Source organism: Nonomuraea sp. NPDC003707 (assembly GCF_053587055.1).
Genome location: NZ_JBSFNK010000033.1, coordinates 56,004 through 109,468, shown reverse-complemented (window position 1 = coordinate 109,468; position 53,465 = coordinate 56,004). Strand labels below are relative to the sequence as shown.

Sequence of the window (53,465 nt, the reverse complement as noted above, 5' to 3'; positions counted from 1 at the left end):
GGCTCAGGCCGATCTGGGGCTGGCGATGGGCACCGGCACGGACGCCGCGATCGAGGCCGCGGATCTGACGCTGGTGCGGGGTGATCTGCGGGTGGCGCCGGAGGCGATCCGGTTGTCCCGCAGCACGCTGAAGACGATCAAGGGCAACCTGTTCTGGGCGTTCGCCTACAACGTGGCCGCGTTGCCGCTGGCCGCGCTTGGGCTGCTCAACCCGATGATCGCGGGCGCGGCGATGGCGTTCTCAAGCGTGTTCGTGGTGAGCAACAGCCTGCGGCTGCGCCGCTTCAAGTGACCGCTGTCCCCATCTGACGGCCGGCGCCATCGAGGCGCCGGCCGCCGCGAACGCCGCGCCGAGCAGCAGCCAGCCGAGGGTGCCGCCGCCGAGCACCAGTGTGGTGAGCGCGACGGGCCCGAGCATCCTGGCCACGGCCACGCCGGTGCCGAAGAAGCCCTGGTACTGGCCCTGCCTGTGGTCGGGGGCGAGCCCGAAGCTGATCTCCCAGGACCCGGAGGCCAGCAGCATCTCGCTGAGGACCTGCAGGCCGGCCGCCACGAGCAGGAACAGCCACCCGTACGGGCTCAGTGCGAACACCGCGCAGGCCGCGAACATCACCAGACCCGCGTACCGCACCGACCGGGCGGCTGACTGCAGTCCCTTCACGCGCCTGGCCACCCGCACCTGGAAGAGCAGCACGGTGACGGTGTTGAGCAGCAGCAGGACCGAGACCATCCAGGTGGGCGCACTCGTACGTGAGGCGATCCAGAGCGGCACGATCAGGCTGAGCAGCGGCATGTAGAAGAGCATCACCGCGTTGATCAGCGTGATCAGCGCGTACGGCCGGTCTCTGAGCACCGCCAGCCGGGGGCCGGGCGCGGCCGGCGGGACCCGTACGGAAGGCAGTTTGAGCAGCAGCCCGGCGGCGACCAGGAAGCTCACGGCGTCGAGCGCGAACACCGCCAGATAGGCCGGCCGCGTGCCGAGGTGCAGGGCGAGCCCGCCCAGGGCGGCGCCGACGGCCAGGCCGCCGTTGAGCGTGGACTGCAGGACCGCCCGAACGACCGTGCGCTCCTCGGGGGCGATCAGCCCGGCGAGCAGGGCCTGGCGGGCGGCCGACAGGCCCGTCTGCGCCGTCCCGTACAGGCAGGCCACCAGCACGAAGAGCCCGAACGAGCGGACGAACAGGAACGAGGCGACCGCCGTGGCGGTCGTGAACGCGAGCAGGACGGCGACGCCGCGCGGCCCGCGCCGGTCGGCGAGGTGGCCGAGCGGCACGCCGGCCACCATGCCGACGGCCCAGCCGAGGGTGAGGCCGAGGCCGATCTCGGTGGCCGACAGGCCGACGATCCTGGTGAAGTAGAACGCTGAGGTGACGAGGTAGACGCCGTCGCCGATGGAGTTCGCGAGCTGGGCCTGAGCCAGGATGCGCCGGGGTGCCATACCCTCATCTTCGATCCCCCATTGTCCCGATATAAGCTCCAATTTCCGGCAAAGTGATTGGGCCAAGTTGGACGTTCACATAAGCCTTCAAGGGCGGGGTGACCTGGCCGCACAGGTCTACCGGCAGCTGCTCGACGCCATTCTCGACGGCCGGCTCAGATCGGGCGAGCGGCTGCCTCCGACCAGGGAGCTGGCACGCAGGCTGGAGATCTCCAGGAACACGGTCGCCGTGGCCTATGACCGCCTGGTCGCCGACGGGTTCCTGGTGGGACGGGCGGGGGCGGGCACGTTCGTGTCGGGGGAGTCGGTGCGCGGCAGGGCGGCCCCTAAGGGCGTGGTGCGGCCGAGGGCGTTCTGGCAGGGGATCGAGGCACCGCGCGCCATGCGGGGAGCCCGATACGACTTCCGGGTCGGCATGCCGGACCCGCGCCTGTTCCCCATGGAGACGTGGCGCCGGCTGGTGGCCCGCGAGCTGCGGGTGAGCGCCGCCGCGTACAGCAGCCCATCCGGATATGAGCCTCTGAGAGAGGCTATTTCACGTCATATAGGCATCAGTCGCTCGGTCCACGCCGGCCCCGACGACGTGCTGATCACGAACGGCGCCCAGCAGGCGCTCGACCTCATCGGTCGCGTCCTGATCGAGCCGGGCGCCTGCGTGGCCGTCGAGGAGCCCGGCTACCCACCTGCCCGCCTGCTGTTCCGCTCGCTCGGCGCCCGCGTGGCCGGGGTGCCGGTGGACGAGGAGGGCATCGACGTCCGGGCCATCCCCGGCGCCGCCCGCATCGTGTACGTCACCCCCTCGCACCAGTTCCCCCTGGGCACACCCATGTCGCCGGCCCGCCGCGCCGCCCTGCTGGCCTGGGCTGAGCGCCGCAAAGCGGTGGTGATCGAGGACGACTACGACAGCGAGTTCCGCTTCGGCGAGCGCCCGCTCGAACCCCTCCAGAGCCTCGACCGCGCGGGCCGCGTCATCTACGTGGGCTCCTTCTCCAAGACCCTGCTCCCCATGCTCAGGCTCGGCTTCCTCGTCGCCCCGGCCTCGCTGGCCCCGGCACTGCGCGCGGCCAAGCAGCTGTCCGACTGGCACAGCGACGTGCCCGCGCAGGCCGCCCTGGCCCGCTTCATTGACGAGGGGCTCCTGTCCAGGCACATCAGGAAGGCGACCCGCGAGTACGCCGCCAGGCACGCCATGATCGCTGAAACGCTGGCGGGCGACGAGCGGCTGCGATTGGTCCCGTCCACCGCAGGCCTGCACCTGTGTGCCCGGCTCGCCCCGGATATAGAGGTACGGCCCGCGCCGGATCTCGCGGTGGAGCCGCTGGAGGCGTACTGCGGTGAGAGCCCGGCCCAGCCCGGCGTGGTCCTCGGCTACGGCGGCATCACCAGGGACGACATCCCCGAAGGACTCAGGCGCCTACGGATGGCGGCGGCTCCAGAACCGGCGGGCCCGCTCCCCTGACAGCTCAGGGTCGTCGGGCGGCGCCGGCTGCTGCACGATCACGACCGTGGTCCGCGCGTGGCGGGCACAGTACATGCTGGTCGAGGGCAGGAAGATGCGGCTGAGCAGCCCGCGCCGGCTCCGCCCCAGCACCAGCAGGTCGCCCTCGCGGGCCAGGTCGACGAGGTGGTAGCCGGGATCGCCGACCCGGCCGATCACCGCCGTTCTGATGTCGTCGGGCACGCCGCCCGCGACGTCGTCGAACACGCCGGCGATCACCTCGCTGCAGCGCGCCTCCTCGCCGGCCCGGAGCGCGTGCTGGACGGGCAGAGCCTCGGGGAATGGGTGGACGGGCGCGCGGCTGACGTGTACGGCGACCAGGGCCATCCGGTGCAGCCTGGCCGCACCGATGGCCCAGGCAAGCGCCCAGCGCGAGGCCGGGGACTCGTCCACCCCCACGATCAGCCTCGCACCGCCGGGCAGTTCCTGTTCCACGGTGCCTCCTGTTAAGAAGTACGACCATAGTGCGCCCGCCGGTGTGTTACCGGGAGGTGGCACTTTTCGAACTATGGAGTCCCCCCGCGAACCCCGGCGTAGCATGCGGGGGTGGACCGAGGGTGGGTGCGACCCCGTCCCGCCCTCGACCGGCGGCTGGACGCGGCGCTGACGTACAGGCTCACCTCGCTCGTCGCAACTACAGGCTACGGGAAGTCCACTGCCCTGGCAGGGTGGAGCCAGGCCGTCGGCGCGGTGCTGCACCGGCTCGGGCCCGCTGATCGTGATCTTCCCACGCTGGCGGGAGCGGTGGCCTCGGCTCTGTCGGAGCGGGTGGCCGGGTTACCCGCCGACCTGGTGACCGCCGCGGACGCCCCGCTCGGGCCCGACGCCGACGAGGTGTCCAGGGCCGCGGCGCTGGCGGGCGCGCTGGCCGAGGCGCTGGGCAGGCGGCTGCGGCGCGGCCTGGCGCTGGTCTTCGACGGCATCGACGCCATCTCGGGCGCCCCGGGCTCCGTGCGGTACGTGGAGACGCTGGTCCGCGTCGCCCCCAGGCACCTGCATCTGGTCACCGCGTCGCGGGCGCCGCTGCCGTTCCCGACTGCCCGGCTGCGCCAGGACCACGAGGTGCTCGACCTCGACGCGACCGATCTCGCGCTCACCCCGGACGAGACGGCCGCCTGGGCGCGCGACCGGCTGGGCGAGCAGGGCGCGGCCGTCGCCGCCACGCTCCACGACGCCTGCGGCGGCTGGCCCGCCGCCGTGCAGGCCGCGCTCGACGCGCTGGCCCGCGAGGACCCGTCCGGCTGGCCGCGCACGGCCGCCGGGCTGGCCGCCAACTCCGCCACGCTCGAACGCCTCACGCTGGCCGCGTTCAAGGACCTGCCGCCGGCGATGCGCGAGCTGCTGCGGGCCGCCACCGTCCTGCCCGTGCTGACCTCCGGGCTGGCCGCCACGCTGGGCGCGCCGCCCGACACGCTCGACTCGCTCACCAGCCGCGGCCTGTTCCTCGAGGCCGGTCAGGACGGCCACCGCCTGACCTTGACCAGCCGCCACGTGCTGGCCAGGCACGCGCCGCTCGACCGGCACGAGGCGCACGACGTGGCGGCGGTCGCGTCCCGCTGGTACGTCGAGCACGACCAGCCCGAGCTGGCCCTGCGGGCCGCCGTCGCGACGGAGCATCCGAGCCTGGCGGCCGCGCTCCTCGACTCGTACGGCCTGCGCCTGGCCGAGCGCGGGGACGTGGTCGCGGCGCTGGAGCTGCTGCCCGAGGCCGCCAGGAACGCTCCCACCATGATCAAGCTGGCCGGCGTCGCCGAGCAGAACCGCGGCCAGTGGACCCGCGCCCGCGACCTGCTCGCCCGGGCCGCCGAGGGGCCGGCGTTCGACGCGTTCGTGGCCAGGCGGCTCGGCCTCATCGACCACCTGCGCGGCGACCTCGACGCGGCCCTGGCCGGGTACGCCAGGGGATACGAGTACGGCCTTCCGCCCGCCGACGCCGCCATGTGCGCCGCGTCCATGGCGTCGGTGCTCTGGCTGAAGGGCGACCGGGCAGGCTGCGCCGAGCTCGCCGACAAGGCGCTCGAACAGGCCGGCAGCCTGGGCGACCCGAGCGCGCTGGCCATGGCCAACACGGTCCTGGCCATGCTCGCCGCGCTCGACGGCGACCGCCGAGCCAACGACGCCCACTACCTGCGCGCCCTGGAGTACGCCGAACGCGCGGGCGACATCGTCCAGCTCATCCGTATTCACGCCAACCGGGCCTCCCGCCACCTGGACGAGGGCGCCTACGCCGAGGCGCTGGCCGAGACGGAGATCGGGGGCCGGCTGTCCGACCTGGTGTCGTTCGCCCCCTATGCCGCCCTGAACGTCTCCAACCGAGCCAAGGCCCTGATCGGGCTCGGCCGCCTGGAGGAGGCGGCCACCGAGGCCGCCGACGCGGTGGCCAGGTGGGAGGCGATGGGCTCCCGCCTGGTCGGCACCGGCCTGAACCGGCTCGCCGAGATCAACGTCCTGCGCGGCGACCGCAGGACGGCGGCGGCGATCTACCGGCGGATCATCGCCGACTCGGCGCCGTCGGGCGAGGTGCAGTCGCTGTCCAACGCGCTCAACGGTCTCGCCGAGCTGCTGGCCGACGACGATCCGGCCGAGGCCGCACGCGTCGCCGAGCAGGCGCTCGAACACGCCGAAGGCATCGCGGGTGTGACCGCCAGGGTCGTGGCCGCCCGCGTGGCGCTGGCGGGCGGACGCCACGACGACGCCAGGGCGCTGCTCGACGAGACCGAACCCGTCGCGGTGAGCCGCAGGGACCACGCCTCGCAGGCCGCCATCGCCGAGCTGCGGGCCGAGCTGGACGGCGACACGCGGCCGGCCGACGAGGCCGTGCGCACGTGGACGATGCTCGGCGACCCGGTGGGGCAGGCCAGGGCCGAGCTGGTCAGGGCGGCCCTGGCCGATCCGGCGACCGGCGGCGAGCTGGCGACCGGGGTGCGCGAGCGCATGCACGCCATCGGCTGCCGGGCGCTCGACGACCGGATCGACGCGCTGATCGCCCGCGCCGCTCCCGCGCCGGGCGTGAAGGTGATCGTCGAGACCATGGGAACGTTCCGAGTGCTGCGGGGCGGCGTGCCGGTCCCGCGTACGGCCTGGCAGTCGCGCAAGGCGCGCGACCTGCTGAAGATCCTGGTCAGCCGGAGGGGGAGCGCGATCGGCAGGGAGCGGCTGGTCGAGATCCTCTGGCCGGACCAGGAGGGTGAGGCGGTCGGGCTGCGCCGGCTGAACGTCATGGTGTCCACGCTGCGCGCGGTGCTGGATCCGGCGCACGAAAGTCCGGCGGACGAGATCGTGGTCTCGGACGAGGGCGCGTTACGGCTTGACCTGTCCAATGTGGACGTCGATGTCGAGAAATTTCTGGATCTGGTGGCTCAGGCCGTACGGCTGGACCAGGCAGGACGTACGGCCGAGGCGCTGGAGCGGTGGACGGCGGCCGAGAGCGCGTACGGCGGGGAGTTCTGCGAGGAGGACCCCTACGCGGACTGGGCCGTGGGGCTGCGCGAGCAGGCCCGGCTGGCCTACACGCAGGCGGCGGCCAGGCTCGCGGCGGCGCGGGCGGGCGAGCGGCGCTACGACGAGTCCGCCCGCTACTGGCTGCGGCTGCTGGAGCGCGACCGCTACGACGAGCGCGCCCACCTGGGCCTGGTACGGGTGCTCGACCTGGCCGGCCGCCGCGGCGACGCCCGCAGGCGCTACCACCTCTACGCCGAACGCATGCGCGAGCTGGAGGTCGAGCCCGCCCCATACCCCACCTGAACCAGACCTGAACCGCCCGGCGAGATGGTTTCCAGATGAGAACGGTCATCGTCCGGCTGGTCGAGCCCGAGCAATCCGGCGGCCAGCTCCGCGGGCTGCTCGAAGAGGTGGGGGGCGAGCCGGTGCCGTTCAGCGGCACGGAAGCCCTCCTCGACCTCCTGCGTTCCGCCGCCGGATTGAGCACCAACCCGACTTGAACCTCGCGCGAACCTCCGTGACGACGATGGGTGTCGAGAGGAGGCGCGATGAGCGAGCAGGGGAGCGGTTGGCCGTTCGTCGGGCGAGGGGGGCCGCTCACGACCGTGCGGGCGGCGCTGCGGTCGGGAGCGGGCGTGATGATCGCCGGTGAGGCCGGGGTCGGGAAGAGCAGACTGGCGGCGGAGGCGCTGGCCGGGTTACCGGGGTACGCGGTGGTGCGCGCGCTCGGCACGGAGACCGCGTCGATGATCCCGTTCGGGGCGTTCGCGCACGTGCTGACGGGCCCGCCGGAGGGCGGCGAGAACCTGCTGAGCTGGGCCGCCCGCCACCTGCGCGAGCGCGCGCCGCGCGGCGAGCTGCTGATCAGCGTGGACGACGCGCACCGGCTGGATCCGGCCTCGGCGGCGCTGGTGCACTACCTGGCGGACAGCGGCGCGGCGCGCGTCCTGGTGACGGTGCGGTCCGGGGAGCCGCAGCCGGCGCCGGTGGCCGCGCTGTGGAAGGACGAGCTGCTCGACAGGATCGAGCTGCCGCCGCTGACGAGGGCCGAGGTCGGGCAGGTGCTCGCGGGCGCGCTCGGCAGCGAGGTGGCCGCGGAGACCGTACGGCACCTCGCGCGGGTCAGCGAGGGGAACGTGCTCTACCTGCGCGAGGTCGTGCAGGCGGGGCGCAACGCGGGCTGCCTGACCGAGCGGGACGGGCAGTGGCGCTGGCGGGGCGAGCTGTCCATGACGACCAGGCTGCGCGAGCTGGTGGGCGACCGGATCGGCCACCTCGACGAGGACGAGCGCGAGGTGCTGGAGCTGGTGGCGTTCGGGGAACCGCTGGGCACGGAGCTGCTGGTCTCGCTGACCTCGGCCCGGGCGGTCGAGCGGGTCGAGGACCGCGGCCTGGTCGTGGCCGTCAACGAGGGCAGGCGGGAGCAGCTGCGGCTCGGCCACCCTCTCTACGGCGAGGTCGTCCGCGGCGGCTGCGGCACGCTGCGGACGCGGCGGCGGCTGCGGATGCTGGCCGACGCGCTGGAGGCCAGCGGGCTGCGGCGGCGCGAGGACGAGCTGCGCGCGGCCGTGTGGCGGCTGGACTCCGGCTCGGTCGCGGCCCCCGAGATGCTGGTGTCCGCCGCCCGGCTGGCCTGGGGCAGGCAGGATCCCCACCTGGCCGAACGCCTGGCCAAGGCCGCGATCGACGCGGGTGGGGGCGTGGCCGCGGTCGCGGTGCTCGGCGAGGTGCTCATGGTGCTGGGCGACGCGGACACGGCGCTGGCGGCGTTGCGGCGGGCGGCGCGCGACGCGGTCACCGAGGCCGACCGCGCCCAGCACGCCTTCAGCCTGGGGATCAACCTGGCGTGGGCGGGCGCGGACGCCGAGGCGTGCGAGGTGCTCGACCTGGCCGCCGTGACGCTGACCGAGCCCGTCTGGCTGCAGGAGGCGCACATCTACCGCGCCGTGACGGACTGCTTCGCCGGGCGGCTGACCGGGGCGGCGCGCTCGCTGGCGCGGTCCCGCTCGTACGGGCCGATGTCGCGGCGCGCCGAAGCGCACGCGGCGGCCATGGAGGCGTGGGCCGCGGCGTACTCGGGGCGTACCGGGGAGAGCCTCGCCATCGCCGCGCGAACGCTGGAGAGCGTGGACAGCTGGCGGGACGAGGCGCCGCACGCGCTGCCGAGCTTCCTGGACGCGCTCTGCGCCGCCCAGACGTTCGCGGGCCTGCTGGAGGCGGCGGACCGGTCGGCGGAGCAGGGGATGGAGCTGCCGGCCGCCGAGCTGTCGGTGTCGGGGTTCGCGGCATATCGGGCGATGGTCGGCCGGTTGCGCGGGGACGTCGCGGGGGCGCTGCGCTGGTGCCGGGACGACCTGGCCAGGATGCCCGGGCGTGAGCCCTATCTGGGGCGGGTGCTGGCCGAGCAGGCGCACGCGCTGGCGCTGCTGGGCCGTACGGAGCAGGCTCGGGAGGTGCTGGCGGAGGCCGGTGCGACGGCGTCCAGGTGGGCCTTCACCCGGCAGCACGTGCTGCAGGCCGAGGTCTGGGTGGCGGCTTCCGGCGGCGAGCTCGACGAGGCGGTACGGCTGTGCCTCGCGGCGGCCGACCACGCCGAGCGGCACGAGCTGCACGCCGGCCTGATGTTCGCGCTGCACGACCTGGTACGGCTCGGCGCCCCGGACCAGTCCGCCAGGCTGGCCGGTCGGGTGGACGGCCTCCTGGCCGCGCTCCTGGCCAGGCACGCCCGCGCGATCGGCGACCCGGTCGAGCTCCGGGCGGTGGCTGGGGAGTTCGAACGGCTCGGGATGCTCCTGTACGCGGCCGAGGCCACGGCTCAGGAGGCGGCGGCGTACCGGGACGCGGGCCGCGGCACGCTGGCCAAGGGCGCGCAGACCAGGGCGTGGGCGCTGGCCAGGCGCTGCCCGGGCGTGTCGACCCCGGCGCTGGTGGAGCTGGCCACGCCCGAGCTGACGCCGCGCCAGCGGGAGATCCTCCAGCTCGCGGCCGCCGGGCTGACGAACCGGCAGATCGCCGACCGGCTCACGCTGTCCACGCGTACGGCCGCCAATCACCTGCAGGCGGCCTACGAGAAGCTCGGCGTGAACGACCGCACCCAGGTGGGCCGCCTGCTGGCGGCGCTTTAGATCAGTTTCAGCAGGCCGTGGTGCAGCGCCCGCCGCTCGTCCTCGGCCAGCACCTGGTACGGCCGCGCGGCCCGCAGGTTGGTCTCCGCCTCGATCCGCGCACGGACGGGCCCGTCCCGCAGGCCGACGATCTCGGCCGCGGACAGGCCCTCCGCCTGCCAGGCCCCGGCGTGGGCGTCGGCGCGGTGGTAGCGGAGGACGGCGAGCCGGTTGAACAGGAGCAGGCCCGGCCCGCTCCCCTCGGGCTCGTAGGGAGGCGCGACGAGTTCGAGCGCGCCGCCCGGCAGCCGCTCGGCTCCGTCGAGCACCCTGCCGATCAGGTGGGCCAGCCGTGGCAGGTCCTGCCCCGCCCAGCTCCGCCCGGCGGCGGCGCCGTGCGCCTCGTACAGCTTCCGGATGAACGCCAGCCCCGAGGCCGTCGCCCTCAGCGCCCCGTCGCCGTCCTCGGCCAGGGTGCCCTCGCTCAGGTGCTCCCGGATCCCGGCCTCTCGCTCGGCCGCGTCGCGGTAGCGGTAGACGGCGCTCAGGCCGGCTCGGGTCAGCGGGCGCAGCGGCAGCACGAACCTGAGGTCGTACAGCAGCCCTGTGCTCACGCCGGTGGTCTCGGCCAGTGCGGTGATCGCTCTGCGGGCGGAGGCGTGCACGTTGACCTGGGCCGCGTCGATGACGGGCGCGATCGCCGCCGCATACTCAGATATTTCCCGAATTTCCGGCATTGTCCGCCATTATGCCCGCGTTCGTCGTGTTGCAGAATGATCGTGTGACGGAGAATGCCCAGGCCGAGTTCATGCCGGTCGCCGTACGGGCCGCCAGGTTCATCTTGATCCTCGACGTGGCCGTGAGCCTCCTGGCGTTCGGCTTCTCCTATGCGGTGGTCGGCGCGTTCAGCGGTGAGTACCTCTTGCTGCTGCTCTTCCCCGTCTTGGCCATGGCGCTCCTGGCCTGGTTGATCTTCCTCTGGCCGTCGCGGAGGAAAGCGGTGCGCTGGGGCGTCGTTGCCATCGAGGTGGTCCTGAGCGGCGGCAATCTGATCACCAAAGCGATCAATGGCGATCTCGGGTGGACCGCACTGCTCGCTCCGGGTGTGCTCTTCCCGCTGGCGGTGGTCGTCCTGCTGCTGACCCCGGCGGCGGCTCGCTGGTTCGATCGCTGAGCCCGGTGTCGCGCGTTCCGGCGATCAGACGAGTGTGTTCGCTGATCGCCGGTGCACGGCACCACGATCCGGGTCTTAGCCCTTGCTCCAGATCGCCGCGATGGTGCTGCCCTCGGTGTCCAGGACCTCGGGACGGTAGCCCAGCGCCTTCAGCTCGGTGGCCTTGAGCGTGTAGGTCAGCTTGGACAGGTTCAGGTACTCCTTCAGGCCGGTCGCGCTGCCCTTGCTCCACACGGTGGTGTAGAGCTTGCCGGGCTCGACGGCCATGAGGACGGGACGCAGCCCGGCCTTGGTCTTGGCAAGGAGCTCCTGGCCGCGCTGCGTGACCGTCTGGCCGGTGGTCACCTGCACGGCGCCGGTCGCGGCCCCGGCGACCCAGACGGCCGCGTAGAGGGGCTTCTCGACCGTGCCGTAGACGTCCAGCGAGGCGACGCTGAAGCCGGCGGCGGCGAGCTTGGCGTTGGCGGACGCGAAGACGTCCTTGGTCATGCCGAGCTTGGACTGGACCTTCTCGGTCGTCTTCTCGAAGACCGCCGCGAAGATGGCGCTGGGGCCCGTGCCCGTGCCGGTGATCATGGACGGCACGAAGCCGCTCTTCGCCTGCTCGGCGATACGCGTCGGCAGGTCGGTCGCCGACAGGCCCTGCAGGACGCTCACCTTGCGGGTGGTGTCCTTGATCCAGACGGACGTGTACTGCGGGTTGGCGGCGTTGGTCACGCTCAACGCCTCGGGGACGTAACCGGTGCCGAGCAGCTCCTTGACCTTCTTGAGCTGCTCGGTCGGGTTGAGGCTATCGAGGGAGAGCCAGTCCAGCAGCGGCAAGCTCTGGACGCTCTTGGTGGTCTCGGTGGACTGCTGGGCGCTCGCCGGGGTCGCGATGGCCAGCAGGGGAGCGACTGTCGCCGCCACAGCCGCAGTGATGGCGACGGTCCTCGGGGTCCTCATGATCCTCCTCGGGTAAAGGGTGTCCGTTTCTGGACAGTGAGTGACCATAACAAAGGATGAGCGAGAGTTCACCGGATGTGACCACATACGCCGTAATCTGCGTCAGAAAGCTGGGGGCCCAGGTGTCAGGATGGCTGTCAACCCGGGGGTGGCAGGGATCGTTCCAACATCGTGAGGGTCCGGTACGGTTCCAGGCGTGAATGCGGGCATCATCGGGCAAGCCGCCGGCCTGTTCGCCGTGACCAATATCGACGACATCGTCATCCTGGCGCTCTTCTTCGCCCAGGGGGCCGGGCACCTGCGGATCGTCCTCGGGCAGTACATCGGCTTCGCCGGGATCCTCGTGGTCGCCGTCGCGGCCGCCTTCGGGGCCACGTTCCTGCCCGAGTCCGCCGTCCCGTACCTCGGCCTGCTCCCCCTCGCCCTGGGCCTCAAGGCGGCCTGGCAGGTGTGGCGCGACCGCGCCGACGGCGGCGACGACGATGACCCGCCCGCGCGGGGCGGCGGGCCGAAGGCGCTGGAGGTCGCCGCGGTCACCTTCGCCAACGGCGGCGACAACATCGGGGTCTACGTCCCCGTCTTCGCCACGTCCGGCACCTCGGGCATGACCGTGTACGTGGTCGTCTTCCTGATCCTGGTCGCCGTCTGGTGCCTGGCCGGGAGGTTCTTCGCCACCCGCCCGCTGATCGCCGGGGCGCTCAGCCGATGGGGGCACATCCTGCTGCCCCTCGTCCTGATCGGGCTCGGCGTGGTCATCCTCGTGGAAGGCGGGGCTTTCGGCCTCTGAAGCCCGCTGAAGCCCGCTGAAGTCCGCTGAAGTCCGCCGAAAGCTGAAGATCGCGTGTCCTGGCAGCCCCGCGGCTACGCTCGCACCATGACAGCTACCTGGGAGCCCACGGCGGCGGGAGTGCTGCGGCTGCCCTCAGGCCGGCTCGTCCGCGGCCGGGGCCTGCGGCGCCCGCTCCCCGAGGGGCCGCTCCCCACGTTCGCTCTTTACCTGCTGGGCCGCCGGCCCCCGGCCGTCGACTGGGAGCACCGGTGGGTGCGCTGGCCCGACTTCTGGCTGCCGTCCGACCGGGGTGCGGCGGCCGGCGCGTTCCGCGAGGCGTGGGCCCGCGCCGAGTCCGAGCGGGTCGAGGTCGCGTGCGGCGGCGGCCGGGGCCGCACCGGCACGGCCCTGGCCTGCCTGGCCGTGCTCGACGGGGTGCCCGGCGATCGGGCCGTCGCCTACGTACGCGAGCACTACGACTCGCACGCCGTCGAGACCCCCTGGCAACGCCGCTACGTCGCCCTATTCGACGGTTCTTAGGATCTGCTCGATCGAGGTGGTGCGGGCGCGCAGCTCGGCCAGGTCGGCGGCCATCCGCTGCTGGGCGTCCATGGTGTTCTCGGCGAGCTGCTCGAACCGGCGCACGAGCTGCCGCAGGTCGTCCGCCTGATGGGCGTCGAGCTTGGCCTTGCGCATCTCGAACATCCCCACGGCGAAAAGGGCGATCAGGAAGCCGACCACGAGCAGCACCCCTAACGAGAAGATCGCCGCGGGCCAAGAATCGATCATCAGGAGTGCTCCTTGGGTCCTGGACCCTTCCCCGGGTCCGGCCTGGTGAGGGTCTTGGCCGCCTCGGCCAGCGCCGACGCGGTCAGGTGCAGGCTGAAGTCCGCGACTTCGTAGTACTTCATGGCCTTGCCGTCGTCGGACAGCTCCAGGGTGCCGACGATCAGCCCGGCCGCCTCGAGCCGTTGCAGGTGCATGTGCAGGAGCGGGCGGCTCACCCCGATCTCGCGGGCCAGGTGGCTGACGTAGTCGCGCCCGTCCGCCAGCACCGCCATGATGCGCAGCCGCAGCGGGTTGGCCAGCGCCGCGAAGATCTCGACCAGGTCGTCACCCGTCGGCCCCGGCACTGTCATGGCTTCCCGTCACGTGTAATAATTTCCTTACACGTGACCCTAGCACTCAGGTGGCGGTCCGGGAAAGCTCAGGGCTGGGGGTCCCCGCGCGTTCCTGCGGGGACGGCGACCGGGCGCCGAGGGCCAGTCCCAGGGCCAGGCAGACCAGCGGGATCGCCGGGATCACGTACCGCACGTCGAAGGCCGCCAGGAACGGCGGCGAGCAGACCAGCGCGAGCGCCGTGACCCCGGGCAGCAGCGCGTCCCACCGCCGCCGCACGAGCGCCGTCGCCAGCGCGCCGACCAGGGCCAGCATGAGCAGCGGGAACGGCACGTACCCGAAGCGCTGGTACGCCCGCAGCCACCCCGCGAACGGCTCCACGACCCGGGTGGCGGCCGGCCCGGCCTCGTACGACTCGGCGATGCCGCGTACCGACTCGCTCAGCGGCCGCTCCGCGGAGGGGAACTTGTACGGCGTCTTCTCGTCCGCGGCCGTGCGCTCCCAGCGCAGCAGCTGCGTGAGGTCGGTCGCGACCGCCGCGGCGTACTCGCCGGGCTGGGCGAGGATGGCCGCCCTGGCGAACTCCCCGGCGAGCTGGTTGCGATTGGCCGTCCCCGGCACCTTGAGCAGGGGGGAGAAGCTCTCCCACAGCCAGTACGGCGGGTACGGGCGCTGCTCCACCGGCATGTTCGGGCAGAGCACGGCCAGCCGCTCCGGAGGCTTGATCACCGAGCAGTCGGCGAAGCTCATGGTCCTGGACCACAGGAAGTTCCCGTCCGCCTCGGTCAGCGCGAACTTCCCCTTCTCCACCTTCGCCCAGGTGGCGTACGCGCCCAGCGGGATCGCGCCCGCCACCACCAGCGCCACGAGCGGGCGCCAGCCGTACCGCCGGATCAGCAGGTAGGCGGCCGTGAGGATCAGCAGCGGCAGGCCGACCGTCCTGGTGATCCCGGCCAGGCCGAGCAGCAGGCCGCCGACGGCCGCCGTGGTGGGGGTGACGCGCCAGACCACGAGCAGGATCGCGACCGTGACCAGCACGACGAAGACCGCGTCCGCCATGATCATGTGTTCGAGCAGCACCAGGAACTCGTCGTACAGCAGCGGGGTGACCAGCAGGGCGGCGCCCCAGCCCGGCAGGCCGCGCCGCCTCAGCAGCGCGTACACCGCCACGGCCAGCGCCAGCATCAGCAGGTGCTGCAGGACCGTCACCAGCGTGAGGCTGTGCGCGGGGCGCAGCAGCGCCAGCAGCAGCGAGTATCCGGAGGGCCTGGTGGTGCCGGGGGTCAGCTCCTCGCGCAGGAAGGCGAACGAGTCGCCGTAGAAGAGGATCGACGGAGGGTACCCGAGCACGGCGAGCGCCCGCAGCGCGATCGCGGGCAGCAGGGCGATGACCAGGGCGCGATGTGCCAAGGTGGATCCGCTTCCTCGTGTGTCCGGGCCCCCACAATAGTGGGTGAACCGGGCATCAGCCTGGCCTGATAGGTCAGTTCTGCTCAGGCAGGGGATCGACGAGGATCGCCGGGTCCAGATTTCGCAGGATGCCGGGGCGGTCGGTGAGGATCGGCCACTGGGTGGCCCGCGCGCATAAGATCACGTGGCCCGCGGTGATGTCGCTCGATCCGTCGAGGATCTCGGCGATGTCGGGCACCTTTCCCGCGGTGAGGTCGTCGACCTGGACGGCGGAGCTGCTGATCAGATCGAAGAGTTCGACTTTCGTGGCGAGCGGGACGATCGAATAGACGAGGGTGAGTGCGGTCGTGGGAATGCACAGCCCGCCGCCCCGATAAAGACACAGCGCCGCGATGCTGCGCGAATGATTCGTTTTGGCGACCGCAATGTCGACGAGCGCTCCCACATCGAGAACGCGCCCAGGAAGCATGGTCAATCCTCTTGATTCCGATGCAGGCCGAGCCTGAGCATCACGTCGTCCGAAATCCGGTCCACCTTGAGGGCGTCGGCCGCTCTGTCGAGGTCGTCGCACTGCAGGTTCCAGCGTTGGATCAAGATGGTCGCGTGCGTCATGTTGCCCACTTCGCGCTCCACCGCGGCGCGAATCACATCGGAAATCATACGGCCATCGGAGCGCGCTTTTTGATGAACCGCATCAAGTGTCGCCTTGTCTAAATTTACGATGATTGATGCTGTTTCCCCGGATTGTGCCCTGGGTTCGGCGGAAAGGCGGGGAGCCGACATAGGCCAGGACGGTGCGGCGGGGGTGTCAGGGGCCTTGTCGTTGTCCGCGGAATTCCGCCGTGATGGAATGGGGATCGCCATGCGCACGACGGTAGTCCCATAACGCCGCCGCCGATAGTCACCCATCGAGATCGGGTGGTCACAAGGGCCTCCGGAGGAGTCACATGTACCGCGTCACGGCGAAAGACGGCACGTCCATCGCGTTCGACCGGCTGGGCGTCGGCCCCGCGATCGTCCTGGTCGGCGGCGCCTCGGTCGACCGCTCGGCCAATGCGCAACTCGCGCACGAGCTGGCGGAGCGGTTCACCGTCTACAACTACGACCGGCGCGGCCGGGGCGAGAGCGAGGACACCCTCCCGTACGAGGTCGACCGCGAGATCGAGGACATCGCCGCGCTCATCGCCGAGGCGGGCGGGGCGGCGCACCTGTTCGGGATCTCGTCGGGCGGCGCGCTCGCGCTCGAAGCCGCCGCCACGGGGCTGCCGATCGCGAGACTGGCCGTGTACGAGGTGCCCTACGACGTGGCGCCGGACGGGCCGCGGCGCTCGCGGGAGTACACCGACCGGCTCCGCGCGCTGCTGGCCGCGGGTCGCCGCGGCGAGGCGTTCGCGCTGTTCATGGTGACGGCGGGCGCCACCGAGGAGATGGTGGACCAGGCCCGCGAGTCGCCGATGTGGCCGGGCCTGGAAGCCATCGCGCCCACGCTCGCGTACGACGCCGCCTGCCTGGGCGACGGCCGCCCGCCCGCCGACCGCCTGCCCGGCATCGCCTGCCCCACGCTGGTGGCCACGGGCGGGGCCGGCGCCGACTCGTTCGTGGGCGGGGGCGGCGACTTCTTCGCCCGGGCCGCCGACGCGATCGCGGAGCTCGTCCCGGGGGCCGTGCGCGAGACCATCGAGGGCCAGACGCACATGGTGGACCCGAAGGCGCTGGCCCCGGTGCTCACCCGCTTCCTCGGACAGTAGACCCAGCACTACTGCCTGGCCCGCCAACCTGCGGATACCGTCAGAAAGTGCTCAACCGGACCGCGCTGGAGGCGCTCACGCAGCGGCCGCTGCCCTTCCTGGGCTCCGCGTGGCCCTGGCGGTGCGCGGCGTACCTGCTGGCCAGCGCCGTTCCAGGCGTGGCCGTCGGGGCAGCGGTGTTCGCCACGATCCCGCTCGGCGTGGTCGCGGCCCCGGTCGTGCTGGCGCTGTGCCTGCCGCTCGTCGCCTGGTTCGAGCGGCGCAGGTTGCGGCTGGTGGACGGCGTGCCGCTGCCCGAGGTGCCCGGCGGGCGCGGGCGGGAGGCCGGGCTGGCCGTCATCACGGTGCTCGCGCTGTGGTGGATCGATCTGATCATGCTGGGGTTCACGGTGGGCGGGCCGGTGGTCCTGATGCTCTCGCCGGTCGTGCAGCCCGAGGCGGAGCCCGGGGTCGCCGTCGTGGGCTCCGTGGCGGGCGTGCTGCTGCTGCCCGTCGCCGCGTACACGATCACCGCCTGGGGCGGCGCCCGGGGGGCGATGGTACGCGCGGTGCTCGCGCCGCAGGGCTCCGAGCTGAACGAGGTGCTGCGGTCACGGGCGCGGCTGGTGGACGCGTTCGAGACGGAGCGCCGCAGGATCGAGCGGGACCTGCACGACGGCGCGCAGCAGCGGCTGGTCTCCCTGTCGATGGCGCTCGGCATGGCCCGGCTGGACCTGCCGGACGACTCGCCTGCGGGCCGGATGGTCGGGCAGGCCCACGAGGAGGCCAAGCGGGCGCTCGCCGAGCTGCGCGAGCTGATCAGGGGCGTGCACTCGCAGGTGCTCACCGACCGCGGGCTGGGCGCGGCGGTCCGCGACGTGGCCGGGCGCTCGCCCGTGCCCGTGGACGTGGACGTGGAGCTGGCCGGCCGGTTGCCCGCGCCCGTTGAGGTGACCGCGTACTACGTGGTCAGCGAGGCCCTCGCGAACCTGGCCAAGCACAGCCGGGCCACCAGGGGCGCCGTCACCGGGCGGGTCGAGGGCGGCACGCTGGTCGTGGAGGTGCGCGACGACGGCGTGGGCGGGGCCGATCCGGCCAGGGGCACGGGGCTGACCGGACTGGCCGACCGGCTGGCCGTGGTGGACGGGCGACTGTCCCTGTCGAGCCCGATCGGCGGTCCGACCCTGATGAGAGCGGAGATACCGTGCGCGTAGTGATCGCCGAGGACGCCGTCCTGCTGCGGGAGGGCCTGGTCGGGCTGCTCGAACGCTTCGGCCACACCGTGGCCGCCGCGGTCGGCGACGCGCCCGCCCTGCTCGCCGCCGTCGCCGAGCACCGCCCCGACGCCGTGGTGACCGACGTGCGCATGCCGCCCGGCTTCGCCGACGAGGGACTGAGGGCGGCGCTGGAGCTGCGCGAGCGGCATCCGGACCTGGCCGTCCTGGTGCTCAGCCAGTACGTCGAGCAGACCTACGCCGCCGAACTCCTGGAACCGGGCGCCGGCGCCGGGATCGGCTACCTGCTGAAGGACCGCATCGGCGACGTACGCGAGTTCGTCGACGCGCTCGACCGGGTGGCCGCCGGGGGCACGGTCGTGGACCCGGAGGTGGTCCGCCAGCTGCTCAGGCGGCGCCGCGACCCGCTGGCCCGGCTCACCCCGCGCGAGCAGGAGGTGCTCGGCCTGATCGCCGAGGGGCGGACGAACGCGTCGATCGCCAAGGAGCTGTTCGTCACCGAGGCGGCCGTGGCCAAGCACATCGCGAACATCTTCGCCAAGCTCGACCTCCCGCCCGCCGCGGACGGGCACAGAAGGGTGCTGGCAGTGCTCGAATACCTCAAATGACGCGGCTTAAAAGTAGGGTTCGTTGGCATGAACGAGCAATGGCAGGAGGTCGGCGACCGGGTCTACGTCCGGCGCCACAAGTCGTACGACATGAACGTGGGTCTGGTCGTGGGCGACGGGCACTGCCTGGTCCTCGACACGCGCGCCTCACACCGGGAGGCCGGTGACCTGGTCGAGGCGGTCAGGAGGATCACCGCCAGCCCGTGGACGGTCGTCAACAGCCATTCCCACTTCGACCACTACTTCGGCAACGCGATCTTCCGGCCCGCCGAGATCTGGGGCCACGTCAGGTGCGCCGAGGAGATCGAGCAGTACGGCGAGGAGCAGCGCGCCGTAATGATCAAGGGGCGGCCCGAGCAGCGTGAGGAGTTCGAGGAGATCACGATCGTGCCGCCGGACCACACGTTCACGAGCGCGGCCAGCCTCGACATCGGCGGCCGGATCGTGCATCTGCAGCATTTCGGGCTCGGGCACAGCAGCAACGACGTGGTCGTGCACGTGCCGGACGCGGGCGTGGTGTTCGCGGGCGACCTGGTGGAGGAGGGGGCGCCGCCGGCGTTCAGCGACTCGTACCCGCTCGACTGGCCGCTCACCACGGCGGCGATGCTGGACGAGCTGCCCGACCAGGTGATCGTGCCGGGGCACGGCGCGGTCGTGGACCGGGCGTTCGCGCAGGCGCAGCAGGCCGAGCTGGCCCTCGTGGCCGAGCTGGCCAGGCGGGCCCACGTGGAGGGGCTGCGTGACCTGATCAAGCTCTTCCCCTATCCGGAGGACGTGGCCAGGCAGGCGATCGAGCGGACCTTCCTGCAGCTGGATGTCTGAGTTATATTGCAAAGTGCAATATGGAGGGAGGCATCATGGCGCAACGCCACAGCTTGGTCGGCCTGACCGTGCTGGCCCTGCTCACCGTGCGCCCGAGCCACCCGTACGAGCTGCACCGGTTCATCATCGACACGCACAAGGACTACATCACCGGCCTGCCGCGCAGCCTCTACCACGCGGTGGAGCGGCTGGCCAAGGACGAGCTGATCGTCCCCTCGAAGACCGACCGCGAGGGCCGCAGGCCCGAGCGCACGGTCTACGAGATCACCGACGAGGGCCGCAAGGAGCTGGTCACCCGGCTGCGGCAGCTCCTGGAGAAACCCGACCCCGACCGGCGCGCCTTCGTCGCGGCCGTCTCGCTCATCGGCTGCCTGCCGCTCGCCGAGGCGCAGCGGGCGCTGCGCGGGCGCGCGGCCACGATCGAGGGCGTCCTCGCCGGGATGGAGGCCCACCTGCGAGCCATGGCCGACAGCGGCCTGCCCGCGATCCTCATGCTGGAGGTGGAGTGCGAGCAGGCGCTCTACACCGCCGAGCTCGGCTGGATCAGGGGGCTGCTCGACCGGCTCGACAAAGGAGAGCTCGACTGGGAGACCACGGTCGAGATGTGAAAAGGGCCGAGATGTGAGAAAGGCCGCCGAGGTGCGCCAACACCCCGGCGGCCGGAAATCCGAACAAGGCGCCTGCCCTGCCCGAACTCGCATTCACAGGATAGGCGCCGCGACACAGGGAGCAGTGCCATGTCCACAGAGATCGTTCGGCTGCTCGCGCGGATCGCGGAGACCTGGAACTCCGGGGACGCCGAGGGTTACGCCGGCCTCTTCACCGAGGACGCCGACTACATCACGTTCTTCGGCCGGCACCTGGAGGGCCGGCAGGCCATCGAGGAGGCCCACCGCGAGCTGTTCAAGCTCCACATCAAGCTCGAAGCGGGCGGCGGCGAGCCGCTGATCAAGCCGCTCACCGACGACGTCGCGCTGGTGATCGTGGGCGGCGGCTCGTCCGTGAACGGCGCGGCCGACCCGAGCCGTCAGTCCGTCATCACGCTGACCGCGCTCCGCACGGCCGAGGGCTGGCGCTTCGCCTCCTTCCAGAACACGCGGGTGAGCGCGCCGTGAGCAGGCGGCTCATCGTCGAGGTCACCGGAGTGATCGAGGCTCCGGTCGAGCGGGTGTGGCCGGAGATCGTACGGGCCATACCGAGGACGGAGTTGGGCGAGCACGTCCTGGCCTACCAGGGCGGCTGGTGGTACCGCGGCGAGTGGTCGGTCACCCCCGACCACGGGGGCACGCGCCTGGTCCACCGCGTCTACAACGTGGCCGGCAACCATTGGGCCGTCGCCCTGGCCAACCGGCTGTTCATCGGGTTCCGCGAACGTACGCGCCGGTCGTTCGCCGAGGGCCTGGCCGACATCGGAACCCGGTTGGGCTGCGCCACCAGGCTCGCCTAGGCTGCCGGTCATGGAATGGGGACCGCTGACCGGGGCGGACGTCCAGGCTCTGGCCGAGCTCTGGGCCGCCATGGAGGCCGAGGACAGGACCGGCGAGGTCCACGACGTCGACGACGTGGCTGAGCAGGTCTCCAGCCACCTCATCGATCTGGACACGGGCACGCTCGCGGCCAGGGACGGCGACCGGATCGTGGCCTTCGGCTACCTCCCCGTCAGGCAGACCGCCGACGACCTGCACATGATGCGCCTGTCGGGAGGCGTGCACCCCGCCTACCGCGGGCAGGGGCTCGGCAGGCACATCATGGACTGGAGCATCCGGACGGCGCCGGGGGTGAGCGAGCGGGCTCACCCCGGCGTCCCTCTGGAGCTCCACGTCGACGTCCCCGACGGCCGGTCCGACCTCGCCGCGCTGGTGGAGGGGGCCGGACTCACGGCCGTACGGTGGTTCGCCCGCATGGAGCGGAGCCTGCCGGGCGACCTGCCCCCGGTGCGGCCGCCGGAGGGCGTCTCCATCGTCGCCTGGTCGCCCGAACTGGACGAAGGCGCCCGCCTCGTGCGCAACGAGTCGTTCCTCGACCATTGGGGCAGCGTGCGGCACACGTCCGAGAGCTGGCGCGCCATGATGACCGGCTCCAGGAACTTCCGCCCCGAGTCGTCGTTCGTGGCCCTGGCCGGCGGCCGCCCGGTCGGGGTGCTGATCACGCACTTCTTCGAGGCCGCCGCCCGGCGCGGCGAGCGCCAGGCGTGGATCCAGATCATCGGCACGCTGCGGGAGTGGCGCGGCAAGGGCGTGGCGAGCACGCTGATCGGGCACGCCCTTGCCGCGTTCGGAGATCAGGGCTACGAGAGTGCCGGGCTCGGGGTGGACGCCGACAACCCCACGGGGGCCGTGAACGTGTACGCCCGCGCCGGCTTCGAGATCACCAAGCGCAGCACCACCTACGCGTTGCCGATCAAGCCAGCCTGATCTTCCCCTTCGAGACCTTGATCTTCTTGCCGGCGAGCGGCTTCTTGGCGGGGCCGTTCACCACCGCGCCCGTCGAGGCGCTGAACTTGCTGCCGTGGCACGGGCAGTTGATCGTGCCACGGCTGACGCTCGCCACCGTGCAGCCCTGGTGGGTGCACTTGGCGCTGAAGCACTTGTAGACGCCCTTCCTCGGCTGGGTGATCACGTACTTGCCCTGGACGATCTTCCCGCCCCCTACCGGGATGCTCTTGGTGGTGGCGAGGACGGGCTTGGCCGCCTCCGCTTCCGCCTCTGCCGGGCGCGGCCACAGGAACACGACTCCTGCGCCCGCGGCGCTGCCTCTGGTGATCAATGCGCGGCGTGTGAGCATTGTTGCCTCCTTCAACCACTCACACGTTTGCAGATCTTCAGTGGTTCAGGGGAAATTTGGCGATAAATCCGGAATCTGCGTACACGAGCGTGCCGCCGTGCAGGTGCGCGATGTCCCGCGCGATCGGCAGCCCCAGCCCGGCGCCGCCGGCGTCCCTGGCGCGCGCCTCGTCCAGCCTGGTGAACCGGGCGAACACCGCCTCCCGCTGCTCCGGCGGGATCCCGGGCCCGTCGTCCCGCACCTCCAGCACGGCCTGGTCCTCCTCGGCGCGTACAAGCACCCGCACGGTGGAGGCGGCGTGCCGGACGGCGTTGTCGGCCAGGTTCGTCATCAGGCGGTCGAGGTGGGCGCGGGAGCCCTTCATCACCACGTCCGGCTCGATGTCCAGCTCCAGGCGCACCTCGGGCCGCCGCCTGGCGCGTACCGACTCCTCGGCGGCCACCTGGCCGAGGTCCAGCTCGGCCGCGCGCAGCGGCTCGCCCGCGTCCAGCTTGGCCAGGATGAGCAGGTCGGCGGCCAGGGACTGCAGGCGTTCGACGTCGGCCAGCGCCTCCCTGGTCAGCTCGCTGGGCTCGGCCAGCTCCAGGCGGGCGCGCAGGGTCGCGATGGGGCTGCGCAGCTCGTGCGCCGCGTCCGCGACGAACCGCTTGTGCGTGTCCACGGCCGTCTCCAGGCGGTCGAGGGTGCCGTTCACGGTGGTGGCCAGGGAGGCGATCTCGTCCTTCGAGCCGGGTACGGGCACGCGCTGGTGCAGGTCGCGGGCCGTGATGTCGGCGACCTTGGCCCGGATGGCGGCCACGGGGGCCAGCGCGCGGCCCACCGAGATCCACGTCATCCCTGCCACCACGAGCAGCACGGCGGGCACGCCGGGCAGCAGCGCGCCGTAGAGCGTCTGCAGCGCCTTCTCGGCGCCCTCCAGGGGGACGCGCGACCAGAGCATGGCGGGGCCGCCCACGGTGGCCACCTTGACGCCGGCGACGGCGTACTTCTGCGGCGCCGCCCACTCGGTGGCCGAGGCGCTCTTGTCGTCGGTCAGCAGGACGTCGGGGTCGGCGATCGCGGCCGTCTTGCCGTCGCGCAGCTGGACGGTGCCGCTCTTCCCGACGATCACGAGCGGCTCGGCCTTGCCCTGCTTGGGCACGTCTTTGGTGATGGCGATCGAGCTCTCGTCGAGAGTGTCCGCGGGCGCCGCGACGCCGGGCGAGAGCGGGGTGGCGCGTACGAAGTCCAGTGTCTCCGCGTACGGCGCCGCCGCCACGGCCTTCCTGGTGGCCTCGGCGTCGGCGTTGTTCTCCAGCGTGCCGCGCAGCACCGCCACCAGCGCCAGCGCGGCCAGGCCCAGGGCGAGGGCCACCACCAGGGTCGCGGCGGCGGTCGCCCGCAGCCGCACGGACGAGAGCGCGGCCGACGCCTTGCGCAGTGGGCTCATGCCGCCTCCAGCCGGTAGCCCGCGCCGCGGACCGTCATGAGCGTCGTCCGCCCGAAAGGCGTGTCGATCTTGCGGCGCAGGGCGCTGATGTAGACCTCGACGATGTTCGGGTCGCCGTCGTAGGAGAAGTCCCAGGCCTGGGCCAGCAGCTCGCCCTTGGACACGACCTCGCCGGACCGGCGGGCCAGCGCGTGCAGCACCGCGAACTCCTTGGGCGTCAATCCGATCTCCACCTCGCCCCTGCGGCACTTCAGCGCCGCCGGGTCCACCACCAGGTCGCCCACGGTGATCGACACGGGCCGCTCCCGCCCGCCCCGCCGCACCAGCGCCCGTAACCTGGCCAGCAGCACCACGTACGAGAACGGCTTGGCCAGGTAGTCGTCGGCCCCGTTGTCGAGCGCCTCGGCCTCGTCGTAGATGCCGTCCTTGGCCGTGAGCATCATGATCGGCGTCCAGTCGCCCGCCTCGCGCAGCTTGGCGCAGACGGCGTAGCCGTTCATCCTGGGCAGCATCACGTCCAGGACGATCACGTCGTACGTGTTCTCGGTGGCCATCCACAGGCCGTCACGCCCGTCATGGGCCACGTCCACAGCGAAGCCCTCGCCCGCCAGGCCGCCCTTCACCAGGTCGGCCAGCCGCTCCTCGTCCTCCACCAGTAGCACTCGCACACCGACCAGGGTGCCTCAGGCCACCTAAAGCCAACCTGAAGATCATTTAGGGCCTCTTCAGGATCACTTCAGGTACGCCGGGCCAGTCTCGGAGGCGTTCGACCGATCTCAGTGAGGAGAACCCATGTTCAAGCGTCGTCTCGCGCTGCTCGGCGCGGTCGCCGTACTCGCCATCACCGGCCTGACCGGCTCCGCCATGGCCGACGAGACCCCGGGCACCGCCGGCGCGAAGGTGACCTGCAAGACGGCCGACGGCAAGACCGTCGAGGTGGCCGAATTCGCGCGGGCGGTCCCGGCCGGCAAGATCGTCGGTCCTGACGGCAAGGTGCGCGAGTTCAAGCCCAGCGACACGGTGAAGGTCGACGCCCTTCCCGACGGCGAGGCGCCGCCGCTGGATGGGGCCCAGGCCGGGGCCGTCACGCAGGAGGGCGAGGGGCTGGCGGTGACGAAGGCCGTGCCCGTCCCGGAGGACGGCGAGATGCTGGAGGTGACCAAGACCATGCCCCTCCCGGAGGACGGCAAGCTGCCCGACGGCGTGCAGGCCATGCCCGCCCAGCCGGCTCAGCCCGGCGAGAAGCTGGACGCGCCGTCGGTCGGCATCAAGGCGGTAAAGATCATCTGCCAGAAGACCGACTAGGTCATTCCGGGAAGGACGGGTGCGGTCCGAGCGCCCAGTACTCGTAGAGGCCGTGGCCGACGAGCCCGTCGTACTCGAAGCGCCCGACGGCGTCCACCATGCCCCACATTCTGGCGGCGTCGTCGGGCAGCCGGTACGTCACGCCCTGCACGACCGGCCCCTCACCCTGGTACATGCCGTGCTTCCAGTCCGGCTCCAGGCCGTACCCGGTGCCGACCATGAGGTGCACCGGCAGGATCGGGGTGCAGCGCACGTCGAACGGCTTGCCGCCGGGAGGCGAGAAGGTGATCGTGGCCTCCACGACGTCGCGGGTGCCGGGGGCGTAGACCGGGCGGTAGTCCGGTCTGCCGAGGTATTCCTCCTCGCGGCCGTCGGGCCAGACGCGTACGGCCTCCTCCAGCATCCGGCGGCCCCGCTCGTCCTCCTGGATGATGCAGAGGATGGCGTGGTCGTCGAACTGCATGGGCGTGTAGAGCCAGTAGAACGTGCCCGCGTTCTTGGTCTGGATGCCGGGCGGCTCGGGCTCGCCGACCGGTCTGATGCCCCAGGAGCGGTCTCTGGTGCCCTGCCAGCGGTCGGGCGTGACCGGTATGTCCTCCTCGCCGATCCTGATATTTCCGGACCAGCGCCCCGTCTGTGCCAGGCGTACCGAGTCGAACATGACCCGCTCCTGCCACCGCAGGAAGTGCCGCGGCTCCAGCGTCGCCGGGATCGTGCCCTCCCAGAGCAGGTCGAAGGACAGGCCATGCTCGTTCGGCTCCAGGACCACCCTGAGCCGCTTGAGCCCTTCGAGCACCTCGACGCGGAACGGGCCGATCTCGGTGTTCATCCGGTCGGTTCCCAGCTCGCGGGAGGCCCGTACGACGCGGTGCAGGTCTCCGTGGCGTACGCAGGCGAAGGCGTCGGTGACGCCCAGGTTGGGGTACTGGCCGAGGCCGACGATCAGCATGAGCTCGTCGGTGCCGGGGTGGCAGTTGAAGTAGTAGCGGTCGTAGAAGTTGCGGTCGGAGGTGGCGACGTGCCGCATGACCTGCGCGGCCTGGTGGACGGGGTAGTCGTCTAAAGGAGACAGCGCCATGCCGGGTTTGTAGCAAGCGCTTGGTGGTTCGTCAACGGGGGGTCCGGAAACGGGAAGCGCGCCCTCGGGATCAACCGAGGACGCGCTTCCCTTCCGGCAGCACCGGATCAGGACATCTTGCGAGATGCCTCATCTGCCTTGTCGGACACACGGCCCGCCATCCGGTCCGCAGACTCGGCGGTCCTGTCGGCCTTCTCGCTGGCCCAACGTGACGCATCGGAGGCGGAGTCCTTCATGTGCTCGGTCCACTGCTGGGCGTTGCGGCGATAGAACATGTAGCCGATCGCCCCCACCGCGAGGCCGGTCAGCAGAACGAGCGTCGGCCATCGCCGCGACCGCGTGGGCGTGGGATCGATCTTCCTGGCCGCCGTGATCAGCATGGAGCTGACCCTGGGAGCGACCTGATCCTCGAACCCGTGCGCCGCGGAGTGAATCCGTGGCGCCGCCCAGTAGCGGGCGTCCTCGAGGCGCTGGGCGGCGGCCATCTTGGCCTGGTCCGCCACGGGCGCCATCAGGTGGCCGGTTCGCACGGCCCGGGCCTTCATTCGGCCCGTCCACGTGGCGGGTACCTCTATGACCACGCGGCGTCTTTTCATTGTCAGGGACACGACAACCTCCCCTGTCGTTGGGGCCCCGAGCCTGACCTTCCCTGGACAAGGCGGCTCAATCATGGCGAGCCGTGGGAGGATGGCTCTGGAGGCCTTACGGCCATAGTCCTCAAAACATCACAGAACTAACCCTGTACATAGAGGGGGCGGCTGTCTCGTGGCTGAGAAGCTGATCGCAAACCTGCAGACCAACCGTGGAAAAATCAAGGTGGAGCTCTTCCCCAACAGAGCCCCGAAAACGGTGCGTAACTTCGTCGAGCTCGCAGAAGGCTCGCGAGAGTGGACGCACCCGGGCACCGGGGAGAAGAGCACCGCACGCTACTACGACGGGACGATCTTCCACCGGGTGATCTCCGGATTCATGATCCAGGGCGGCGACCCGCTCGGCCAGGGCACCGGCGGCCCGGGCTACGAGTTCGACGACGAGATCCACCCGGAGCTGTACTTCAACCGCCCGTACCTGCTGGCCATGGCCAACGCGGGCGTCCGCTTCGGCAAGGGGACCAACGGGTCCCAGTTCTTCATCACGGTCGTGCCGACGCCGCACCTGAACGGCAGGCACACGATCTTCGGTGAGGTGATCGAGGGCCAGGACGTCGTGGACGCCATCGCCAAGACCCAGACCGACCGCCGGGACCGTCCGGCGGAGGACGTCGTCATCGAGTCCGTCACCATCGACCGCGTCCCCGCCTGACCCACCACCCACCCCCGCCCCACCCACAAGGCCGTGGGGCGGCCCCACCCATGCCCCCACCGGCCGGCCCTCAGGCCGGCCCGGGACCGCATCCCCTCATCGGGTGCTTATCCGGGCGCCTTGGGGCCGCGTCTCCCGTCGGGTGCTTATCCGGGCGTCTCGGGGCCGCGTCCCCCGGGGCGGCCCTGGTCGCGTCGTCACCGGTGCTCTGAACCCGCGGCCGCGGCAGACGCCCACACGGCCGACGCGGCGCCATGAACGAGCCGGCGCACTGGCCGCCGCACGATGGCGCCGGGCTCCAACGCACCCCACCTCGCCGACGCGGCGTGGTGAGGGGGTGCGGCATCCGGATGGTGCGGTGGTCCAGCTCCGCACGATGGCGCTGGGCCTTGGGGCCGCCGCGTTCCGTCGCCCAGCCGCCGCCGACCGTCCGCCGTCCGCCGTTGACCAGCCGCTGTCCGCCATCCGCCGTCCGCTGTCCCGTTGCCCGCCGCCGTCCGTCCGCCGCTGGCCGCGTTCCGCTGGTCGGTGGCGGGGGTTCGGGGTGAGGGGTGAAGGGTGGGGACACGCGGGTAGGGCGTGTAAGCCATAGGCTTTCGGTCATGACCAGCCAGCCGCCCAGCCCGCCCCCGCAGCCCGAGCAGCCCGCTGAGGCGGTGCCCACGTGCTACCGGCACCCCGAGAAGGAGACCTGGGTCCGGTGTCAGCGGTGCGAGCGCCCCATCTGCCCCGACTGCATGCGCGACGCCGCCGTGGGCTTCCAGTGCCCTGAGTGCGTGGCCGAGGGCAACAAGGGCATCCGCCAGGCGAAGTCCACCTTCGGCGGCAGCGTGGTGAGCACCCCGATCGTGACGTACGCGATCCTGGCGCTCACCGTCCTGGCCTTCGGCGCCCAGTACCTCACCGACAACGCAGTCGGCGAGGCGCTGGCGATGTGGCCGCCGGCAGTCGCGGAAGGCCAGTATTACCGGCTGATCACCGTCGCCTTCGTGCACAGCACCGGCAGCTTTCTCCACATCCTGTTCAACGGCTGGGCCATCTTCGTGATCGGCCCATATCTCGAACGAGCCTTCGGGCATCTCCGTTTCGCGGCCGTCTACTTGCTCAGCGCGCTGGGCGGTTCGGTGCTCGGCCTCTGGCTCGACCCGCTGCCCACGGCCACGGTCGGCGCCTCGGGAGCCGTCTTCGGGATGTTCGGCGCCATGTTCGTCGTGGGCCGCAAGCTGAAGCTGGACGTGCGAGGCATCACCTTGGTGATCGGGCTCAACCTGGTCATCACCTTCGTGATGCCTGCGATCTCCGGTCTCCGCATCAGTTGGACCGGCCATGTCGGCGGCCTGATCGTCGGGACGCTGCTGGCGGCGGCGCTGGCCTACGCTCCCAAGAACAACAGGACCCTGTGGCAGGTGCTGGCGATCGTGGGAGCGCTGGCCGTGCTGGCCGTGCTCGTGATGGTCAGGGTGTCGGCCATCATGAGCACGGTGTGACTTCCCCAGGCTGTGGAAAAGGCTGTGGAAAGAACTAACGCCAGCGGGTGGAAAGCACCACCCCGAAGATGATGAAAACAAACCCGATCAGCAGGTTCCAGTTCTGGAGGTCGCTGAGGAAGGGCGCCCGTGGTGCGACGTAGTAGATCGCGATCCACAGGATGCCGATGATCCACGCCGCGACCATCGTGGGTGCCAGCCAGCGGGGGCTGACCTTGACCTGCTGCGATCTCTGCGGCGGCGTGTAGACCGCCTTCTTGCGAGCCTTGGGCTTGGGCACTGGTAACTCCTGCTGAGGGCCTGGGCTTCCGGATCGTCCACAGGCTCTTTGGTAAGCCTAATTGAAGTGTGGTCCAGGATAGCCGCCACGCGCGGGACATGGCGATCCCCGGTTGCGGCTTCTGACCCGAATACGCTGATCGCATGCGGGCCACGCTGCGGGCCGTGGGAGAGACGAGCATCACCGCGGGCCTGATCATGATGCTGTTCTGCGCGTACCTGCTCTGGGGCACCGGCGCGTACACCCAGAGCCAGCAGCGGCTGCTCCAGCGCCAGTTGGCGACGCGGAAGGCGGTCAAGCCCGAGCCGGGCAGGCCCATGGCGCTGCTGCGCATCCCCAAGCTGGGCCGCGACTACGAGTATGCCGTGGTCGAGGGTGTGGACACCGAGCACCTGAAGAAGGGCCCGGGACATTACCCGGACAGCGCCCTGCCGGGCCAGGTCGGCAACTTCGTGGTGTCGGGGCACCGCACCACGTACGCGGCCCCGTTCAACGAGATCGACGAGCTCGAACGCGACGACGAGATCGTCGTGGAGGCCGGCGGCACCACGTACACGTACCGGGTGACCTCTCAGGACATCGTGAAACCCGATGAGGTCGAGGTGTTCGCCCCCGTGCCCGGCAAGCCCGACATCCGCCCTATCCGGGCCTTCATCACGCTGTCCACCTGCCACCCCGAATACTCGGCCGCCGAGCGCCTGATCGTCTACGGGGTGCTCAAGGACGCGACCGAGGACGAGGAGTGACATGTACGCCTGGCTCTGGCGCAAGCTGCCCGGCACCGCGCGGACCAAGCTGCTGACGGCCGCCGTGATGGTCGCCGCCGCAGGGGTCGTACTCTGGTATGTCGTGTTTCCGCTACTCGAGCCCATGGTGACACTCGACGAGGTGAGCGTGAGGAAATGAGCCGCGTGCTGGTCGTGGACAACCACGACAGCTTCGTCCACACCATCGTGCAGTACCTTCGCGGGCTGGGCGCCGACTGCGACGTACGGCCGCGCGACGACGTACGCGTGAGCGACGCCGACGGCTTCGACGGCGTCCTCATCAGCCCGGGCCCGGGCACCCCCGAGGCGGCCGGAGTGAGCGTGCCCCTGGTCCACCACGCGGCCGAGAGCCGCCGGCCGCTGCTCGGTGTCTGCCTCGGCCACCAGGCCATCGCCGTCGCGTACGGCGCCACCGTGTCCCGCGCGCCCGAGCTCGTCCACGGCATGACCAGCCCCGTCACCCACGACGGCAAGGGCGTGTTCGAGACGCTGCCCTCGCCCGTGCGGATGACCCGCTACCACTCGCTCGCCGTACTGCCCGAGACCGTCCCCGACGTGCTCGACGTGACCGCCCGCACCGGCGACGGCGTCATCATGGGCCTGCGCCACCGTGAGGCGCCCATCGAGGGCATCCAGTTCCACCCCGAGTCCGTGCTGTCGGAGCATGGCCACCGGCTGCTCCAGAATTGGCTGCGAGGAATCTTGTAACAAATGTCCCCCGGCGAGCGACTACCAAGTGAACGTCCCCGCCGTTGCCCCCGAGCGGCGGGGGCGTTCTTGTGTCAGCGACGACATGAAGAAGGGCCGCCCGGGAACGGGCGGCCCTTCTTCATGTCTCAGTTGCCGTTGCCTCCGAGGCCGTCGTCGCCGATCGGGTTGTCGTCGGTCGGCTGGTCGCCGTCGGACGGGAAGTCCGTCTGGTCGTCCGTGGGCGTGTCCGTCGGCACTTCCGTGGTGGGCTGCGGGTTGTTCGTGTCCAGGCCGGGACCTGTGGACACCACGATCGTGATGGTCGTGCCCGGTGCCTGCTTGGCGCCCTCACCCGGGTTCTGCTGGATGACCGTGCCCTCGGGCTGCTCGTTCGCCTGCTCGACGACCCTGGGCTTGAAGCCGGCGGCCTTGATCTGGGCCGAGGCGTCCTTCACGGTGAGCCCGATCACGCTGGGCACCTCGCCGAGCTCCTTGGGCACGTAGAGGGTGACCGCGCCGCCCTTCTCTATCGACTCGCCCGCCTTGGGGTCGGTCTCGATGACCGTGCCCTGCGACTTGCTGGAGATCTTGGTCTTGACCGTGCCGCGCAGGCCCGCGTCCTCCAGCGCCTTCATGGCGTCTTCCTGCGACTGGCCGACGAGGCCGTCGGGCACCTTGACCTTCTCCGGGCCCTTCGAGATGACCAGCTTGACCGGGGAGCCCTTGTCGACCTTGGAGTTCTCGGGAGGGTCGGTCTTGATGACGCTGCCCTTGTCGACGTCGTCGCTGGACTCCTGCACCACCTGGACGGTGAGCCCGAGGTTCTTGAGCTGCTCTTCCGCGTACGCGCGCTCCTGGCTGGCCAGCGACGGGATCGTGACCTGCGTGGCGGCCGGAGTGCCCTTCGACCCGAACACCGAGTAGCCGACCCCGATGAACGCACCGATGATCGCCAGCGGGACGATGATCCACAGCGCGGTCTTGACGGCGTTGTTCCCGCCGCCGCTCGCCCTGCGCCGCCCGCCACGGCCGCCGCCGCCACTGCCACCCTCGTCGTACTCGTAGGGTGGGACCGCGGTGGTGCGCTGCGTGGCCGGGCCCTGCCCCGCCTGGGTCGCGGTCATCATCCGCGTGCCCTGGTTGAAGTTGCCGTTCATGGCCATCGTCTGGGCGTCGGTCGGCATCCCGGACATCGCCCGCTGGATGTCGGCCCGCATCTCGCCCGCGCTCTGGTAGCGGTGGGCGGGGTCCTTGGCCATGGCCTTGAGCACGATCGCGTCGGCCCACGGGGGGATGTCGCGGTCGATCTGCGACGGCGGGATCGGGTCCTCGCGCACGTGCTGGTAGGCGATCGCGACGGGAGAGTCGCCGGTGAACGGTGGCTGCCCGGTCAGCAGCTCGTAGAGCAGGCAACCGGTGGAGTAGATGTCGCTGCGCGCGTCGACCCGCTCGCCCCGCGCCTGCTCGGGAGACAGGTACTGGGCGGTGCCGATCACCTGCGCCGTCTGCGTCATCGTGGCCGCGGAGTCGGCCATCGCGCGCGCGATGCCGAAGTCCATCACCTTGACGTCGCCGGCGCGCGTGATCATCACGTTGGCCGGCTTGATGTCGCGGTGCACGATGCCGCCGCGGTGGCTGTAGTCGAGGGCTCGCAGGATGCCGTCGACCAGCTCGACCGCGCGCTCCGGCAGCAACCGCCGGTCCTGGCGCAGCAGGTCGCGCAGCGTCCGGCCGTCGACGTACTCCATCACGATGTACGGCACGGGGGTGCCTTCGGTACCGTCTTCGCCGGTGTCGTAGACCGCGACGACGGCCGGGTGGTTCAGAGAGGCGGCCGATTGTGCCTCGCGGCGGAAGCGGGCCTGGAAGGTGTGATCGCGCGCCAGGTCGGACCGGAGGGTTTTGATCGCGACTATGCGGTCCAGCCGGATGTCTCGGGCACGATACACCTCGGCCATGCCGCCGCGCCCGACGACACCGTCGAGCTCGTAGCGACCTCCGAGTAGCCGAGGCTGAGTCATTTCCTGCACTGTCCCTTACCGTTCATCTTGGGTACCGGCCTGCTCGGGGGGCCGCCGGTGTCCATCATCGACCCCAAAGCGCATCACGTCTCCTCCTTGGGCGGGTTTGTATCACCCGGGTCCGGCGAGGCGGTGGGTGTCGGAGTTTTGGGTGTAGTGGTGGGCGTTGGGGTCGGTGTGGGCGTAGGGGTACGGGTGGTCGGGGTCGGTTTCGGTGTCGGCTTCTTGGTGGGTGTTGCCGACTTGCTTACCGTAGCTGACCGCGAGGGTATAGGCCTCGGTGACTTCACCGGAACCACGGAAGGCCGCTTGGTACGTCTTTTCGTGGGCGAGGGCGTCGCCCGGTCCGGCGGCGCCACCGCCGACTTGGTCGGCTCGGCCACGTCCGGCGTCGGCTGAGTGGGCTGCCGGTCGGCGAACGTGATGGCGCTGAGCCCCACCGCGGCCGCGCAGCCCGCGGTGGCCACCAGGGCCAGCGTCCTCCTGTGGCGCTTTCCCACGGCCGGCTCCTGCGGCGTGGTGGCCGAATGGAGGTGGTCCGTCTCCTGCTCGTCCTCCGGAGCCGGCTCGCGTACCCGGAAGCCTCCCGGGTCGGTGAGCATGCTGAGGTCGGCGCCATGCTCGGCGCTGGCCAGCGACTCGCGCAGCAGGTAGGCCCGGTCGGCCACCTCCAGCGCCGAGGCCGGGCGCCGCGCGGGGTCCTTCGACAGCAGCGACATGACCAGCTCGCGCACCGGCGCGGGCACGTCCACCCCGAGGGGCGGCGGGTGCTCGTTGAGATGCTGCAGCGCGATCGCCACCTGGCTGTCGCCGCGGAACGGTGTGCGCCCGGCCAGACACTCGTAGGCCACCACGCCCAGCGAGTAGAGGTCGGTCGCGGGAGTGAGCGGGAAACCCTGGGCCTGCTCGGGGCTGACGTACTGGGCCGTGCCCAGCACCGTGCCCGTCTGCGTGACCGGAGCCGCCTCCAGGGCCCGCGCGATGCCGAAGTCCGTGACCTTGATGGTCCCCTCTGAGGTGACCAGCAGGTTTCCAGGCTTGATGTCGCGGTGGATGATCCCGGCGGTGTGCGCGGCGTGCAGCGCCTTGGCCGTCTGGCCCACCACGTCGAGCGTCACCTCGGGCCCGATGGAGCGGTTGCGTGCCAGGATCGCCGACAGCGGCTCGCCGTGCACCAGCTCCATCACGAGGTAGGCCAGGTCGCTCTGCTCGCCGTAGTCGAAGATCTGCGCCACTCCCGGGTCGGCCAGGGCCGCGGTGATGCGCGCCTCGTTCCTGAACCGCTCACGGAAAGTGGGGTCGGCGTAGATGTGGCTGCGCAGGATCTTCACCGCCACCTCGCGCCCGAGCAACTCGTCACGGGCGCGCCAGACCTCCCCCATACCGCCTGTGGCGATGCGGGAGATCAGGAGATAGCGGTTACGGAGCCGCATGACCCAGCAGGTTACCGTCACTCACTTGTTCAGCACCGCCTCCAGCACGGCCTTTGCGATCGGCGCGGCGGTGTGGCCGCCGGTCGCCTCCGCACCGACGTTGGCAGCACCGGACTCGACGATGACCGCCAGGGCCACCTTCGGATCCTCGGCAGGCGCGAAGGAGATGAACCAGGCATGCGGTGGCTGGCCGTCGGCCGTCTCCGCGGTGCCCGTCTTACCCGCTACTTGGACGCCTGGGACCTGCGCCAGGTTTGCGGTGCCGTTCTGGACGACGCTGACCATCATCTCACGCAGCTTGCCCGCCGTCTCGGAGCTGACGGCTTCCGACAGCTCCTCGGGGTCGGCCTGCTTGATCGTGTCGCCCTTGGCGTCGGTGATCTTGTTGACCAGGTACGGCTTCATCACCTTGCCGTCATTGGCGATGCCCGCGGCGATCATGGCCATCTGCATCGGGGTCATGCGGTTGCTGCGCTGCCCGATCGAGGCCATGGCCAGGGCTGCCTTGTCCTCTTCCTTGCCGAAGTCGCTGGCGGTGACCGACATCGGCACGGCGACCGGCTGGCCCATGCCGAACTTCTCGGTCTGCTCCTTCATCTTGTCGTAGCCCAGCTCCATGCCGATCTTGCCGAACGGCGTGTTGCAGGACTTCTCCAGCGCGTACGTCAGCGTGACCGTGCCGGAGCCGCAGGCCGCGCCGCCGTAGTTGGGCAGGCTGAGGTTCGTGTTGGGCAGCGGCAGCCGCTGCGGCGCGTCCACGGTGGTCTGCGGCCCGCGCGAGGAGTCATCCTCCAGGTAGGCCGCCATGGTCACGACCTTGAACGTCGAGCCGGGCGGGTAGGTCTGCGCGATCGTGCGGTTGAGCAGCGGCTGGCCCTTCTCCTTGGCCAGCTCGTCGAAGCGGGGGAAGACCTTGCCCTTGTCGGTGCCGGACAGCTCGGTCGGGTCGTAGGTGGGCAGCGAGACCATCGCCAGGATCCCGCCGGTCTTCGGGTCGAGCGCCACGAGCGCGCCGCGCTTGCCGCTCTGCCGCAGCGCGTCGTAGGCCGCCTTCTGCGCCTTGGGGTTGATCGTGAGATCGACGTTGGCGCCCCTGGTCGGCTCGCCGGTGAACAGGTCGATGCTCCGCCGCAGCAGCAGGTCGGCACTGGAGCCGTTGAGCAGCTGGTTCTCGGACCTCTCGACGGCGCTCTCGCTCTCCGGCGAGAAGAAGCCGGTGACGTGGGCGTAGAGCCTGGCCTCGGGGTATTGCCTGAGGAACCTGAACCGGGGGTCCTTGGTCTCGACGGACTGCGCGAGCACCTTGCCGCCCGCCGTGATGCGGCCGCGCTCGATGGCGTAGCGCTCGTAGAAGTTGCGGGTGTTGCGGGCGTCGCCGCGCAGGTTCTCCGCTTTCACCGCCTGCAGGTAGTTCACGTTGATCATCAGGAGCGCGAACATGGCCAGGCAGGCCACCGCCACGCGCTTCAGAGTGCTGTTCATCGCTGGAACACCTGCGTCAGTCCTTCGTTCTGGATCGCCTGGGGCGGAGGCCGCCGGGCCGCATCTGACATGCGTACCAATAGCGCGATAAGGATCCAGTTAGCCAGCAACGCCGAGCCACCCTGGGACATGAACGGGGTGACCAGGCCGGTCAGGGGGATGAGATTCGTCACACCGCCGACGATGATGAAGACCTGCCAGGCCAGGATGAACGACAGGCCGCCCGCCAGGAGCTTGGAGAACGGGTCGCGGGCCGCCAGCGAGGTGCGCAGGCCGCGCTCGACCAGCAGGGCGTACATCATGAGCAGCGCCATCAGGCCGGTCAGGCCCAGCTCCTCGCCGGTCGCGGCGAAGATGAAGTCGGAGAACGACAGCGGGATCAGCTGGGGGTTGCCCTCGCCGAGCCCCGTGCCCAGGATGCCGCCCGCGCCGAACCCGAACAGGCCCTGCATGATCTGGAAGCTCTTGCTGCACATCGGGTCGCCCGGCGGATCCTTCAGGCAGACGGGGTCGTTGCCGTAGTAGATCGGGTTGCTCGGATCGAGCCAGGCGTCGAAGCGGGCGCCGACGTGGTCGAAGACCTGCCCGGCGAGGAAGGCGCCGCCGACGAAGAGGAGCACGCCGATCAGCACCCACGAGGTGCGCTGGGTCGCGATGTAGAGCATCGCGATGAACGTCCCGAACAGCAGCAGCGAGGTGCCCAGGTCCTTCTCGAAGACCAGGACGAGCAGGCTGAGCCCCCAGGTGATGAGGACGGGGCCGAGGTCCCTGGCCCTGGGCAGGTCGATGAAGAGCAGCCGCCGCCCGGCCAGCGCCAGCACGTCGCGCTTGGCCACCAGATAGCCGGCGAAGAAGACGACCAGCGCCAGCTTGGCGAACTCGCCCGGCTGGATGGAGAAGCCGCCGATGCGGATCCAGATCTTGGCGCCCTGCACCTCGCTGAGGCTGCCCGGCAGCAGCGCGGGGATGGCGAGCAGGACCAGGCCGACGGCGCCCGCGGTGTAGGTCAGGCGCTGGAGCATGCGGTGGTCACGCAGCACGATCAGGGTGATCGAGAACATGACGACGCCGAGACCCGTCCACATGATCTGGTTGGTGGTGGACGCGCCGCCCATCTTGGCGGCCTCCAACCGGTAGATCATCACCAGGCCGAGACCGTTGATCAGGGTCACCAGCGGCAGGATCAGGGGGTCGGCCCAGGGGGCGAACTTCGCCAGCACGAGGTAGGCGGCCAGCATCAGGCCGCCCAGACCCAGTCCGTACGCCAGCATGCCCGCGGGGACCTTGCCGTCCACCGCCAGGCCCACGTTGGCGTAGGCCCCCATGACGATGAGCACCGCCAGAGCGAGCATGACGAGCTGGGCCATGCGGCGCTTGGCCGGCATCGGGACGGGGGAATCTGCGACTTCGCTCATTTACCGTTGCTTCGTCTTGGTCGCGCTCACGGTTGGCGTGGGCGACGAGCTGGCGGTCGTGGCGGGGGTGTCGCTGCTGTCCTTGTCGTCCTCCTGGGCGAACTTCAAAGCGTTGATCTTCGTCATGCCCTCGTCGATATTGGTGACCGGAATGCCGCCCTTGATCAGCGCCTGGTCGGCATCGGACAGCTTGGAGAGCTGCCGGCCTGTGGCCTTGGAGACCTTGAAGAGCTGGAAGGGGCCCAGCTCTCTCTGGACCCCCTGGAACACGACCACCTCGTCGCCCCTAGCACCGACGAAGAACTGGTCCTGGGTCCACTGATATCCGAAATAGCCGCCGACGCCGACGGCGACGACGCCTATGCCGAACACGGTGACCAGCACGGGCCACACGCGACGACGCCTGCGCCGGGGCGCCTCGGCGACCGGCTCATCGAAGTCGTCGTCCGTGAGGACCGGCTGGGGCGCGGTCACCGCGCTGGCTCGCCCCGGCTGGGTCTCCTGGGGGTTGCCGCGCAGCCGGGTCATGCCGGCGGCGCCGACCATGGCGGCCTCGGTGGGCACCTGCTGCCCGTCGGTGATCTCCACCACGTCGGCCAGCACGCAGGTGATGTTGTCGGGCCCGCCACCTCTGTTCGCCAGATCGATGAGCTGGCGCACGACCTCTTCAGGATCGTCGATGTTGGTGAGCGTGGCGTGCAACGTCTCCGCGCTGACCACGCCCGACAGGCCGTCGGAGCACAGCAGGTAGCGGTCGCCGATCTGCGCCTCGCGGAGGGTCAGGTCGGGATCGACCTCACCACTGCCGTCGAGCGCGCGCAGCAGGATCGAGCGCTGCGGATGCGTGGCCGCCTCTTCCGGCGTGATGCGCCCGTCGTCGACGAGCTGCTGCACCAGCGTGTGGTCATGGGTGATCTGGTAGAGCTCCCCGCGCCTGAGCAGGTAGGCGCGCGAGTCGCCGACGTGCACCAGAGCGACCTGGGTGCCGTGCCAGAGCATGGCCGTCAGAGTCGTGCCCATGCCTTTGAGGCTGGGATCCCGCCCCACCATCTCGTGCAGCTTGCGATTGGCGTCGCGTACCGCTGCCTCGATGGCGTTGAGCAGGTCACCCCCCTGTTGGGCCTCTTCCAGAGAGGCCATGGCGGCGATGGCGACTGAGCTCGCCACCTCGCCGTGTGCGTGCCCGCCCATACCGTCTGCGACGGCGAGCAGGCGGCCGCTAGCGTACGCCGAGTCCTCGTTTCCTTCGCGGAGGAGGCCGACGTCCGAGCGGGCGGCGTAGCGGAGTGCGATGGTCATTTGCGCAATTCAATGACTGTCTTGCCGACGCGGATCGGAACACCGAGCGGCACCGGGGTCGGGCGGGTGACTTTCGAGCGGTCGAGATACGTGCCGTTGGTGGACCCAAGATCTTCCACGATCCATTGACCGTCCTGGGGAAAGAGCCGGGCATGCCGGCTGGAAGCGTAGTCGTCGGTGACTACCAGCGTGGCGTCATTGGCCCGGCCAATGGTGATGGGCGTCTCCGTGAGGTTAATGGTGGTGCCCTGCAAGGGGCCACCGGTAACGATGAGCTGGCGTGGCTCGCCCTTTTTGTTCTTGGGCTTCGCCGCCGGTTTGGTGGGTTTCACGCCTTTGCGTGGACCCGCGGGAGCCGTGCGTGAACCGAACAAGTCAGTCCGGATCACGCCGACTGCGGCAATGACGAAGAACCACAGCACCGCCAGGAAGGCTAGCCGGATCAGCAGCAGCGTGAGCTCGGACATGGACCGCTTGTCTACCCCTAATCGCGCCGGAACACCAGAGTCGTGCGCCCCAACGTCACTCGCGTGCCGTTCTGGAGCTCGATCCTGCGTACCGGCTGGCCGTTGACGAAAGTGCCGTTGGTGGACCCGAGATCGACGAGGGCCACCGTCTGGCCCTCGACTCGCAACTCCGCGTGGTGTCGCGAGACTCCCGGATCGACCAGACGAAGATCGCAGTCGGTGCCCCTGCCGAGCAAGGTCACCGGAGTGGTGAGCTCGTAGGAACGGTCGCCCTGCGGGTCGTCCTGAGTGGAGACGAGCAGCCTCGGCCGCCCGTTGAAAGCGTTCGGCCTCGACGGAGGCAGGTCGCTCGCCGGCTGGCGAATCTCGTCCTGCTCGACCGTCGCGCCGCGGATGACGCCGGACCTGATGCGGAACAGCCCCACAGCCAGATCGCCGGCGGTCTCGAAGCGGACCCGGACCGGTCCCACAAAGGAGTAGCCCTGTTCCTTGGCGTACTCCCTGGCAAGGTTGGCCAGCTCGTGGCTGATGCTGTCGGCGTAGACCTCAAGCCGTTCGCTGTCGGTCGTGGACAGTTCAACCACGAAGTCGTTGGGCACAAGCGTGCGACCTTGAGCGACGATCGCCGCACGCTCATCCATCTCCCGCTGAACCGCGCTGGCGACCTCGACCGGCTGAAGGTCAGATTTGAACGCCCGCGCAAAGGCCCCCTCAACCAAGCCTTCGAGCCTTCGCTCGAAGCGCTGAAGGACTCCCACCGGGTACCTCCCTTCCTCCGTGCATATGATCGCGGCCCCCAGACGCGTCCGGCGCCCGGTTCCCGCTCGTTCCACGTCACGGCATCCCTGGCGCTCGTCGGCTGTCGCGCCCAGCTCCTCCGCTCCCGTGTCTTATGCGATCGTATCCGGGTTCAGTACCAGTGGCTGTTCCGTGCTAGTGTTCTTTCCGCACCCACAAGGGCGGGTGGCGGAACGGCAGACGCGCACGGTTCAGGTCCGTGTGTCCGAAAGGACGTGAGGGTTCAAATCCCTCCTCGCCCACTCGGTGACTGGGGACTCTTGGTCGCAAGCTTTTGGCTTGCTTCCGTGGGTCCCCTCGTCATTTCTTCCGGGGGATAACCCCCGGACCCCCAGCGTTTTTCCGGGGGAGGTCCCCCGGACCCCCCTGTCTGGGAGTGGCTCCCAGACCCTCCATCGCCGCTGGCGTCTTCTGTCTTCTGTCATGGCAGACCCACACTGGCGAAGTGTTTGATGGATCGCAAGAGGGGGCGTCTCTCTTTTCAAGAACCTGTTGGTAACGGGCGTGCCGTGTTTTGACGGTACGCCCGTTTGGTTGCAACCTGCTTTCGGGCGACTTGTCGGTGTGTTTTACGTCACAGTGACCAGGGTTCTGGTGTCCAGGAGTTCGCCCAGGAGGTCTGTGAGGCTCACCATGCCGATTACATCGCCAGGTTGAGCTGTTACCAGGGCCAGGTGGGCTCTTGCCTCCTGTAGGGCCGTTACCGCCTCTGGGACCTGGGTTACGCACGGGAGCTTCGGTAGCGGGCGGCAGAGGTCTTCTGCCTTGCTTGCCGGCTGTAGGAGGGCGTCTCTTGCGTGGAGGGCGCCTCTTACGTTGCCTGGCGTGCCTACCAGGAGTCTGAGGTGGCCGCTCTTTGCCGCCGCTTCCTTGATCTCCTTTGCGTTTGCCTGGGGTGGGACCATGACCGCTTGGCCTATGGGGATCATCAGGCGTTCTATGCCCTCGTCGTCCAGGCGGAGGGCGCGGGTCAGGAGGTCGTGTTCGTCGCGGTCCAGGAGGCCCATGCGGCCTGACTCGCCCACCAGCATGGCCAGCTGGCGAGGGGTTCTGGTGGTGGCCAGCTCGTTCCTGGGCTGGACGCCGAACAGGCGCAGGATGAGGTTGGTCAGGCCGTTCAGGGACGACAGAAGCGGGCGCATCACCCAGGTGAAGGCGCGGAAGGGGACGGTCAGCAGCAGGGCCGAGCGTTCCGGGTGGGTCAGGGCCCACGACTTCGGCGCCATCTCGCCCACCACCATGTGGACGAAGGTCACCAGGGCCAGGGCGATCGTCAGAGCGATGGGCATGCGCAGGCCCTCCGGGACGCCGAGGGCGGCGAAGACCGGCTCCAGGGTGTGCTCGATCGCGGGCTCCGTCACCTGGCCGAGGCCCAGGGTGCACAGCGTGATGCCCAGCTGGGCGCCCGCCAGCATGAGGGAGAGCTGCTTGGTGCCGCCGACCGCCGACCTGGCCGCCAGCCTGATCAGGCGGTTGTTGCGGGAGGCGATCTCCTCCAGGCGGTGGCGCCTGGCGGAGACGAAGGCGAACTCCGCGGCCACGAACAGCGCGTTGAAGACCAGCAGGGCGAGGCTGACGACGAGCATGGTCATCGGGCCGCCTCCGCGTGCTGGACGGGGGCCACGCGGACCCACTCGGGCACTCTGCGGTTGAGAGATATCACTGTCAGCTCTGCCAGGTGTTCCTGCTCGTCCTCTGCGAAGGGGTCGGTGTCCTGTTCGATCGGCACCGTCACCGTGTCGCCCTCGTCGGGCATCCTGCCGAGCTTGGCCAGGACGAGGCCCGCGAGGGTGTCGTAGTCGTCGCTCTCCGGGAGCGCGACGCCCGTGGCGCGCTCGACCTCGTCGAGCCGCAGCCTGCCCGGGACCTCCCAGATGCCGCCCGGGTGCTCGACCACGCCGGCCGGCTCCGGGTCGTTCTCGTCGACCAGCTCGCCGACCAGCTCCTCGGCCAGGTCCTCGACCGTGATCACGCCGGCCAGGCCGCCGTACTCGTCGATGACGCAGGCGATGTCGTCCTTGGCCACGCGCATCCGGTCGAGCACGGCGGGGAGCGGGACCGAGTCCGGGACCAGCAGGGCCGGGCGGGTGATACTCGCCATCTCGCCCTCCTGCAGGCCCGACGAGAGGAGCTCGCGTACGCCCGTCACGCCGATGACGTCGCCGTCCTCGTTGATGACCGGGTAGCGGGAGTGGCCGCAGCTGCGCATGATCTCGATCAGGTCCGAGATGGGCTGTTCGGAGCGCAGCACGACGACGCGCGGGCGGGGGACCATGATCTCCTCCGCCGTGCGGTCGCCGAACTCCAGGGCCCGTTCCAGCAGGTCGGAGAGTCTCGGAGGGAGTTCGCCCGCCATGGTCGACTCCTCGATGATGCGGGAGAGCTCCTCCGGCGTCGCGCCGTGCTCCACCTCCTCCACCGGCTCGATGCCCACGCGCCTGAGCAGGCCCGTCGCCGCCGAGTCGAACAGCTTGACCACCGGGCCCACCACGGCCAGGTAGACCAGCGTCGAGCTCGCCAGGAACTTGGCCACCGGCTCCGGTCTGGCGATGCCCAGGTTCTTGGGCGCGAGCTCGCCCACGACCATCTGGACCACGGTCGCCACGAAGACCCCGATGGCGACCGAAAGTCCGGTGATCACAGTGTCGGACAGTCCGGTGTCCGTCAGCCATGGTCGTACGATCGTGGCGATCGCGGGCTCGGCCAGGAAGCCGACCAGCAGTGCGGTAACGGTGATGCCGAGCTGCGCGCCGGAGAGCATGAAGGAGAGGCGGGACGTGACCTGGAGCGCTTTTTCGGCGGCCTGGTCACCCGCCGCCGCCTGCTCGCGGAGCAGGGCGCGGTCGGCGGCCACGAAGGCGAACTCCTGAGCGACGAAGTAGCCGGTCGCCGCCGTGAGGAGGATGAGGGCCAGCAGGCCCAGATAGGCGCTCACCATGGTGAGCTCTCAGAGGAACCCGTGCTGGCGCACGGGCAAAGACTCCACGGGTCCGGAGCGGACACGATCTTCCCTTCGATAGAGGTCGTCCATAACCGTAACGATGCTGGTGGCATCTATGTTTCCGTGGTGACTCTTCCCTGGTTCTGCGTACTTTTCCATGGGAAAACCTTGGCCGAGTGTCTTCACTGGTAAGGGGTTCGACGTAGCGTTTATGACATACCGAAGGGAAGAAGGCGAAGTGTCTGAGGACGACCGTACGCGGGCCATGCGCTCACCAGGCGACGGCCGCCCGCTGCCGCCGAGGCCAGGTGACGGCCTGCGCGCCGGGGGCGCGCCGGCCCACCAGGTCCCGTCCGCGTCCCCTGGAGGGCCGGGCGCGCCCACGCACAAGCTGCCTGTGGCCCCGCAGTACCCCGAGCCGGGGTCAGGCGCCGCCTCTCCCGGCTCCGCCCCGGACGAGCCGCCCCAGGGTCGTTCGCGCGTCTACGGCCGGGCCCGCTCCGGCGGCGGCGGCGGTGGCCCGGTCAAGCCGCTGCGGTCGAGGAGCGGCCCCTCGGATCCGTCGAAGCCCCGCAGGCGGGTGTCCGGAAAGACGATCCTGAAGATCGTCGCCGGGCTCCTGGTCGTGCTGCTGGTGGCGGGCGTGGGCATGCTCTTCTGGATCAACTCCCGGATCGCCGGCATCGACGGCGTGCTCGACAACTATCCGGGCCGTCCCGCCGACACCCCCGGCACCAACTGGCTGCTCGTCGGCTCCGACAGCCGCAAGGGCCTGTCGGCCGCCGAGCGCAAGAAGCTCGCCACGGGCCGGGCGACCGGCGGGAACCGTACGGACTCGATGATGCTGCTGCACATCCCCGAGGGCAGCGACAAGCCGACGCTGGTCAGCCTCCCGCGCGACCTGGCCGTCGACGTCCCGGGCAAGAGGCGGGACAAGCTCAACGCCGCCTACAACGGCGGGCCGCAGCTGCTGGTCCGCACAGTGGAGTCGGTCACGGGCGTGTACATCGACCACTACATGGAGATCGGGTTCGCCGGGTTCGTCGGCATCGTGGACGCCATCGGAGGCGTCGAGATCAACGTACGGGCCGCCGTGGACGACCCGAAGGCCGGGCTCAAGCTGAAGAAGGGCACGCAGGTGCTCAACGGCGCCCAGGCCCTGGGGTACGTACGGACCCGCAAAGGCGGCGCGCTGCCCGACTTCGAGCGGACCAAGCGGCAGCGGCAGTTCCTGGGCGCGGTCGTGAAGAAGGCGGCCAGCCCCGGAGTGCTGATCAACCCGTTCACGTCGATCCCGCTGGCGATGAGCGCCACCGACGCGGTCTCGGTCGACGGCGGCACGGGCGCCTTCGACCTGCTGTCGCTGGGACTGGCGATGGGCGACAGCCCGGTGACGACGGTGGTCCCGTTCGGCGGCACCGAGCGGCTCGCGGACGGCGGCGAAGCGATCAAGTCGGACCGGCCCAAGGCGCTGGCCCTCTTCAACGCCCTGAAGGAGGACAAGCCGGTGCCGAAGGACGTCATCGACACCGGCAACTAGAGCGGCTCACCCGGAGGTGGAGGTCGTCGCGGCGACGGTCGCCGCGGTGACCGCCGCGATCATGGCCGCGTTGATGGCGGCGATGGTCTGGGCGACCGCGTCGGCCGTCCAGGCGCCCTCCGCGATCTCCTTGACGCGCTGCCTGCTCGCCTCGGGGAAGGCCTTGCGGTCGAGCTTGGCCGCGTGCGCGATGGCGATCAGGACGGCCGTGCGGGCGTCGGGGTCGGCGCCCGCCAGCGCACTGGTCACCCGGTCCCTGACCGCGGCCTCCACGTCGGGGTTGGCTTCAGGCCAGCGCGTCGTGGGGAAGATGCCCAGCACCTTGCCGCGCTGCTCGGTCAGCACGCCCGACTCCGCCAGCCTGGTGAGCAGGCGCCCGCGCAGCTTGGCCGACTGCAGCCGCTGGACCCACCAGGCGGGCTTGCGCTCCTTGCCCTCCTCGGCGATGCGGGCCAGCGTGGCGTCCAGCTCGGAGTCGCCGAGCGGGGACGGGTCCATGACCGTCACCTTCTTGTCCGACAGCTCCAGCCGGCCGTTGACGGCCAGCTCGGCGAGGAGCGCGCCGGCGAGGGCCGGGTCGAGCTGGGTCCCGGCGACGAGCGGCGTGCCCTTCTCGTCGTCGTGGGCGAGCAGGAGGAGCTCTTCGGCGATCGTCACAGTCATGCTTCGACACTAACCTCCCAGCCATGACTATCTCGGAGAAGTTGCACGCCGTCGGCCGCCCGCTGCTCCGGGCTCAGCTCGAGCATCCGACCGTGGCCGGCATCGCGCGTGGCGACCTGCCCGAGGCGGTGTTCAGGTCGTGGCTGGAGCAGGACTACCTGTTCCTGCTCGACTACGTACGGGTGTTCGCGCGGCTGGCCTGGCAGGCGCCCGACGGGCATCTGGGTGATCTGGTGGACCTGGCGCACACCACGTACCACGACGAGTTGAGCCTGCACAGGTCGTTGTCGGCGGAGTTCGGCGCCGATCTGGAGGGGGCGGTGAAGGGGCCGGCGTGCGCGGCGTACACGGCGTTCCTGCTGGAGTCGGCGGTGTCGTACGGGGAGGGGCTGGCGGCGCTTTATCCGTGTATGTGGGGATATTCGACTCTCGGACATATATTGGCGGAAATTTCCCCTGTTGAGTCGAGATATCGGGCGTGGGTGGACACGTACGCGGATCCGGCCTTCGCGGCGCTCACCGCGCGGATCGCGCAGATGATCGACGAGGCCGCGCCGGACCCGGCGCGGGCCGAGGAGCTGTTCGCCGAGGGGATGGCGCACGAGCTGGCCTTCTGGAGCGTGCCGTAGCCGTCCACAGGCTGTGGACGGCCGGACGCGCACGTACCCTGGGGACATGCCGGAACTTCCCGAAGTGGAGTCGCTCACCCATTTCCTGCGCGAACGGGCCGTGGGCCGCACGGTCCTGGGGATCGACGTGGTGGCCTTCCAGGCGCTCAAGACGTTCGACCCGCCGGCGACCGCGCTCGGCGGGCTGACCATCACCGGGGTGTCGAGGCACGGCAAGTTCCTCGACCTCGACTGCGACGGCCTCCACCTGGTCATCCACCTGGCCCGGGCGGGGTGGCTGCGCTGGCGCGACGACCTGTCGGGCGCGAAGCCCGTACGTCCCGGCAAGGGCCCGCTCGCGGTACGGGTCCGGCTGGCGCCCGACGAGGAGGGCCTGGCGCCCGGGTTCGAGCTGACGGAGGCCGGGACGCAGAAGCGCCTGGCCGTTTACGTCACCAAGAACCCGGACGACGTCCCCGGCATCGCCGCACTCGGCCCCGACCCTCTCGACGAATCCTTCACCGTCGACGCGCTCAAGCGCATCGTGGGCGGCAACCGCACCCAGATCAAGGGGCTGCTGCGCGACCAGAAGATCATCGCCGGCATCGGGAACGCGTACTCGGACGAGGTGCTGCACGCGGCCAAGATGTCCCCCTTCAAGATCGCGGCCACGCTGACGGACGCGCAGATCGCCGACCTGCACGAGGCCATCATCGCCACCCTGGGGGAGGCGGTGGAGCGGGCGCACGGGCTGGCGGCCAAGGACCTCAAGGCGGAGAAGAAGTCGGGATTGCGGGTCCACAACCGGGCCGGGCAGCCGTGCGACGTCTGCGGCGACACGATCCGCGAGGTGTCCTTCGCGGACTCCTCGCTGCAGTACTGCCCCACCTGCCAGACCGGCGGCAAGCCCCTCGCCGACCGCCGGCTGTCCCGCCTTCTCAAGTGAGCTCGGCGGAAGAAGGCACTGTGGAACCGCTCGACGACTACGACGTGCGCCAGTGGGACACGCGCGAGGACTGCGAGGTGCGCCAGATCCTCGACCGCATCGCCGACAAGTGGTCGCTGCTCGTGATCGCCCTGCTCGACTGCCAGAGCCTGCGCTTCACCCAGCTCCGCCGCGAGATCGACGGCGTCAGCCAGCGCATGCTCAGCGTGACCCTGCGCCAGCTGGAGCGCGACGGCCTGGTCAGCCGCACGGTCCATCCCGTCGTGCCGCCCAGGGTGGACTACGCGCTCACGCCGCTCGGCCGTACGCTGCACGAGACCATCAAGTCGCTGGTCACCTGGACGGAGACGCACCAGGAGGAGATCGCCGCGGCGCGTGCGGCCTACGACGCCAGGCGCGAGATGATGGAGTCATGACCGTTCCTGAGATCGACGCCAGTGCCGTTCCGGCAGACGCTTACCTGCTCGACGTCCGTGAGCAGGACGAATGGGTCGCGGGGCACGCCCCGGAGGCCGTGCACATCCCCATGACCCAGATACAGGGCCGGGTCGAGGAGGTGCCCGGCGACCGCACGGTCTACGTCGTCTGCCGGGTGGGCGGCCGGTCCCTGCAGGTCGCGGCCTGGCTCAACCAGCTCGGGCGCGACGCCGTCAACGTCGGCGGTGGCATGCAGTCGTGGGAGTTCGCGAGCCGCCCGATGGTCAGCGAGACCGGGCAGCAGCCGTTCGTGGCGTAAAAAGGCCCCACTGTGGCGGTTTCGCCGTCGCTGAGGCATGATGAGGGCGCCAACTGCAGATTGTCGCGGGAGCTCGGGGTGCGCCGGGCTGAGAGGGCAGCCATAGATCCGCTGCCGACCGCCTGAACCTGTCCGGGTAATGCCGGCGTAGGGAGTGTGCGATGACGCATGTCGTCGACGAAGTTCCGCTGACTCTTGAAGGCAGGCCGCCGAAGACCCTGGGCGTGCTCGATCAGGGCGCGCTCTGGGCGAATCTCGGAGTCAGCCTCCTGGGCTTCTCCGGCGCGCTGCTCCTGCTCAACCCCCTGTCCGACGCTCCCCTCAGCCTGACCGCCGCGCTCCTGGCGACCGTGGTCGGCAGCCTGATCGGCACCGCCATGGTGGGCCTGTCCGCCGTCCCCGGCACCCAGACGGGGCAGCCCGCGATGGTGCTGCTGCGGGGCCTGTTCGGGGCGCGGATCTCGTACGTCCCCACGGTGCTGAACATCGTCCAGATGCTCGGCTGGGCCGCGTTCGAGCTGTGGGTGATCGCCAAGGCGGCCAGCGCGATCTTCGGCGCCGTGCCGTACCAGGTGTGGGTGATCGCGGCGGGGGTGCTGACCACCGCGCTCACGATCTGGCCGCTCGGGTCCGTCAGGCTGCTGCGGCGGTACGTCACCATCGGCGTGATCGTGTCGATGGTGTGGTTCGCCTGGTTCTTCCTCACCAGGGCGCCCGCGCACACCGGCGGGTCCTGGACGGCCTTCGCGCCCGCCGTGGACTACGTGATCGCGCTGTCGGTGTCGTGGGTGCCGATGGCGGCCGACTTCGCCCGGCACTCCAGGTCGAGCAGGGCCGCGTTCACCGGCGTGGTCGGCGGCTACACGCTGGCTCAGGTCGCCTGCCTGGGCCTGGGCGTGTTCGCGGTGGCCATGGCGGGGGCCGACAAGGTGGCGGCCGACGGGACGTCGGTGTTCGGCGCGTTCGTGGCGGTGCCGCTGGGCGCGCTGTTCTTCGCGATCCTGGTGCTGCGCGAGACCGACCAGTCGTTCGCCAACGTCTACTCCACCACGGTCTCGCTGCAGAACCTGATGCCGCGGGTGGACCGGCGCGTCTTCTCCGTCGCCATCGGCGTGCTGAGCGTGGCGATCGCCCTGGTCGTGGACGTCAACTCGTACGGGGCGTTCCTCGGGGTGATCGGGGCGGTGTTCGTGCCGATGTTCGCGGTGCTGGCCGTGGACTACTTCGTGCTCGGCGGCTCGCGGAGCTGGAACACCGCGGAGAACGCGCCCTCGCGCTGGTCGAGGCTGGTGCCGTGGGCCCTCGGCTTCGTGGCGTACTGGCTGACGACCTCCGCGCCCACGCTCAAGCCATGGGACGACTTCTGGCAGGGGGTCCGCGACGCCATCGGCTTCACCCGGCAGCCGTGGATGAACGGGGCGCTCGGCGCGGCCGTCGTCGCCGTGCTGGTCACCCTGCTGATCAGCTGGTCGACACGCGCCTTTCGACGTTGAGCAGGTGCTGCTTGGCGGCCGCGCCGCCCGCGTAGTCGCCGAGCGCGCCGTCCTCACGCACCACCCGGTGACACGGCACGATCACGCACACGGGGTTGGAGGCCAGCGCGTTGCCGATCGCCCGCAGCGCGCGCGGCCTGCCGATGCTCGCGCCGATCTCCTCCAGCGTCGTGGTGGTGCCGTACCGGACCGCCATCGTCTTCTGCAGCACCGTGCGGGCGAAGGACGTCGCCAGCGCCAGGTCGACGGGCGTGGTGAACGCGCGCAGACGGCCGGAGAAGTAGGCGTCCAGCTCCCTGCGCACCGGGTCGAGCCGGCGCGGATCCGGCCCGATGAACCTGCCCACGTGCCTCGTGAGCAGCTCGTACACGGCGTTTTCCGGCTCGAAGCTGCACGCCGCGATGCCCTTGCCGGTGACCGCGAGCATCAGCCTGCCGACGGCCCCGTCATAGGGGCCGAAGGCGATGTCAGGAGGCGCATCACCTCGATAGGTGCTGGAGGTCACGCGCAACAGGGCATCGAGATCGTTGCTCGACATGCCGCCAGCCTCCCGCCGCCGAGAATCACCGTGACCGCAGCGTATCGGACGGATCGCCCGACGCACTCACCACGCCACGTGCACTATGGAGGAGTGGGGGACGAATGGGCCGGTAGTGACGACGAAATAGCTCGCGCTGCCCTCGCCGGTTCGCCCAACGCCGTCGTGGTCGTCGACCGTGATCAGAGCGTACTGGTCTGGAACGAGGCGGCCGAACGGCTGTTCGGGTGGACGGCGGAGGAGATGCTCGGGCGCCGGGCGCCGATCGTGCCGGGCGAGCTGACCGCCGAGCACAACGCCGTGCTCGAACGCGTGCGCACCGGCGGCCAGGTCTCGGTCCGCACCAAGCGCCTACGCGACGACGGGACCGTGCTCGACGTGCGCGTCGACATCAGCGCGCTGCGCCTGGGCAGCTCCGTGGCCGGGTACGTCTGTGTGCACCACCTCGCGCGGGCCGACCAGGTGGCAAAGGACCGCATGGCGCGCCGGGCCAGGCTGGTGCGCCGGCTCACCGACGTGGTCGGCGACATCAACTCCGAGCTGGAGCTGTCGGCCGTGCTCGACCGGATCTCGGCCAGCCTCACGGAGCTCACCGGGGCGGACGCGGGCGGGTTCGTGCTGATCGAGGATGAACGGTTGCGGCTGGTCAGCACGTACCAGCTCCCGGAGGCCATCAGGGGCACCACCACGGACCTGCGCACGAGCCTCGTCGACAAGCTCTTACGCACCGGCAAGACCGTCATGCTGGAGTCGAACGGGCTCGAGGACCTGGTCTGGGCCCGGCTGAAGGGGCTGCACACGATCGCACTGGGCCTTGCCGCGGTCGGAGGGCGCCCGTACGGGGCCCTGTACGCGCTGTTCGCCCAGAGCACACCCGGACACCTCGAACTGGAGCTGCTGGAGCTCCTGGCCGGTCACGCGGGCATCGCCGTCGGCAACGCGGTGGCCTACCAGGAGGCGGTGCGGCAGCGGGCGCACGAGCAGGCCGTCTTCGACGCCAGCGCCGACGGCATCGCCGTGCTCGACGGATCGGGGCGGGTCGTCCGGTGGAACCCGGCCGCCGCCGAGCTCACCGCGTTCCCGGCCGACGCCGTCATCGGCGGGCCGCCGCCGTTCCCGCTGCCCAAGCCGGGCGAGAAGGTCACGTTCCAGATGGAGACCGGGCGGTGGCTGGACGTGGTGAGCGCGCAGATCGAGGAGACCGGCGAGGTGGTCATCGACTTCCGCGACGTGACCACGGCCAAGGAGCTCGAGGAGGCCAAGGACCTGTTCCTGGCCACGACCAGCCACGAGCTGCGTACGCCGATCACGATCGTGCGCGGGTTCGCCAGCACGCTCGACCGGCGCTGGGACAAGATGAGCGACCCCGAACGCCGCTCGGCCGTGCACACGATCTCCGAGCGGGCCAGGTCGCTGGGCGAGCTCATGGACCACCTGCTGCTCGGGGCCAGGGCGGGAGCCGACGAGCTCAAGGTGCGGATCGAGGAGTTCGACCTGGCCGAGCGGATCGACGCGGCCACGCTCGGGCTGCCCGCGCTGTCGGACAAGCACCGGGTCGAGGTGGTCATCCAGGACGGGCTGCCGAACGTGCTGGGGGACGCCCTGGCCACGGACATCGTGCTGGGGCAGCTGCTGGAGAACGCGTTCAAGTACTCGCCCAAGGGCGGGCTGATCAGCGTGGAGGCCTGGGCCGAGGCCGACAACGTGATCGTGGTCGTGGACGATGAAGGGGTCGGTATCGCCCCTACTGACCGAGAGAGGATCTTTGAGAGGTTCGTCCAGGTGGACAGCGGCGACCGGAGACGGTTTGGTGGAGTGGGGCTCGGTCTCTACATAGTCCGCAGCCTCGCCAGGGCTCAAGGCGGAGACGTGAGCGCGCACCCGAGACCCGGAGGCGGCACGCGTATGCGGCTTGAACTGCGAGCGAGCGCCGCCGCCTGGACACGAGAGGGAACGCCGTCGCCTGGACTGAGGAGCGGCGGGAGCGAAGCGACCAGAGCGACGAGGGAAGGCGACGGCTTTGAGTGACCGAGCTGCCTCCACGGAGTGGGGGCCATGAGCACGGAGCGGCGGGAGCGCAGCGACCAGAGCGACGAGGGAAGGCGGCGGGTCTGAGCGAGCGAGCCGCCTCACGAAGTGAGGCCATAAGCACGAGGGGCTTTCCGGGCGTAGTTTCCACTATCGGATCCGACACACCGAGGCGGTAACGAGGTGGTCACAGTTGAGCTGATCTATCGTCCAATGTGTACAAGCTGTGATCGAGATGCGGTTTCTGGGATCGAGTAACGGGGCATTTCGGTCGTACCGGGGAGTGTTCCCGCGGGGGGCACAGGGAACGGGGAGGTGGGTGTGTCAAGCGTGGTGCTGCTGCCGTACGCGCCGTCCAGCGTCGCCGTCGCCCGCCAGCGCCTGAGCACTGAGCTGCAGGACAGCGGGGTTTTTTCGACGGCGATCGATGACGCGGTGCTCGTGGTGAGCGAGCTGCTGAGCAACGCGCTGAGGCACGCGCATCCCCTTCCGTCGGGGATGGTGAGAGTGGCGTGGCTTCGGAGTGACGATCACATCGAAGTGGCGGTGAGCGACGGGGGTGCGGCGACCGAGCCGCGCGCGGGCCGCCCGACCCTGTCGTCGCTCGGGGGCCGGGGGCTCGGCATCGTGGAGTACGTGGCGGAGAGCTGGGGGGTCCGGCACGACGGTGACACGACCACGGTGTGGGCCATCCTGCCCGCTCCTCGCGGGTCGTTGAACGGGCAGGTCACAGCCCTCAGAGAGGCCGGCTAGCCAGCACCGCCCGCTCGGTCGTGGCCCATGCCATGGACACGAGCAGGTAGAGCCCGGCCGCGAGCGGCAGCACCAGCGTGGCGAGCACGGAGCCGTACGGCATCCATGGCAGGAGTCGCTTCAGCCAGTCCGGCTGGTCCTCGGTCACCTTGATGTTCCTGGCGGAGAACCATGCCACCACCGCGACCAGCGCGATGACCAATACAAAGACCAAAACCGGCGCACTGACCAGACCGAAATTGGCCACCGTCCCGGCGACCTGCTGACCCAGCGGAGCGCCGAAAAGGGTATGTCCGGCCAGCGCGGTCGGATGCGTGGCCACCCGGTACATCAGCCACATGAACGGAAACTGCCCCAGCATCGGCAAGAACCCGGCGAACGGCGAAGTGCCTTCCTTGGCGAACAGCGCCGAGGTCTCCTTGGCCAGCCGCTCGGGGTTGCGCGCGTGGCGCTTCTGGAGCTCGCGCAGCTTGGGGGCGAGCCGCTGGCGGAGCTTCATGGTCCGGGACTGGCGGACGTTCAGGGGCAGCAGCAGGAGCCGTACGGCCAGGGTGAACAGCACGATGCCCAGCGCGGCACTGCCCCCGGACATGCTGATGACGAACGTGACAAGAGAATCGATCATGAGCCCTACTTGGAGTGAGATGAGGGAAAAGGGCTCACTCGTACGAGGAGCCCCGCTTGACGATGAAGCGGGGCATGCCTAAGGGGCTCGTGGACGCGAGCGACCGGCCGCGTCAGGGTCGCGCTGCCGCTGGAAGGCGGTACGGCGCGCGTAACTCAGCGGAAAGCTCGGCGGCCCTCCACTGAGGATGGGCAGGAACGTGGCTGCCCACGTGGCCAGCAGCAGGATCGCCAGCATGGTGATCCCGACCAGCCACGGGTCGAACAGGAAGAACGTCAATGCGATCGGGAGGACTTGCCCACCACGGTGACCGCGACGAAGACGAGCAGAGCGATCACCCCGATGATCAAAGCGATCTTGACCAGGCCTACCAGCATCGGCAGCAGGAAATTGAACAGCACGAAGAGACCCAGCAGGGTCCCCAGCACGAGCATCACGACTCTACCCATGCAGCAACCGTACGTCCTCCGGACATGATCCGCGAGGCTTACGAAGCAATGACGTACCTGACACTTACGTGTTCCCCGGCCGTACCGTGAAGTCGTGAACACGCGCATCCTGGTGGTCGATGATGATCCGACCGTTTCCGAGGTCGTCGCGCGCTATCTGGAGCGCGACGGTCACGAGGTCGAATGCGTCGGCGACGGGGTGGAGGCGCTGCGCAGGGCGCTGGCCCATCCGCCCGACCTCATGGTGCTCGACCTGATGCTGCCCAAGCTCGACGGGCTGCAGGTGTGCAGGAAGCTCAGGGAGCGCTGGCCCGTACCGGTGATCATGCTGACCGCGCTCGGCGAGGAGATCGACCGGGTGGTCGGGCTGGAGACGGGGGCCGACGACTATGTGACCAAGCCGTTCAGCCCGCGGGAGCTCGCCCTGCGCGTGCAGTCGGTGCTGCGGCGGGCGCGGGGTGCGTCCGTCACCGGCGGCACCGGGGTGCTGCGCGACGGGGATCTGGTGGTGGACGTGGGGGCGCACGAGGTTCGGCTGCGGGGGGACGAGGTGATGTTGACGGCGCGGGAGTTCGATCTGCTGGCGCACCTCATGCGCAACCCGCGGCAGGCCTTCAGCCGCTCCGCGCTGCTGAACCAGGTGTGGGGGTGGTCGTTCGGCGACTCCTCCACCGTGACCGTGCATGTCAGGCGGCTGCGGGAGAAGATCGAGCCGGATCCGACCGAGCCGCGGAGGATCGTCACGGTGTGGGGGGTCGGATACCGGTATGAGCCGATGGAGGGCGGTTCCTGATGCCGCAGCCCGGTGACCTGCCCAT

61 protein-coding genes, 1 tRNA gene and 1 riboswitch (2 of these 63 cut by a window edge) are annotated in these 53,465 nt (G+C 70.3%); of the genes, 33 read left to right on the top strand and 29 right to left on the bottom strand.

Annotated elements, in window-relative coordinates:
- Positions 1–292, top strand: the final stretch of a protein-coding gene (locus ACWDRB_RS51745; RefSeq protein WP_449907643.1) for a heavy metal translocating P-type ATPase. The gene continues 1,901 nt to the left of window position 1, outside the view; 292 of the gene's 2,193 nt are visible here — the last part of the coding sequence; its start codon lies off the left edge, out of view; the stop codon is at positions 290–292.
- Here the strand turns inward: ACWDRB_RS51745 and ACWDRB_RS51740 are convergent.
- Positions 242–1,438 (bottom strand): MFS transporter, encoded by a 1,197-nt coding sequence (locus ACWDRB_RS51740; protein WP_449907641.1) that lies wholly within the window; start codon positions 1,436–1,438, stop codon positions 242–244. The two genes, ACWDRB_RS51745 and ACWDRB_RS51740, sit on opposite strands and share 51 nt — an antisense overlap.
- A 67-nt stretch (positions 1,439–1,505) precedes the next feature.
- On the opposite strand from ACWDRB_RS51740, the gene pdxR reads away from it, so the two are divergent.
- Positions 1,506–2,897, top strand: coding sequence for a MocR-like pyridoxine biosynthesis transcription factor PdxR (gene pdxR / locus ACWDRB_RS51735; protein ID WP_449907639.1), 1,392 nt, complete (start codon positions 1,506–1,508; stop codon positions 2,895–2,897).
- On the opposite strand, the gene ACWDRB_RS51730 is transcribed toward pdxR, so the two are convergent.
- Entirely contained in the window at positions 2,853–3,371 is a 519-nt protein-coding gene (locus tag ACWDRB_RS51730) for a universal stress protein (protein ID WP_319715898.1), read from the bottom strand. The genes pdxR and ACWDRB_RS51730 overlap by 45 nt on opposite strands.
- Before the next feature lie 111 nt (positions 3,372–3,482).
- On the opposite strand from ACWDRB_RS51730, the gene ACWDRB_RS51725 reads away from it, so the two are divergent.
- Genes ACWDRB_RS51725 through ACWDRB_RS51715 form a run of 3 tightly spaced genes read left to right on the top strand, consistent with a single transcriptional unit; the run spans position 3,483 to position 9,502 of the window.
- Positions 3,483–6,680 carry a BTAD domain-containing putative transcriptional regulator gene (locus ACWDRB_RS51725; RefSeq protein WP_449907637.1) on the top strand — a complete coding sequence of 1,066 codons (3,198 nt, stop codon included), beginning with the start codon at positions 3,483–3,485 and terminating at the stop codon, positions 6,678–6,680.
- 35 nt (positions 6,681–6,715) lie between these two features.
- Positions 6,716–6,877, top strand: coding sequence for a hypothetical protein (locus tag ACWDRB_RS51720; RefSeq protein ID WP_364843858.1), 162 nt, complete (start codon positions 6,716–6,718; stop codon positions 6,875–6,877).
- A gap of 48 nt (positions 6,878–6,925) precedes the next feature.
- The gene (locus tag ACWDRB_RS51715) at positions 6,926–9,502 is read left to right on the top strand and encodes a LuxR C-terminal-related transcriptional regulator (protein WP_449907635.1); all 2,577 of its coding nucleotides are present in this window, start codon (positions 6,926–6,928) and stop codon (positions 9,500–9,502) included.
- Here ACWDRB_RS51715 and ACWDRB_RS51710 read toward each other — a convergent pair.
- The gene (locus ACWDRB_RS51710) at positions 9,499–10,218 is read right to left on the bottom strand and encodes a hypothetical protein (protein ID WP_449907633.1); all 720 of its coding nucleotides are present in this window, start codon (positions 10,216–10,218) and stop codon (positions 9,499–9,501) included. The two genes, ACWDRB_RS51715 and ACWDRB_RS51710, sit on opposite strands and share 4 nt — an antisense overlap.
- Positions 10,219–10,229: 11 nt before the next feature.
- Between ACWDRB_RS51710 and ACWDRB_RS51705 the strand changes: the two genes are divergently transcribed.
- On the top strand, positions 10,230–10,655 hold the full coding sequence (locus ACWDRB_RS51705) for a hypothetical protein (protein ID WP_449907631.1): 426 nt from the start codon (positions 10,230–10,232) through the stop codon (positions 10,653–10,655).
- Positions 10,656–10,730: 75 nt separating this feature from the next.
- On the opposite strand, the gene ACWDRB_RS51700 is transcribed toward ACWDRB_RS51705, so the two are convergent.
- The gene (locus ACWDRB_RS51700; protein ID WP_449907629.1) at positions 10,731–11,600 is read right to left on the bottom strand and encodes a hypothetical protein; all 870 of its coding nucleotides are present in this window, start codon (positions 11,598–11,600) and stop codon (positions 10,731–10,733) included.
- Positions 11,601–11,796: 196 nt separating this feature from the next.
- Between ACWDRB_RS51700 and ACWDRB_RS51695 the strand changes: the two genes are divergently transcribed.
- Together ACWDRB_RS51695 and ACWDRB_RS51690 are read left to right on the top strand one after the other, a co-directional pair.
- On the top strand, positions 11,797–12,387 hold the full coding sequence (locus tag ACWDRB_RS51695; protein WP_449907627.1) for a cadmium resistance transporter: 591 nt from the start codon (positions 11,797–11,799) through the stop codon (positions 12,385–12,387).
- 87 nt (positions 12,388–12,474) lie between these two features.
- Complete coding sequence (locus ACWDRB_RS51690) at positions 12,475–12,909, top strand: phosphatase domain-containing protein (RefSeq protein ID WP_363977534.1); 435 nt, start codon at positions 12,475–12,477, stop codon at positions 12,907–12,909.
- Here ACWDRB_RS51690 and ACWDRB_RS51685 read toward each other — a convergent pair.
- From ACWDRB_RS51685 to ACWDRB_RS51665, 5 genes are all read right to left on the bottom strand, one after another.
- Complete coding sequence (locus tag ACWDRB_RS51685) at positions 12,892–13,158, bottom strand: hypothetical protein (RefSeq protein WP_350732337.1); 267 nt, start codon at positions 13,156–13,158, stop codon at positions 12,892–12,894. The genes ACWDRB_RS51690 and ACWDRB_RS51685 overlap by 18 nt on opposite strands.
- Positions 13,158–13,508 (bottom strand): ArsR/SmtB family transcription factor, encoded by a 351-nt coding sequence (locus ACWDRB_RS51680; RefSeq protein ID WP_350732339.1) that lies wholly within the window; start codon positions 13,506–13,508, stop codon positions 13,158–13,160. The genes ACWDRB_RS51685 and ACWDRB_RS51680 overlap by 1 nt, the downstream gene beginning before the upstream one ends.
- 46 nt (positions 13,509–13,554) lie before the next feature.
- Complete coding sequence (locus tag ACWDRB_RS51675) at positions 13,555–14,898, bottom strand: hypothetical protein (protein WP_449907625.1); 1,344 nt, start codon at positions 14,896–14,898, stop codon at positions 13,555–13,557.
- Between the two features lie 73 nt (positions 14,899–14,971).
- Complete coding sequence (locus tag ACWDRB_RS51670) at positions 14,972–15,367, bottom strand: hypothetical protein (protein WP_350732342.1); 396 nt, start codon at positions 15,365–15,367, stop codon at positions 14,972–14,974.
- Positions 15,368–15,369: 2 nt separating this feature from the next.
- Positions 15,370–15,762, bottom strand: coding sequence for a hypothetical protein (locus tag ACWDRB_RS51665; RefSeq protein WP_355203230.1), 393 nt, complete (start codon positions 15,760–15,762; stop codon positions 15,370–15,372).
- An 83-nt stretch (positions 15,763–15,845) separates the two neighbouring features.
- Here ACWDRB_RS51665 and ACWDRB_RS51660 point away from each other — a divergent pair, with 83 nt between their 5' ends.
- The 8 genes from ACWDRB_RS51660 (at position 15,846) to ACWDRB_RS51625 (ending at position 21,704) form a co-directional block, all read left to right on the top strand.
- A complete protein-coding gene (locus tag ACWDRB_RS51660; RefSeq protein ID WP_449907622.1) occupies positions 15,846–16,646 on the top strand; it encodes an alpha/beta fold hydrolase in 801 nt (266 codons plus the stop codon).
- A gap of 47 nt (positions 16,647–16,693) precedes the next feature.
- The gene (locus ACWDRB_RS51655) at positions 16,694–17,839 is read left to right on the top strand and encodes a sensor histidine kinase (RefSeq protein ID WP_449907621.1); all 1,146 of its coding nucleotides are present in this window, start codon (positions 16,694–16,696) and stop codon (positions 17,837–17,839) included.
- The gene (locus ACWDRB_RS51650; protein ID WP_363977513.1) at positions 17,830–18,468 is read left to right on the top strand and encodes a response regulator transcription factor; all 639 of its coding nucleotides are present in this window, start codon (positions 17,830–17,832) and stop codon (positions 18,466–18,468) included. The genes ACWDRB_RS51655 and ACWDRB_RS51650 overlap by 10 nt, the downstream gene beginning before the upstream one ends.
- Positions 18,469–18,495: 27 nt before the next feature.
- Positions 18,496–19,290, top strand: a complete 795-nt coding sequence (locus ACWDRB_RS51645) for an MBL fold metallo-hydrolase (protein WP_350732348.1) — start codon at positions 18,496–18,498, stop codon at positions 19,288–19,290.
- A 35-nt stretch (positions 19,291–19,325) separates the two neighbouring features.
- On the top strand, positions 19,326–19,898 hold the full coding sequence (locus tag ACWDRB_RS51640; RefSeq protein ID WP_350732350.1) for a PadR family transcriptional regulator: 573 nt from the start codon (positions 19,326–19,328) through the stop codon (positions 19,896–19,898).
- A gap of 129 nt (positions 19,899–20,027) precedes the next feature.
- Positions 20,028–20,405, top strand: coding sequence for an SgcJ/EcaC family oxidoreductase (locus ACWDRB_RS51635; protein WP_449907618.1), 378 nt, complete (start codon positions 20,028–20,030; stop codon positions 20,403–20,405).
- On the top strand, positions 20,402–20,737 hold the full coding sequence (locus ACWDRB_RS51630; protein ID WP_397368896.1) for a hypothetical protein: 336 nt from the start codon (positions 20,402–20,404) through the stop codon (positions 20,735–20,737). Before ACWDRB_RS51635 ends, ACWDRB_RS51630 begins: the two co-directional genes overlap by 4 nt.
- Positions 20,738–20,747: 10 nt before the next feature.
- Positions 20,748–21,704, top strand: coding sequence for a GNAT family N-acetyltransferase (locus tag ACWDRB_RS51625; RefSeq protein ID WP_449907616.1), 957 nt, complete (start codon positions 20,748–20,750; stop codon positions 21,702–21,704).
- Here ACWDRB_RS51625 and ACWDRB_RS51620 read toward each other — a convergent pair.
- The 3 genes from ACWDRB_RS51620 to ACWDRB_RS51610 are packed head-to-tail and all read right to left on the bottom strand — an operon-like array spanning position 21,691 to position 24,171.
- Entirely contained in the window at positions 21,691–22,074 is a 384-nt protein-coding gene (locus tag ACWDRB_RS51620; RefSeq protein ID WP_185069693.1) for a Rieske (2Fe-2S) protein, read from the bottom strand. The two genes, ACWDRB_RS51625 and ACWDRB_RS51620, sit on opposite strands and share 14 nt — an antisense overlap.
- 37 nt (positions 22,075–22,111) lie before the next feature.
- The gene (locus tag ACWDRB_RS51615) at positions 22,112–23,503 is read right to left on the bottom strand and encodes an ATP-binding protein (RefSeq protein ID WP_449907614.1); all 1,392 of its coding nucleotides are present in this window, start codon (positions 23,501–23,503) and stop codon (positions 22,112–22,114) included.
- On the bottom strand, positions 23,500–24,171 hold the full coding sequence (locus ACWDRB_RS51610) for a response regulator transcription factor (RefSeq protein WP_364263261.1): 672 nt from the start codon (positions 24,169–24,171) through the stop codon (positions 23,500–23,502). The genes ACWDRB_RS51615 and ACWDRB_RS51610 overlap by 4 nt, the downstream gene beginning before the upstream one ends.
- A gap of 124 nt (positions 24,172–24,295) precedes the next feature.
- Between ACWDRB_RS51610 and ACWDRB_RS51605 the strand changes: the two genes are divergently transcribed.
- Positions 24,296–24,808 carry a hypothetical protein gene (locus tag ACWDRB_RS51605; RefSeq protein ID WP_449907612.1) on the top strand — a complete coding sequence of 171 codons (513 nt, stop codon included), beginning with the start codon at positions 24,296–24,298 and terminating at the stop codon, positions 24,806–24,808.
- A gap of 1 nt (position 24,809) precedes the next feature.
- On the opposite strand, the gene ACWDRB_RS51600 is transcribed toward ACWDRB_RS51605, so the two are convergent.
- The gene (locus ACWDRB_RS51600; RefSeq protein WP_397368900.1) at positions 24,810–25,886 is read right to left on the bottom strand and encodes a hypothetical protein; all 1,077 of its coding nucleotides are present in this window, start codon (positions 25,884–25,886) and stop codon (positions 24,810–24,812) included.
- 107 nt (positions 25,887–25,993) lie between these two features.
- The gene (locus ACWDRB_RS51595; protein ID WP_350732366.1) at positions 25,994–26,431 is read right to left on the bottom strand and encodes a YtxH domain-containing protein; all 438 of its coding nucleotides are present in this window, start codon (positions 26,429–26,431) and stop codon (positions 25,994–25,996) included.
- A 220-nt stretch (positions 26,432–26,651) separates the two neighbouring features.
- Between ACWDRB_RS51595 and ACWDRB_RS51590 the strand changes: the two genes are divergently transcribed.
- Complete coding sequence (locus ACWDRB_RS51590) at positions 26,652–27,188, top strand: peptidylprolyl isomerase (protein WP_364263249.1); 537 nt, start codon at positions 26,652–26,654, stop codon at positions 27,186–27,188.
- 602 nt (positions 27,189–27,790) lie between these two features.
- On the top strand, positions 27,791–28,675 hold the full coding sequence (locus ACWDRB_RS51585) for a rhomboid family intramembrane serine protease (protein WP_449907609.1): 885 nt from the start codon (positions 27,791–27,793) through the stop codon (positions 28,673–28,675).
- Between the two features lie 34 nt (positions 28,676–28,709).
- On the opposite strand, the gene ACWDRB_RS51580 is transcribed toward ACWDRB_RS51585, so the two are convergent.
- A complete protein-coding gene (locus ACWDRB_RS51580) occupies positions 28,710–28,955 on the bottom strand; it encodes a cell division protein CrgA (RefSeq protein ID WP_350732371.1) in 246 nt (81 codons plus the stop codon).
- A gap of 143 nt (positions 28,956–29,098) precedes the next feature.
- Between ACWDRB_RS51580 and ACWDRB_RS51575 the strand changes: the two genes are divergently transcribed.
- The 3 genes from ACWDRB_RS51575 to ACWDRB_RS51565 are packed head-to-tail and all read left to right on the top strand — an operon-like array spanning position 29,099 to position 30,430.
- On the top strand, positions 29,099–29,701 hold the full coding sequence (locus ACWDRB_RS51575; protein WP_449907607.1) for a class E sortase: 603 nt from the start codon (positions 29,099–29,101) through the stop codon (positions 29,699–29,701).
- A 1-nt stretch (position 29,702) separates the two neighbouring features.
- Complete coding sequence (locus ACWDRB_RS51570) at positions 29,703–29,861, top strand: hypothetical protein (protein WP_449907605.1); 159 nt, start codon at positions 29,703–29,705, stop codon at positions 29,859–29,861.
- Positions 29,858–30,430, top strand: a complete 573-nt coding sequence (locus tag ACWDRB_RS51565) for an anthranilate synthase component II (protein WP_355203182.1) — start codon at positions 29,858–29,860, stop codon at positions 30,428–30,430. Before ACWDRB_RS51570 ends, ACWDRB_RS51565 begins: the two co-directional genes overlap by 4 nt.
- A 128-nt stretch (positions 30,431–30,558) precedes the next feature.
- Here ACWDRB_RS51565 and pknB read toward each other — a convergent pair whose 3' ends face one another.
- The 7 genes from pknB to ACWDRB_RS51530 form a co-directional block, all read right to left on the bottom strand.
- Positions 30,559–32,433 (bottom strand): Stk1 family PASTA domain-containing Ser/Thr kinase, encoded by a 1,875-nt coding sequence (gene pknB, locus ACWDRB_RS51560; protein ID WP_449907602.1) that lies wholly within the window; start codon positions 32,431–32,433, stop codon positions 30,559–30,561.
- An 83-nt stretch (positions 32,434–32,516) separates the two neighbouring features.
- A complete protein-coding gene (locus tag ACWDRB_RS51555; RefSeq protein ID WP_449907601.1) occupies positions 32,517–33,866 on the bottom strand; it encodes a serine/threonine-protein kinase in 1,350 nt (449 codons plus the stop codon).
- 21 nt (positions 33,867–33,887) lie between these two features.
- Entirely contained in the window at positions 33,888–35,348 is a 1,461-nt protein-coding gene (locus ACWDRB_RS51550; protein WP_449907599.1) for a peptidoglycan D,D-transpeptidase FtsI family protein, read from the bottom strand.
- Positions 35,345–36,763, bottom strand: coding sequence for an FtsW/RodA/SpoVE family cell cycle protein (locus ACWDRB_RS51545; protein WP_449907597.1), 1,419 nt, complete (start codon positions 36,761–36,763; stop codon positions 35,345–35,347). The genes ACWDRB_RS51550 and ACWDRB_RS51545 overlap by 4 nt, the downstream gene beginning before the upstream one ends.
- Positions 36,764–38,062 (bottom strand): Stp1/IreP family PP2C-type Ser/Thr phosphatase, encoded by a 1,299-nt coding sequence (locus tag ACWDRB_RS51540; protein WP_449907595.1) that lies wholly within the window; start codon positions 38,060–38,062, stop codon positions 36,764–36,766.
- A complete protein-coding gene (locus tag ACWDRB_RS51535; RefSeq protein ID WP_350732387.1) occupies positions 38,059–38,529 on the bottom strand; it encodes an FHA domain-containing protein FhaB/FipA in 471 nt (156 codons plus the stop codon). The genes ACWDRB_RS51540 and ACWDRB_RS51535 overlap by 4 nt, the downstream gene beginning before the upstream one ends.
- 17 nt (positions 38,530–38,546) lie before the next feature.
- A complete protein-coding gene (locus ACWDRB_RS51530; RefSeq protein ID WP_091081864.1) occupies positions 38,547–39,287 on the bottom strand; it encodes an FhaA domain-containing protein in 741 nt (246 codons plus the stop codon).
- Positions 39,288–39,486: 199 nt separating this feature from the next.
- Here ACWDRB_RS51530 and ACWDRB_RS51525 point away from each other — a divergent pair.
- Positions 39,487–39,569, top strand: a tRNA-Leu gene (locus ACWDRB_RS51525).
- Between the two features lie 327 nt (positions 39,570–39,896).
- Here ACWDRB_RS51525 and ACWDRB_RS51520 read toward each other — a convergent pair.
- Together ACWDRB_RS51520 and ACWDRB_RS51515 are read right to left on the bottom strand one after the other, a co-directional pair.
- A complete protein-coding gene (locus ACWDRB_RS51520) occupies positions 39,897–40,919 on the bottom strand; it encodes a hemolysin family protein (RefSeq protein WP_449907592.1) in 1,023 nt (340 codons plus the stop codon).
- On the bottom strand, positions 40,916–42,265 hold the full coding sequence (locus ACWDRB_RS51515) for a hemolysin family protein (RefSeq protein WP_449907590.1): 1,350 nt from the start codon (positions 42,263–42,265) through the stop codon (positions 40,916–40,918). Before ACWDRB_RS51515 ends, ACWDRB_RS51520 begins: the two co-directional genes overlap by 4 nt.
- 241 nt (positions 42,266–42,506) lie before the next feature.
- Between ACWDRB_RS51515 and ACWDRB_RS51510 the strand changes: the two genes are divergently transcribed.
- Positions 42,507–43,808: an LCP family glycopolymer transferase gene (locus ACWDRB_RS51510; RefSeq protein WP_449907588.1), complete on the top strand. Its 1,302-nt coding sequence runs from the start codon at positions 42,507–42,509 to the stop codon at positions 43,806–43,808.
- A 6-nt stretch (positions 43,809–43,814) separates the two neighbouring features.
- Here the strand turns inward: ACWDRB_RS51510 and ACWDRB_RS51505 are convergent, their stop codons facing one another.
- Positions 43,815–44,471: a GOLPH3/VPS74 family protein gene (locus tag ACWDRB_RS51505; protein WP_397368910.1), complete on the bottom strand. Its 657-nt coding sequence runs from the start codon at positions 44,469–44,471 to the stop codon at positions 43,815–43,817.
- Between the two features lie 23 nt (positions 44,472–44,494).
- Between ACWDRB_RS51505 and ACWDRB_RS51500 the strand changes: the two genes are divergently transcribed.
- The 5 genes from ACWDRB_RS51500 (at position 44,495) to ACWDRB_RS51480 (ending at position 48,254) form a co-directional block, all read left to right on the top strand.
- Positions 44,495–45,100, top strand: a complete 606-nt coding sequence (locus ACWDRB_RS51500; protein WP_449907586.1) for a TenA family protein — start codon at positions 44,495–44,497, stop codon at positions 45,098–45,100.
- Between the two features lie 46 nt (positions 45,101–45,146).
- Complete coding sequence (locus ACWDRB_RS51495; RefSeq protein WP_449907585.1) at positions 45,147–46,025, top strand: Fpg/Nei family DNA glycosylase; 879 nt, start codon at positions 45,147–45,149, stop codon at positions 46,023–46,025.
- 20 nt (positions 46,026–46,045) lie between these two features.
- Positions 46,046–46,441 (top strand): winged helix-turn-helix transcriptional regulator, encoded by a 396-nt coding sequence (locus ACWDRB_RS51490; protein WP_350732399.1) that lies wholly within the window; start codon positions 46,046–46,048, stop codon positions 46,439–46,441.
- Complete coding sequence (locus ACWDRB_RS51485; RefSeq protein ID WP_449907582.1) at positions 46,438–46,761, top strand: rhodanese-like domain-containing protein; 324 nt, start codon at positions 46,438–46,440, stop codon at positions 46,759–46,761. Before ACWDRB_RS51490 ends, ACWDRB_RS51485 begins: the two co-directional genes overlap by 4 nt.
- Before the next feature lie 55 nt (positions 46,762–46,816).
- A riboswitch (TPP riboswitch) is annotated at positions 46,817–46,932 on the top strand.
- Complete coding sequence (locus ACWDRB_RS51480) at positions 46,923–48,254, top strand: purine-cytosine permease family protein (protein WP_449907580.1); 1,332 nt, start codon at positions 46,923–46,925, stop codon at positions 48,252–48,254. Its footprint overlaps the riboswitch before it by 10 nt.
- Here the strand turns inward: ACWDRB_RS51480 and ACWDRB_RS51475 are convergent.
- Positions 48,223–48,792, bottom strand: coding sequence for a methylated-DNA--[protein]-cysteine S-methyltransferase (locus ACWDRB_RS51475; RefSeq protein ID WP_350732404.1), 570 nt, complete (start codon positions 48,790–48,792; stop codon positions 48,223–48,225). The genes ACWDRB_RS51480 and ACWDRB_RS51475 overlap by 32 nt on opposite strands.
- 93 nt (positions 48,793–48,885) lie before the next feature.
- Here ACWDRB_RS51475 and ACWDRB_RS51470 point away from each other — a divergent pair, with 93 nt between their 5' ends.
- Both ACWDRB_RS51470 and ACWDRB_RS51465 read left to right on the top strand, forming a co-directional pair.
- Positions 48,886–50,820, top strand: a complete 1,935-nt coding sequence (locus ACWDRB_RS51470) for an ATP-binding protein (protein WP_449907578.1) — start codon at positions 48,886–48,888, stop codon at positions 50,818–50,820.
- Positions 50,821–51,141: 321 nt separating this feature from the next.
- Positions 51,142–51,573, top strand: a complete 432-nt coding sequence (locus tag ACWDRB_RS51465) for an ATP-binding protein (RefSeq protein ID WP_449907576.1) — start codon at positions 51,142–51,144, stop codon at positions 51,571–51,573.
- On the opposite strand, the gene ACWDRB_RS51460 is transcribed toward ACWDRB_RS51465, so the two are convergent.
- The 3 genes from ACWDRB_RS51460 to ACWDRB_RS51450 form a co-directional block, all read right to left on the bottom strand.
- The gene (locus ACWDRB_RS51460) at positions 51,557–52,198 is read right to left on the bottom strand and encodes a YidC/Oxa1 family membrane protein insertase (RefSeq protein ID WP_449907574.1); all 642 of its coding nucleotides are present in this window, start codon (positions 52,196–52,198) and stop codon (positions 51,557–51,559) included. The genes ACWDRB_RS51465 and ACWDRB_RS51460 overlap by 17 nt on opposite strands.
- 78 nt (positions 52,199–52,276) lie before the next feature.
- Complete coding sequence (locus ACWDRB_RS51455) at positions 52,277–52,477, bottom strand: DUF6412 domain-containing protein (RefSeq protein ID WP_350732412.1); 201 nt, start codon at positions 52,475–52,477, stop codon at positions 52,277–52,279.
- On the bottom strand, positions 52,474–52,647 hold the full coding sequence (locus ACWDRB_RS51450) for a hypothetical protein (RefSeq protein ID WP_185079462.1): 174 nt from the start codon (positions 52,645–52,647) through the stop codon (positions 52,474–52,476). The genes ACWDRB_RS51455 and ACWDRB_RS51450 overlap by 4 nt, the downstream gene beginning before the upstream one ends.
- 94 nt (positions 52,648–52,741) lie before the next feature.
- Between ACWDRB_RS51450 and ACWDRB_RS51445 the strand changes: the two genes are divergently transcribed.
- Together ACWDRB_RS51445 and ACWDRB_RS51440 are read left to right on the top strand one after the other, a co-directional pair.
- Positions 52,742–53,440, top strand: a complete 699-nt coding sequence (locus ACWDRB_RS51445) for a response regulator transcription factor (RefSeq protein WP_357751989.1) — start codon at positions 52,742–52,744, stop codon at positions 53,438–53,440.
- Positions 53,440–53,465 carry the beginning of a sensor histidine kinase gene (locus ACWDRB_RS51440; protein ID WP_449907571.1) on the top strand. Its footprint extends 1,078 nt past the window's final position, so 26 of the gene's 1,104 nt are visible here — the first part of the coding sequence; it begins with the start codon at positions 53,440–53,442; the stop codon falls past the right edge of the window. The genes ACWDRB_RS51445 and ACWDRB_RS51440 overlap by 1 nt, the downstream gene beginning before the upstream one ends.

What these genes read in the sequence shown, in the direction of transcription:
- ACWDRB_RS51605 (WP_449907612.1), top strand. Translation starts at nt 24,296, where the DNA reads ATGTTCAAGCGTCGTCTCGCGCTGCTCGGCGCGGTCGCCGTACTCGCC.
- ACWDRB_RS51670 (WP_350732342.1), bottom strand. Translation starts at nt 15,367, where the DNA reads ATGCTTCCTGGGCGCGTTCTCGATGTGGGAGCGCTCGTCGACATTGCG.
- ACWDRB_RS51620 (WP_185069693.1), bottom strand. Translation starts at nt 22,074, where the DNA reads ATGCTCACACGCCGCGCATTGATCACCAGAGGCAGCGCCGCGGGCGCA.
- ACWDRB_RS51460 (WP_449907574.1), bottom strand. Translation starts at nt 52,198, where the DNA reads ATGATCGATTCTCTTGTCACGTTCGTCATCAGCATGTCCGGGGGCAGT.
- ACWDRB_RS51575 (WP_449907607.1), top strand. Translation starts at nt 29,099, where the DNA reads ATGCGGGCCACGCTGCGGGCCGTGGGAGAGACGAGCATCACCGCGGGC.
- ACWDRB_RS51665 (WP_355203230.1), bottom strand. Translation starts at nt 15,762, where the DNA reads ATGGCGATCCCCATTCCATCACGGCGGAATTCCGCGGACAACGACAAG.
- ACWDRB_RS51555 (WP_449907601.1), bottom strand. Translation starts at nt 33,866, where the DNA reads ATGCGGCTCCGTAACCGCTATCTCCTGATCTCCCGCATCGCCACAGGC.
- ACWDRB_RS51565 (WP_355203182.1), top strand. Translation starts at nt 29,858, where the DNA reads ATGAGCCGCGTGCTGGTCGTGGACAACCACGACAGCTTCGTCCACACC.
- ACWDRB_RS51595 (WP_350732366.1), bottom strand. Translation starts at nt 26,431, where the DNA reads ATGAAGGCCCGGGCCGTGCGAACCGGCCACCTGATGGCGCCCGTGGCG.
- ACWDRB_RS51640 (WP_350732350.1), top strand. Translation starts at nt 19,326, where the DNA reads ATGGCGCAACGCCACAGCTTGGTCGGCCTGACCGTGCTGGCCCTGCTC.
- ACWDRB_RS51705 (WP_449907631.1), top strand. Translation starts at nt 10,230, where the DNA reads ATGCCCGCGTTCGTCGTGTTGCAGAATGATCGTGTGACGGAGAATGCC.
- ACWDRB_RS51520 (WP_449907592.1), bottom strand. Translation starts at nt 40,919, where the DNA reads ATGACCATGCTCGTCGTCAGCCTCGCCCTGCTGGTCTTCAACGCGCTG.
- ACWDRB_RS51660 (WP_449907622.1), top strand. Translation starts at nt 15,846, where the DNA reads ATGTACCGCGTCACGGCGAAAGACGGCACGTCCATCGCGTTCGACCGG.
- ACWDRB_RS51715 (WP_449907635.1), top strand. Translation starts at nt 6,926, where the DNA reads ATGAGCGAGCAGGGGAGCGGTTGGCCGTTCGTCGGGCGAGGGGGGCCG.
- ACWDRB_RS51700 (WP_449907629.1), bottom strand. Translation starts at nt 11,600, where the DNA reads ATGAGGACCCCGAGGACCGTCGCCATCACTGCGGCTGTGGCGGCGACA.
- ACWDRB_RS51515 (WP_449907590.1), bottom strand. Translation starts at nt 42,265, where the DNA reads ATGGTGAGCGCCTATCTGGGCCTGCTGGCCCTCATCCTCCTCACGGCG.
- ACWDRB_RS51740 (WP_449907641.1), bottom strand. Translation starts at nt 1,438, where the DNA reads ATGGCACCCCGGCGCATCCTGGCTCAGGCCCAGCTCGCGAACTCCATC.
- ACWDRB_RS51585 (WP_449907609.1), top strand. Translation starts at nt 27,791, where the DNA reads ATGACCAGCCAGCCGCCCAGCCCGCCCCCGCAGCCCGAGCAGCCCGCT.
- ACWDRB_RS51535 (WP_350732387.1), bottom strand. Translation starts at nt 38,529, where the DNA reads ATGTCCGAGCTCACGCTGCTGCTGATCCGGCTAGCCTTCCTGGCGGTG.
- ACWDRB_RS51500 (WP_449907586.1), top strand. Translation starts at nt 44,495, where the DNA reads ATGACTATCTCGGAGAAGTTGCACGCCGTCGGCCGCCCGCTGCTCCGG.
- ACWDRB_RS51495 (WP_449907585.1), top strand. Translation starts at nt 45,147, where the DNA reads ATGCCGGAACTTCCCGAAGTGGAGTCGCTCACCCATTTCCTGCGCGAA.
- ACWDRB_RS51475 (WP_350732404.1), bottom strand. Translation starts at nt 48,792, where the DNA reads ATGTCGAGCAACGATCTCGATGCCCTGTTGCGCGTGACCTCCAGCACC.
- ACWDRB_RS51505 (WP_397368910.1), bottom strand. Translation starts at nt 44,471, where the DNA reads ATGACTGTGACGATCGCCGAAGAGCTCCTCCTGCTCGCCCACGACGAC.
- ACWDRB_RS51635 (WP_449907618.1), top strand. Translation starts at nt 20,028, where the DNA reads ATGTCCACAGAGATCGTTCGGCTGCTCGCGCGGATCGCGGAGACCTGG.
- ACWDRB_RS51680 (WP_350732339.1), bottom strand. Translation starts at nt 13,508, where the DNA reads ATGACAGTGCCGGGGCCGACGGGTGACGACCTGGTCGAGATCTTCGCG.
- ACWDRB_RS51450 (WP_185079462.1), bottom strand. Translation starts at nt 52,647, where the DNA reads ATGGGTAGAGTCGTGATGCTCGTGCTGGGGACCCTGCTGGGTCTCTTC.
- ACWDRB_RS51645 (WP_350732348.1), top strand. Translation starts at nt 18,496, where the DNA reads ATGAACGAGCAATGGCAGGAGGTCGGCGACCGGGTCTACGTCCGGCGC.
- ACWDRB_RS51545 (WP_449907597.1), bottom strand. Translation starts at nt 36,763, where the DNA reads ATGAGCGAAGTCGCAGATTCCCCCGTCCCGATGCCGGCCAAGCGCCGC.
- ACWDRB_RS51485 (WP_449907582.1), top strand. Translation starts at nt 46,438, where the DNA reads ATGACCGTTCCTGAGATCGACGCCAGTGCCGTTCCGGCAGACGCTTAC.
- ACWDRB_RS51540 (WP_449907595.1), bottom strand. Translation starts at nt 38,062, where the DNA reads ATGACCATCGCACTCCGCTACGCCGCCCGCTCGGACGTCGGCCTCCTC.
- ACWDRB_RS51690 (WP_363977534.1), top strand. Translation starts at nt 12,475, where the DNA reads ATGACAGCTACCTGGGAGCCCACGGCGGCGGGAGTGCTGCGGCTGCCC.
- ACWDRB_RS51615 (WP_449907614.1), bottom strand. Translation starts at nt 23,503, where the DNA reads ATGAGCCCACTGCGCAAGGCGTCGGCCGCGCTCTCGTCCGTGCGGCTG.
- ACWDRB_RS51710 (WP_449907633.1), bottom strand. Translation starts at nt 10,218, where the DNA reads ATGCCGGAAATTCGGGAAATATCTGAGTATGCGGCGGCGATCGCGCCC.
- ACWDRB_RS51570 (WP_449907605.1), top strand. Translation starts at nt 29,703, where the DNA reads ATGTACGCCTGGCTCTGGCGCAAGCTGCCCGGCACCGCGCGGACCAAG.
- ACWDRB_RS51480 (WP_449907580.1), top strand. Translation starts at nt 46,923, where the DNA reads ATGACGCATGTCGTCGACGAAGTTCCGCTGACTCTTGAAGGCAGGCCG.
- ACWDRB_RS51625 (WP_449907616.1), top strand. Translation starts at nt 20,748, where the DNA reads ATGGAATGGGGACCGCTGACCGGGGCGGACGTCCAGGCTCTGGCCGAG.
- ACWDRB_RS51685 (WP_350732337.1), bottom strand. Translation starts at nt 13,158, where the DNA reads ATGATCGATTCTTGGCCCGCGGCGATCTTCTCGTTAGGGGTGCTGCTC.
- ACWDRB_RS51600 (WP_397368900.1), bottom strand. Translation starts at nt 25,886, where the DNA reads ATGGCGCTGTCTCCTTTAGACGACTACCCCGTCCACCAGGCCGCGCAG.
- ACWDRB_RS51550 (WP_449907599.1), bottom strand. Translation starts at nt 35,348, where the DNA reads ATGAACAGCACTCTGAAGCGCGTGGCGGTGGCCTGCCTGGCCATGTTC.
- ACWDRB_RS51720 (WP_364843858.1), top strand. Translation starts at nt 6,716, where the DNA reads ATGAGAACGGTCATCGTCCGGCTGGTCGAGCCCGAGCAATCCGGCGGC.
- pknB (WP_449907602.1), bottom strand. Translation starts at nt 32,433, where the DNA reads ATGACTCAGCCTCGGCTACTCGGAGGTCGCTACGAGCTCGACGGTGTC.